Source organism: Mesorhizobium sp. LMG17149, from assembly GCF_024518695.1.
GTDB lineage: Bacteria > Pseudomonadota > Alphaproteobacteria > Rhizobiales > Rhizobiaceae > Mesorhizobium.
Map to the genome: position 1 here is coordinate 168,542 of NZ_JANIFL010000012.1, position 54,028 is coordinate 222,569.

Annotated in this window: 62 protein-coding genes and 1 tRNA gene; 29 read left to right on the top strand and 34 right to left on the bottom strand. The window is 63.3% G+C overall.

Translation table 11 applies throughout. From position 1 onward, the window contains the following. Positions 1–337 precede the first annotated feature (337 nt). The 6 genes from NP945_RS26045 to NP945_RS26070 form a co-directional block, all read right to left on the bottom strand. Positions 338–1,066, bottom strand: coding sequence for an ABC transporter ATP-binding protein (locus NP945_RS26045; protein ID WP_127266690.1), 729 nt, complete (start codon positions 1,064–1,066; stop codon positions 338–340). After that, a complete protein-coding gene (locus NP945_RS26050) occupies positions 1,066–1,830 on the bottom strand; it encodes an ABC transporter ATP-binding protein (protein ID WP_256747945.1) in 765 nt (254 codons plus the stop codon). The genes NP945_RS26045 and NP945_RS26050 overlap by 1 nt, the downstream gene beginning before the upstream one ends. A gap of 2 nt (positions 1,831–1,832) precedes the next feature. Then, positions 1,833–2,792 carry a branched-chain amino acid ABC transporter permease gene (locus NP945_RS26055; protein WP_256747946.1) on the bottom strand — a complete coding sequence of 320 codons (960 nt, stop codon included), beginning with the start codon at positions 2,790–2,792 and terminating at the stop codon, positions 1,833–1,835. Continuing rightward, on the bottom strand, positions 2,792–3,703 hold the full coding sequence (locus tag NP945_RS26060; protein ID WP_023809510.1) for a branched-chain amino acid ABC transporter permease: 912 nt from the start codon (positions 3,701–3,703) through the stop codon (positions 2,792–2,794). Before NP945_RS26060 ends, NP945_RS26055 begins: the two co-directional genes overlap by 1 nt. 117 nt (positions 3,704–3,820) lie before the next feature. Then, positions 3,821–4,930 carry a branched-chain amino acid ABC transporter substrate-binding protein gene (locus NP945_RS26065; RefSeq protein ID WP_256747947.1) on the bottom strand — a complete coding sequence of 370 codons (1,110 nt, stop codon included), beginning with the start codon at positions 4,928–4,930 and terminating at the stop codon, positions 3,821–3,823. 147 nt (positions 4,931–5,077) lie between these two features. Then, positions 5,078–5,713, bottom strand: a complete 636-nt coding sequence (locus NP945_RS26070; protein ID WP_127266694.1) for an RraA family protein — start codon at positions 5,711–5,713, stop codon at positions 5,078–5,080. Positions 5,714–5,950: 237 nt separating this feature from the next. Here NP945_RS26070 and NP945_RS26075 point away from each other — a divergent pair, with 237 nt between their 5' ends. The 6 genes from NP945_RS26075 to NP945_RS26100 are packed head-to-tail and all read left to right on the top strand — an operon-like array spanning position 5,951 to position 11,671. Next, entirely contained in the window at positions 5,951–6,727 is a 777-nt protein-coding gene (locus NP945_RS26075) for an SDR family NAD(P)-dependent oxidoreductase (RefSeq protein WP_164898436.1), read from the top strand. Positions 6,728–6,733: 6 nt separating this feature from the next. After that, positions 6,734–7,396, top strand: a complete 663-nt coding sequence (gene pxpB / locus NP945_RS26080; RefSeq protein ID WP_256747948.1) for a 5-oxoprolinase subunit PxpB — start codon at positions 6,734–6,736, stop codon at positions 7,394–7,396. Continuing rightward, positions 7,393–8,373, top strand: coding sequence for a biotin-dependent carboxyltransferase family protein (locus tag NP945_RS26085; RefSeq protein WP_256747949.1), 981 nt, complete (start codon positions 7,393–7,395; stop codon positions 8,371–8,373). The genes pxpB and NP945_RS26085 overlap by 4 nt, the downstream gene beginning before the upstream one ends. Then, positions 8,370–9,533, top strand: a complete 1,164-nt coding sequence (locus NP945_RS26090; protein WP_256747950.1) for an epoxide hydrolase family protein — start codon at positions 8,370–8,372, stop codon at positions 9,531–9,533. Before NP945_RS26085 ends, NP945_RS26090 begins: the two co-directional genes overlap by 4 nt. A 38-nt stretch (positions 9,534–9,571) precedes the next feature. Then, positions 9,572–10,603, top strand: coding sequence for an Ldh family oxidoreductase (locus NP945_RS26095; protein WP_256747951.1), 1,032 nt, complete (start codon positions 9,572–9,574; stop codon positions 10,601–10,603). A gap of 42 nt (positions 10,604–10,645) precedes the next feature. Next, positions 10,646–11,671 carry a proline racemase family protein gene (locus NP945_RS26100; protein ID WP_127266698.1) on the top strand — a complete coding sequence of 342 codons (1,026 nt, stop codon included), beginning with the start codon at positions 10,646–10,648 and terminating at the stop codon, positions 11,669–11,671. 17 nt (positions 11,672–11,688) lie between these two features. Here NP945_RS26100 and NP945_RS26105 read toward each other — a convergent pair whose 3' ends face one another. From NP945_RS26105 to NP945_RS26125, 5 genes are read right to left on the bottom strand one after another with little or no spacing between them, the layout of a single operon-like run. After that, the gene (locus NP945_RS26105; RefSeq protein WP_127809641.1) at positions 11,689–12,462 is read right to left on the bottom strand and encodes a LamB/YcsF family protein; all 774 of its coding nucleotides are present in this window, start codon (positions 12,460–12,462) and stop codon (positions 11,689–11,691) included. A gap of 36 nt (positions 12,463–12,498) precedes the next feature. Then, a complete protein-coding gene (locus tag NP945_RS26110) occupies positions 12,499–12,888 on the bottom strand; it encodes a biotin/lipoyl-containing protein (protein ID WP_256747952.1) in 390 nt (129 codons plus the stop codon). Next, positions 12,878–14,251 carry an acetyl-CoA carboxylase biotin carboxylase subunit gene (gene accC / locus NP945_RS26115; protein WP_256747953.1) on the bottom strand — a complete coding sequence of 458 codons (1,374 nt, stop codon included), beginning with the start codon at positions 14,249–14,251 and terminating at the stop codon, positions 12,878–12,880. Before accC ends, NP945_RS26110 begins: the two co-directional genes overlap by 11 nt. 4 nt (positions 14,252–14,255) lie before the next feature. After that, the gene (locus tag NP945_RS26120) at positions 14,256–14,711 is read right to left on the bottom strand and encodes an acetyl-CoA carboxylase biotin carboxyl carrier protein subunit (protein WP_127269419.1); all 456 of its coding nucleotides are present in this window, start codon (positions 14,709–14,711) and stop codon (positions 14,256–14,258) included. Positions 14,712–14,719: 8 nt separating this feature from the next. After that, on the bottom strand, positions 14,720–15,922 hold the full coding sequence (locus tag NP945_RS26125; protein ID WP_256747954.1) for a pyridoxal phosphate-dependent aminotransferase: 1,203 nt from the start codon (positions 15,920–15,922) through the stop codon (positions 14,720–14,722). Between the two features lie 204 nt (positions 15,923–16,126). Here NP945_RS26125 and NP945_RS26130 point away from each other — a divergent pair, with 204 nt between their 5' ends. Together NP945_RS26130 and NP945_RS26135 are read left to right on the top strand one after the other, a co-directional pair. Continuing rightward, entirely contained in the window at positions 16,127–17,305 is a 1,179-nt protein-coding gene (locus NP945_RS26130; protein WP_256747955.1) for an FAD-binding oxidoreductase, read from the top strand. Positions 17,306–17,411: 106 nt separating this feature from the next. Then, on the top strand, positions 17,412–18,065 hold the full coding sequence (locus tag NP945_RS26135) for a GntR family transcriptional regulator (protein ID WP_023809526.1): 654 nt from the start codon (positions 17,412–17,414) through the stop codon (positions 18,063–18,065). A 46-nt stretch (positions 18,066–18,111) separates the two neighbouring features. On the opposite strand, the gene NP945_RS26140 is transcribed toward NP945_RS26135, so the two are convergent. The 5 genes from NP945_RS26140 to NP945_RS26160 form a co-directional block, all read right to left on the bottom strand. After that, a complete protein-coding gene (locus tag NP945_RS26140) occupies positions 18,112–18,561 on the bottom strand; it encodes a VOC family protein (protein WP_127318271.1) in 450 nt (149 codons plus the stop codon). 4 nt (positions 18,562–18,565) lie between these two features. Next, positions 18,566–19,345, bottom strand: coding sequence for an SDR family NAD(P)-dependent oxidoreductase (locus tag NP945_RS26145; protein WP_256747956.1), 780 nt, complete (start codon positions 19,343–19,345; stop codon positions 18,566–18,568). A 94-nt stretch (positions 19,346–19,439) separates the two neighbouring features. After that, positions 19,440–20,918 (bottom strand): aldehyde dehydrogenase, encoded by a 1,479-nt coding sequence (locus tag NP945_RS26150; protein ID WP_256747957.1) that lies wholly within the window; start codon positions 20,916–20,918, stop codon positions 19,440–19,442. Between the two features lie 8 nt (positions 20,919–20,926). Further along, positions 20,927–21,514, bottom strand: coding sequence for a thiamine pyrophosphate-dependent enzyme (locus tag NP945_RS26155; protein ID WP_127269711.1), 588 nt, complete (start codon positions 21,512–21,514; stop codon positions 20,927–20,929). Positions 21,515–21,519: 5 nt separating this feature from the next. Beyond that, the gene (locus tag NP945_RS26160) at positions 21,520–22,032 is read right to left on the bottom strand and encodes a thiamine pyrophosphate-binding protein (protein WP_164748823.1); all 513 of its coding nucleotides are present in this window, start codon (positions 22,030–22,032) and stop codon (positions 21,520–21,522) included. 161 nt (positions 22,033–22,193) lie between these two features. On the opposite strand from NP945_RS26160, the gene NP945_RS26165 reads away from it, so the two are divergent. From NP945_RS26165 to NP945_RS26200, 8 genes are all read left to right on the top strand, one after another. Beyond that, complete coding sequence (locus NP945_RS26165) at positions 22,194–23,129, top strand: LysR substrate-binding domain-containing protein (RefSeq protein WP_127267891.1); 936 nt, start codon at positions 22,194–22,196, stop codon at positions 23,127–23,129. A gap of 105 nt (positions 23,130–23,234) precedes the next feature. Then, complete coding sequence (locus tag NP945_RS26170; RefSeq protein ID WP_256747958.1) at positions 23,235–24,383, top strand: acyl-CoA dehydrogenase family protein; 1,149 nt, start codon at positions 23,235–23,237, stop codon at positions 24,381–24,383. Positions 24,384–24,392: 9 nt separating this feature from the next. Next, on the top strand, positions 24,393–25,133 hold the full coding sequence (locus NP945_RS26175) for an NAD(P)H-dependent oxidoreductase (protein ID WP_256747959.1): 741 nt from the start codon (positions 24,393–24,395) through the stop codon (positions 25,131–25,133). Beyond that, positions 25,126–26,271 (top strand): CaiB/BaiF CoA-transferase family protein, encoded by a 1,146-nt coding sequence (locus tag NP945_RS26180; RefSeq protein ID WP_256747960.1) that lies wholly within the window; start codon positions 25,126–25,128, stop codon positions 26,269–26,271. Before NP945_RS26175 ends, NP945_RS26180 begins: the two co-directional genes overlap by 8 nt. Then, the gene (locus NP945_RS26185; RefSeq protein WP_256747961.1) at positions 26,268–27,110 is read left to right on the top strand and encodes a MaoC family dehydratase N-terminal domain-containing protein; all 843 of its coding nucleotides are present in this window, start codon (positions 26,268–26,270) and stop codon (positions 27,108–27,110) included. The genes NP945_RS26180 and NP945_RS26185 overlap by 4 nt, the downstream gene beginning before the upstream one ends. Beyond that, positions 27,104–27,916, top strand: a complete 813-nt coding sequence (locus tag NP945_RS26190) for a CoA ester lyase (RefSeq protein ID WP_256747962.1) — start codon at positions 27,104–27,106, stop codon at positions 27,914–27,916. Before NP945_RS26185 ends, NP945_RS26190 begins: the two co-directional genes overlap by 7 nt. A gap of 25 nt (positions 27,917–27,941) precedes the next feature. Next, on the top strand, positions 27,942–28,739 hold the full coding sequence (locus NP945_RS26195) for an MmgE/PrpD family protein (protein ID WP_256747963.1): 798 nt from the start codon (positions 27,942–27,944) through the stop codon (positions 28,737–28,739). Positions 28,740–28,809: 70 nt separating this feature from the next. After that, complete coding sequence (locus NP945_RS26200; protein ID WP_256747964.1) at positions 28,810–29,319, top strand: MmgE/PrpD family protein; 510 nt, start codon at positions 28,810–28,812, stop codon at positions 29,317–29,319. A gap of 225 nt (positions 29,320–29,544) precedes the next feature. Here NP945_RS26200 and NP945_RS26205 read toward each other — a convergent pair. After that, a tRNA-Ile gene (locus NP945_RS26205) sits at positions 29,545–29,620 on the bottom strand. 135 nt (positions 29,621–29,755) lie between these two features. On the opposite strand from NP945_RS26205, the gene NP945_RS26210 reads away from it, so the two are divergent. Then, positions 29,756–30,466 (top strand): SIMPL domain-containing protein, encoded by a 711-nt coding sequence (locus NP945_RS26210; protein ID WP_256747965.1) that lies wholly within the window; start codon positions 29,756–29,758, stop codon positions 30,464–30,466. 213 nt (positions 30,467–30,679) lie between these two features. Here the strand turns inward: NP945_RS26210 and NP945_RS26215 are convergent, their stop codons facing one another. Then, positions 30,680–31,036, bottom strand: coding sequence for a hypothetical protein (locus NP945_RS26215; protein WP_127269289.1), 357 nt, complete (start codon positions 31,034–31,036; stop codon positions 30,680–30,682). A gap of 251 nt (positions 31,037–31,287) precedes the next feature. Next, positions 31,288–31,734, bottom strand: a complete 447-nt coding sequence (locus tag NP945_RS26220; protein WP_127269028.1) for a YcgN family cysteine cluster protein — start codon at positions 31,732–31,734, stop codon at positions 31,288–31,290. A 197-nt stretch (positions 31,735–31,931) separates the two neighbouring features. On the opposite strand from NP945_RS26220, the gene NP945_RS26225 reads away from it, so the two are divergent. Beyond that, the gene (locus tag NP945_RS26225) at positions 31,932–33,989 is read left to right on the top strand and encodes an OmpA family protein (protein WP_256747966.1); all 2,058 of its coding nucleotides are present in this window, start codon (positions 31,932–31,934) and stop codon (positions 33,987–33,989) included. 305 nt (positions 33,990–34,294) lie between these two features. Next, positions 34,295–34,810 carry a TIGR00645 family protein gene (locus NP945_RS26230; protein WP_127269030.1) on the top strand — a complete coding sequence of 172 codons (516 nt, stop codon included), beginning with the start codon at positions 34,295–34,297 and terminating at the stop codon, positions 34,808–34,810. A 125-nt stretch (positions 34,811–34,935) separates the two neighbouring features. Here the strand turns inward: NP945_RS26230 and NP945_RS26235 are convergent, their stop codons facing one another. The 3 genes from NP945_RS26235 to NP945_RS26245 all read right to left on the bottom strand — a co-directional run bounded on the left by NP945_RS26235 (position 34,936) and on the right by NP945_RS26245 (position 37,429). Beyond that, positions 34,936–35,802 (bottom strand): NAD(P)-dependent oxidoreductase, encoded by an 867-nt coding sequence (locus tag NP945_RS26235; RefSeq protein ID WP_127326308.1) that lies wholly within the window; start codon positions 35,800–35,802, stop codon positions 34,936–34,938. 110 nt (positions 35,803–35,912) lie between these two features. Next, positions 35,913–36,548: a helix-turn-helix transcriptional regulator gene (locus NP945_RS26240; protein WP_256747967.1), complete on the bottom strand. Its 636-nt coding sequence runs from the start codon at positions 36,546–36,548 to the stop codon at positions 35,913–35,915. 8 nt (positions 36,549–36,556) lie between these two features. Next, positions 36,557–37,429 (bottom strand): S1C family serine protease, encoded by an 873-nt coding sequence (locus NP945_RS26245; protein ID WP_256747968.1) that lies wholly within the window; start codon positions 37,427–37,429, stop codon positions 36,557–36,559. Positions 37,430–37,597: 168 nt separating this feature from the next. Here NP945_RS26245 and NP945_RS26250 point away from each other — a divergent pair, with 168 nt between their 5' ends. After that, positions 37,598–38,545, top strand: coding sequence for a S1C family serine protease (locus NP945_RS26250; RefSeq protein WP_127318378.1), 948 nt, complete (start codon positions 37,598–37,600; stop codon positions 38,543–38,545). Positions 38,546–38,607: 62 nt separating this feature from the next. On the opposite strand, the gene NP945_RS26255 is transcribed toward NP945_RS26250, so the two are convergent. Continuing rightward, positions 38,608–39,711 (bottom strand): helix-turn-helix transcriptional regulator, encoded by a 1,104-nt coding sequence (locus NP945_RS26255; protein WP_128307549.1) that lies wholly within the window; start codon positions 39,709–39,711, stop codon positions 38,608–38,610. Between the two features lie 130 nt (positions 39,712–39,841). Next, positions 39,842–40,267, bottom strand: a complete 426-nt coding sequence (locus tag NP945_RS26260) for a VOC family protein (protein ID WP_127270139.1) — start codon at positions 40,265–40,267, stop codon at positions 39,842–39,844. Positions 40,268–40,333: 66 nt separating this feature from the next. Between NP945_RS26260 and NP945_RS26265 the strand changes: the two genes are divergently transcribed. Continuing rightward, positions 40,334–40,954, top strand: coding sequence for a TetR/AcrR family transcriptional regulator (locus NP945_RS26265; RefSeq protein WP_127270137.1), 621 nt, complete (start codon positions 40,334–40,336; stop codon positions 40,952–40,954). Here the strand turns inward: NP945_RS26265 and NP945_RS26270 are convergent. Next, entirely contained in the window at positions 40,893–41,843 is a 951-nt protein-coding gene (locus NP945_RS26270; RefSeq protein WP_127326301.1) for a LysR family transcriptional regulator, read from the bottom strand. The genes NP945_RS26265 and NP945_RS26270 overlap by 62 nt on opposite strands. 111 nt (positions 41,844–41,954) lie before the next feature. Between NP945_RS26270 and NP945_RS26275 the strand changes: the two genes are divergently transcribed. From NP945_RS26275 to NP945_RS26285, 3 genes are all read left to right on the top strand, one after another. Beyond that, positions 41,955–42,590, top strand: coding sequence for an FMN-dependent NADH-azoreductase (locus NP945_RS26275; RefSeq protein ID WP_127268106.1), 636 nt, complete (start codon positions 41,955–41,957; stop codon positions 42,588–42,590). Between the two features lie 169 nt (positions 42,591–42,759). Then, positions 42,760–42,999 (top strand): CopG family ribbon-helix-helix protein, encoded by a 240-nt coding sequence (locus NP945_RS26280; protein WP_127256140.1) that lies wholly within the window; start codon positions 42,760–42,762, stop codon positions 42,997–42,999. 3 nt (positions 43,000–43,002) lie between these two features. Then, positions 43,003–43,296 (top strand): type II toxin-antitoxin system RelE/ParE family toxin, encoded by a 294-nt coding sequence (locus NP945_RS26285; protein WP_256747969.1) that lies wholly within the window; start codon positions 43,003–43,005, stop codon positions 43,294–43,296. 20 nt (positions 43,297–43,316) lie between these two features. Here the strand turns inward: NP945_RS26285 and NP945_RS26290 are convergent, their stop codons facing one another. Beyond that, positions 43,317–43,616 carry an AzlD family protein gene (locus tag NP945_RS26290; RefSeq protein ID WP_127326299.1) on the bottom strand — a complete coding sequence of 100 codons (300 nt, stop codon included), beginning with the start codon at positions 43,614–43,616 and terminating at the stop codon, positions 43,317–43,319. After that, positions 43,613–44,347 carry an AzlC family ABC transporter permease gene (locus NP945_RS26295; protein ID WP_256747970.1) on the bottom strand — a complete coding sequence of 245 codons (735 nt, stop codon included), beginning with the start codon at positions 44,345–44,347 and terminating at the stop codon, positions 43,613–43,615. Before NP945_RS26295 ends, NP945_RS26290 begins: the two co-directional genes overlap by 4 nt. Before the next feature lie 170 nt (positions 44,348–44,517). Here NP945_RS26295 and NP945_RS26300 point away from each other — a divergent pair, with 170 nt between their 5' ends. From NP945_RS26300 to NP945_RS26315, 4 genes are all read left to right on the top strand, one after another. Continuing rightward, positions 44,518–44,976 carry an Lrp/AsnC family transcriptional regulator gene (locus tag NP945_RS26300; RefSeq protein WP_127268102.1) on the top strand — a complete coding sequence of 153 codons (459 nt, stop codon included), beginning with the start codon at positions 44,518–44,520 and terminating at the stop codon, positions 44,974–44,976. A gap of 126 nt (positions 44,977–45,102) precedes the next feature. After that, positions 45,103–46,305 carry an MFS transporter gene (locus NP945_RS26305; RefSeq protein WP_256747971.1) on the top strand — a complete coding sequence of 401 codons (1,203 nt, stop codon included), beginning with the start codon at positions 45,103–45,105 and terminating at the stop codon, positions 46,303–46,305. Between the two features lie 297 nt (positions 46,306–46,602). Then, positions 46,603–46,866, top strand: a complete 264-nt coding sequence (locus NP945_RS26310) for a YMGG-like glycine zipper-containing protein (RefSeq protein WP_127268100.1) — start codon at positions 46,603–46,605, stop codon at positions 46,864–46,866. Positions 46,867–46,916: 50 nt separating this feature from the next. After that, a complete protein-coding gene (locus NP945_RS26315) occupies positions 46,917–47,552 on the top strand; it encodes an outer-membrane lipoprotein carrier protein LolA (RefSeq protein WP_256747972.1) in 636 nt (211 codons plus the stop codon). Between the two features lie 388 nt (positions 47,553–47,940). On the opposite strand, the gene NP945_RS26320 is transcribed toward NP945_RS26315, so the two are convergent. Both NP945_RS26320 and NP945_RS26325 read right to left on the bottom strand, forming a co-directional pair. Further along, a complete protein-coding gene (locus NP945_RS26320) occupies positions 47,941–48,240 on the bottom strand; it encodes an HlyU family transcriptional regulator (RefSeq protein WP_127326294.1) in 300 nt (99 codons plus the stop codon). Positions 48,241–48,352: 112 nt separating this feature from the next. Continuing rightward, the gene (locus NP945_RS26325) at positions 48,353–49,042 is read right to left on the bottom strand and encodes a PadR family transcriptional regulator (RefSeq protein ID WP_256747973.1); all 690 of its coding nucleotides are present in this window, start codon (positions 49,040–49,042) and stop codon (positions 48,353–48,355) included. A gap of 268 nt (positions 49,043–49,310) precedes the next feature. Between NP945_RS26325 and NP945_RS26330 the strand changes: the two genes are divergently transcribed. Beyond that, on the top strand, positions 49,311–49,568 hold the full coding sequence (locus NP945_RS26330) for a DUF2798 domain-containing protein (protein ID WP_256747974.1): 258 nt from the start codon (positions 49,311–49,313) through the stop codon (positions 49,566–49,568). 66 nt (positions 49,569–49,634) lie between these two features. On the opposite strand, the gene NP945_RS26335 is transcribed toward NP945_RS26330, so the two are convergent. From NP945_RS26335 to rpoD, 5 genes are all read right to left on the bottom strand, one after another. Continuing rightward, positions 49,635–50,003, bottom strand: a complete 369-nt coding sequence (locus tag NP945_RS26335; protein WP_256747975.1) for a thiol-disulfide oxidoreductase DCC family protein — start codon at positions 50,001–50,003, stop codon at positions 49,635–49,637. Further along, the gene (locus tag NP945_RS26340; RefSeq protein WP_256747976.1) at positions 50,004–51,068 is read right to left on the bottom strand and encodes a DMT family transporter; all 1,065 of its coding nucleotides are present in this window, start codon (positions 51,066–51,068) and stop codon (positions 50,004–50,006) included. Positions 51,069–51,094: 26 nt separating this feature from the next. Continuing rightward, positions 51,095–51,364, bottom strand: coding sequence for a DUF333 domain-containing protein (locus tag NP945_RS26345; protein ID WP_127326289.1), 270 nt, complete (start codon positions 51,362–51,364; stop codon positions 51,095–51,097). 106 nt (positions 51,365–51,470) lie between these two features. Next, a complete protein-coding gene (locus NP945_RS26350) occupies positions 51,471–51,764 on the bottom strand; it encodes a GYD domain-containing protein (RefSeq protein WP_127396265.1) in 294 nt (97 codons plus the stop codon). A gap of 181 nt (positions 51,765–51,945) precedes the next feature. Next, positions 51,946–53,967 (bottom strand): RNA polymerase sigma factor RpoD, encoded by a 2,022-nt coding sequence (gene rpoD / locus NP945_RS26355; protein WP_013530149.1) that lies wholly within the window; start codon positions 53,965–53,967, stop codon positions 51,946–51,948. Between the last annotated feature and the right edge of the window lie 61 nt (positions 53,968–54,028).

The following is a 54,028-nucleotide window of genomic DNA, read 5'->3' on the forward strand; positions in this document are numbered from 1 at the left end:
GGCGCAAGCGCTTTTCATCCTGTCGCCGCCATCCGTCTAGAGGCAAAGTCATCTTAAGCCAGCGTAGTCCGATGATGTCGGCTTTCGGGAAACGGCGAAGCTGGTCTTAACGACCGACTTGAGGCGCAAAGCCGCCATTCGGCTTGAGATAAATTCGGCCAGCGAAATGGCTGGACCAGCTTCCTGAATCGATTTGAGCGAACGGCTTCGTAACCTGTTGACAAATAATGATTATGTCTCTGAGGGTCAGTGCTTCCTGCACAAATCAATACGTTAGGGGCTGGACTGGAGTGGCGGCCTCATTTTGTAAAAATCCGGGAGTTGGCAGCTTTGCCAGCTAAGCAGCGACGCCACCTAAATAGGCGCTGATGACCGCTTCGTTGCTCGCAAGATCACTGCCTGGTCCCTCAAGCACAACGCGCCCAGCCTTGAGGACATAGCCATAGTCGGCGAATTTCAAGGCGACTTTGCTATTCTGCTCCACAAGCAGGATGGTCACGCCTTCACGATTGAGGCGCTGCACGATGTTCATGACTTCCTTGATCAGTTGCGGCGCCAGACCCATGGAAGGCTCGTCGAGCAACAGCACCTTGGGCGCGGCCATGAGGGCCCTGCCGATCGCCAGCATCTGTTGCTCGCCTCCCGAGAGGTTCCTTGCATCGCCATTCTGTCTGCGCGCCAGGATGGGGAAGAGCTCGAAAACATGATCCAGCCGCCGGCGGCGCTCGGCGTCGTCGGCAAGCGTGAAAGAGCCCAGGTCAAGGTTCTCCTTGATCGTCATGTCGCCGAAAATACGCCTTCCCTCCGGAACGTGGACGAGCCCGCGATGCGGCAGGCGATGGGCAGGGACTTTGGTTATATCCTCGCCCAGGAAGCGGACACATCCGGAGGATGCGGCAACGAGGCCGGACAGCGTGCGCAGCGTGGTGCTCTTGCCCGCACCATTCGCGCCAAGCAGGGCGACGATCTGGCCGCGTTTGACCGAAAGGCTGACACCATGAAGGGCTTCGATGCCGTCATAGCGCGCGACGATGCGGTCCGCGGAAAGAACGATTTCGGCGTCCATCATTCCTCCGTACCGAGATAGGCTTCGATGACCCTGGGGTCTGTTCGCACGGCCTCCGGCGGTCCGTCGGCGATCTTCTGCCCATAGTCGAACACCACGATCTTCTCCGACACCTGCATGACCAGGCCCATATCATGCTCGATCAGCAGGACCGTGACGCCGGTTTCGTCGCGGATGCGGCGGATCAGGTGCACAAGGTCCAGCTTCTCGCGCTCGTTCAGGCCGGCGGCAGGCTCGTCCAGCAGGATGAGTTCGGGTGCCGACGCCAGGGCTCTTGCGAGTTCGAGCCGCCGTTGATCGCCATAAGAGAGACCGCCGGCGCGGCGATGCGCATGCTGCTCGATACCGACAAAATCGAGCCAGCGCATGCCAGCCGCGCGGATCGTCTCCTCCTCGCGCCGCTGTGCCGGCAAGTGCAGGATCGCCGACATGATGCCGTGGCGGCTGCGGCAATGCTGGCCGGACATGGCGTTTTCCAGAACGGTCATTTCCTTGAACAGCCGGATGTTCTGGAATGTGCGGGCGAGGCCGAGCGCGGTGATGCGATGCGGCGGCAAGCCGGTGATTGGCCGGCCGCCCAGACTGATCGAGCCGCCCTTCGGCTTGTAGAAGCCGGTCAGGCAATTGAAGAGTGATGTCTTGCCGGCCCCGTTCGGCCCGATAAGACTGTTGATGGCGCCTTTCTCAACTGAGAACGAAATGTCGTGAAGGACTTTCAGTCCTCCGAAACTGAGGCGCAGATCGCGGACTTCCAGCAGCGCCATGGTCAAACTCGCTTGTCCGGCCACAGCCCGTTCGGCCTGAAGAGCATGATTGCCAGCAGCGCAACCGCAGTCACCAGGGGACGATAGGTCCCCGCGCCGCGCAGCACCTCCGGAAGCAGGGCCACGAGAACAGCACCAAGGACGACGCCGGGAATGCGGCCCATGCCGCCCAGGACGACGCCGAGAAGGATGAGCAGCGATTGGTTGAAGGTGAAACTCTCCGGCGAGATGGCCGTCATCTTGGCTGCGTAGAGGCATCCGGCCACGGAAGCGATCACGGCGCCCATCATATAGGCTTGCAGCTTGGCCGTGACACGGTTGATGCCGATGCCAGCGGCGGCGTCCTCATCGTAGCGAACGTAGAACCAGGCTCGTCCCATTCGCGATCGCTCGACGCTCAGACAGACGAAGGCGGTGAGCAGCGCAAGCACCAGGAACGCATAGTAGAAGTGCTGCACCTGCATCAACCTGAAGCCGAATATCTCCGGGCGCTCGATGCCGATGAGTCCGCTCGCGCCACCGGTGATGTCGAGGTTGCGGGCGATGATGCGCACGATTTCGCCGAAGCCCAGCGTCACGATCGCCAGATAGTCGCTGCGCAATCTCAATGTCGGAGCCCCGATGATGATGCCAGCCACGCAGGCTGCCGCCATGGCGACCGGGATGGTGAGCCAGAAATTGAACCCGAATTCGGCGGTCAGGATGCCTGACGTGTACGCGCCGACTGCGAAGAAGGCGGCGTAGCCGAGGTCGAGCAGGCCTGCATAGCCGACGACAATGTTGAGGCCGAGGCACAGAACGACATAGAGCAGCGCCGTGGTTGCCACCTCCGTCACATAGCCGTTGGCGAATTGCGGCAACACCAGCGCGACGGCGAGTGCCGCCAGGCCGGGCAGCACGACGGACCAGCGCATCAATTGCGGTTGCACGGCTGCCGGCATGGTTCTCACTTCGTCGATCATCACACCCGCTCCACGACAGAGCGTCCAAGAAGGCCGGTCGGCTTGAACACAAGGAACAGGATCAGGGTCCCGAAAACGAAGACGTCACGCCACTCCGATCCGACGAAGGGCAAGGACGAACCGAAAGCCTCGAGCAGGCCGAGCAGCAAGCCGCCGAGCATGGCGCCCGGCACGCTGCCGATCCCGCCGATGACAGCGGCGGTGAAGGCCTTGAGCCCCATGATGAAGCCCATGAAGAAATGGACACTGCCATAATAGGCGCCGGCCATGACCCCACCGCCGGCAGCGAGCGCCGAGCCCATGAAAAAGGTCAAGGCGATCACCCGGTCGACATCGATGCCCATCAGGCGGCTCGCCCCCATGTCGATGGACACGGCGCGCATCGCCTTGCCGTACATGGTGCGTGAGACAAAGGCCTGCATGCCTGCCATAAGAGCAATGGAGGCGGCCACCAGAACCATCTGCGTGTAGGTGATATGAACGGTGGAAATGTCGACACCGGCAAAACCGAGGTCGGTGTTGAAGGCGTAATGCCGCCCGCCGGTCAGGGCGAGTGCCGTGCCGTTCAACACCATCGAGGCACCGAGCGCCGTGATGAGGATGGAGAGGCGCGGCGCGTTGCGCATCGGCCGATAGGCGAAGCGTTCGATGATGACGCCGAGCAAGCCGACAGCCAGCATCGACACAAGCAGGGCGCAGACCACGCCCAGCCAGCCATTGCCGACCCATATGCCGACAAAGGAGAAGACGATGAGGCCGACGAAGGCGCCGTTCATGTAGATGTCGCCATGGGCGAAATTCAGGAGCTTGATGACGCCGAAGACCATGCTGTAGCCAAGCGCGATCAGGGCATAGAACGAGCCGACGATAAGACCGTTCACCAGTTGCTGAATAAGCAGGTCGAGCGTCATTGATGCTCCAGGGCAGAATTGAAAAGTCTTGTCTGGGCGCAGCGTCGGCGCACCAGACAATCGGCGGTGACGCCGAGGCCGCCACAAGGCCTGCCTCGGCATCAATCCGGTTGGCCTTTATTCGACAGCCACCCACTTGCCGCCCTTTGCAATCACCGGGCGGAAGTTCGAGGTCTGGAGCGTGTTCTTGTCGGTGAACTTGATTTCACCGGCGAGGCCCTTGAAATCGCTCGCCTTGAGCGCCTCGATGATCGCTTTCTGATCCGCCGACTTGGCCCGCGTGATCGCATCGACGATCAGGTCGCCCACATCGTGGGAGAGCGCCGCATAGGCGCCGGCGTCGCGGCCATAGGTTTCCTTGTACTTGGCCTTGAAGTCGGCGGCGCCGGACAAGAGGTCGACAGTCGGCGGAGACAACAGGTACACGCCCTCACCGGCCGACCCGGCGATCTCCAGATATTCCGGTGAATTGTTGCCGTCGCCCAGCACGATGCCGCCCTGGAACCCGGCCTGCCGGAGTTGCTTGGTGAGCAGAGCGCCACCGGCATGGTAGGCGGTCCAGAAGACAGCATCGGCGCCGCTCGACTTGATCTTGGTGACGACCGCCGAATAGTCCTGCTCGCCGGCCGTGGTGGTCTCCTTGGCGGCAATTTCGCCGCCAGCGCTCTTGAAAGCTTCGGCGGTCAACTTGGCCAGGTCGGACGAATAGGCATCGCCTTCGTCCACGAACGCGAACTTCTTGTAGCCGTTCTTCTTGAAGAGTTCGACGGCTGTCGTCGCCTGCATGTCGCCGGTCGAATTGGCGAGGAAGGCATTGCCCTGATTGGCGGCGACCAGCTTGGTCGAGTTCGCTCCGATGATGACGAACGGAATGCCGGCGTCACCATAGATCTTCAATGTCGGCAAGACGGCGCCCGAGCAGTAGCCGCCGACGATGGCGGTCACGCCTTCCGAGACAAGCTTGCTGCCTGCGGTCACCGCCTGTTGCGGATCGCAGGCGTCGTCGGCGGTGGTGGTAGTGATCTTGTCGCCGTTTACGCCGCCCTTCGCGTTGACGGCATCGATCGCCATCTTCACGGCGTTCTCCATATCCTGCCCTTCACTGGCCAGTTGGCCGGTCATGGGGGCCACGATGCCGATCTTGACGTCGGCAGCCGCGGCCATCGTGGTCAGAGCCAGCCCGGCAAGGGCGGTGGCGCAAGCTAGCCTCTTGAAGGAAACAACCATCAATTCTCTCCATTTTCCCCTGTTGGTGCATCCAGGCGGCGTGCCCGAAATGCATTGTTTCGCCCCCGGTTAGCTGCGGAGCGGTTATGTTGAGCAGGATCGCCGGCCGGCCACACGATTGTCACCGGCAAGGACTGACCCGGCAGATCAGTGACTGCCGCTTGAAGCCCGGGCATAGGCTCCCTGATAACGGTTCTCCTGGATGCTCTGCATGATCTCGGCCTCGCGGGCTTCCTGCGACCGGACGGCCGCCAGCAAGGCCGCGGCACCGTCGATTGGAAATGCCACGACGCCATCCTCGTCGCCGACGACGATGTCGCCAGGACCGACGACCATGCCGCCTATGCAGACGGGAACATTTATGGCTCCCGGACCATCCTTGTAAGGTCCGAGATGGATGGCCGACCGCGCGAAACATGGGAACGGATTGCGGCCGATGGCACCGGCATCGCGAATGGCGCCGTCGATGACAATGCCTGCGGCGCCACGCGAAGCCGCGACACTTGTCATGATTTCGCCGACCAGCGCGCGCCCCTCATAGCCACCGCCGTCCACGACAATGACGTCGCCGGGCTGCAGCAGATCGAGCGCACGATGGATGAACTGGTTGTCGCCGGGGCGGGTCCTGACCGTCAGCGCCCTCCCCGCCATGACGCCGCTGACCCGATGAAACGGCCGCAACCCGACAGCCCCGGGGACACGAGCGAGATTGTCGCTGATCAACGGCGTCGCAAGGGCGCGGAACGCGTCGATCAGTTCGCTTTCCTGAGATCCATCCGCCATCGCCTACACTCCTCGCCGTCGTCACTTTATGAATATAGTATCCAATCACAATTAATTCAGTGGAGTCAACCGGCTTAAGATGGTTGGCAGAAAAAAGCCAAAAGTGGCTTAGGAACGGCAAACGGCTGCAGAACCGACCCAACAGATCCACTTATCCGGGGCTTGCAATGGCGTCGAAGTTCAAGATAGATTGGATAACATATCCATAGATGCGTAATTGTGAGAAGGGATTGGTTTGTGAAGCACGCAGGAAAAGTCGTGATCGTCACCGGGGCGGCACGAGGCCTGGGCCTTGCCTGCGCCGAGCGCTTTCATGCCGATGGCGCCAAGGTGGTGCTTGTCGACATACAGGCCGATCGCGGGCGCGAGCATGCCGAACGTCTTGGCGAGCGTGCCGCCTGGCTATCGGCGGATCTCTCCGAATGCACGCAGGAAATGGCAGCCGATATTGTTGCCAAGGCCACGGAGCGATTCGGCGGCGTCGACGTCCTCATCAACAATGCCGGCATCATCCATCTGGACGATTTCGTCGACTTCCCCGAGGAAGCCTTCGACCTGGTTCAGCGGGTCAATCTGAAGGCGCCCTTCCTGCTCGGACAGGCCGCGGCACGAGCCATGATCGCGCAGGGACGCGGCGGCTCGATTATCAACATGTCATCGATCAATGCCATTCTGGCCATTCCCAATTCCGTCGCCTATGCCGTGTCGAAGGGCGGCATCAAGCAATTGACGGCGGTGATGGCTGTCGGACTGATCCCGCACAATATCCGCGTCAATGCCATCGGCCCCGGCACCATCCTGACCGACATGGTCAAGAGCTCGGTCATGGCCAGCGAAGCGCAGCGCAAGACTATCCTGTCGCGCACGCCGAGCGGCCGCTGTGGCGAGCCATCGGAGATTGCCAGCGTCGCTTCCTTCCTGGCCAGCGACGACGCTTCCTACATTGTCGGCCAGACCATCTATCCGGACGGCGGCCGTCTGATCCTGAATTATACGGTGCCGGTGAAGGACTGACCGCTCATGGTTGTCGGTTCGCCCCACATCAGTCTTGCGGGATCGGGCGCGCTGCTGCTCGATGGAATGCAGGGGGCTTTCAACGATGCCACCCAGGAACTGGTCTGGGCGGTAGCGAATGCCGCGCTGAGCCTCGAAGGGGTGCGCGAGGCCGTTCCCGGCATGAACAACCTGCTGGTGGTGTTTGACCCGCTCGCCACAGACGCCCACAGCGTCGGAGATCAACTGATGTCGCTCTGGTCCGCCACCGATGCCCACCCGGTGACCGGCACGCATCATACGATACCCGTTCACTACGGCGGCGCGCGCGGCGAGGATCTCACCGGCTGGGCCGCGCATTGCGGCCTGTCTGTCGACGAGACCGTCAGGCGCCACGCAGCGGCCCGCTACACCGTCGCCGCCATCGGCGCCATGCCGGGTTTTCCCTATCTGTCCGGTCTCGACCCGCTGCTTGCCTGGGCAAGGCGCAGCACGCCTCGCCTCAAAGTCGCTGAGGGCGCCGTCATCATTGGTGGCGCGCAGGCGGGTATCATGCCGATGACCGCGCCGTCCGGCTGGCACATCATCGGCCATACCGACGTGAAGCTCTTCAAGGCCGAAGCGGAATTGCCCGTGCTGCTCAGGCCCGGAGACAAGATTCGCTTCGCAATTGCAGGGATCGAGGCATGATCGAGATCCTCACCACCGGCCTGCCGAACACGGTCCAGGATCTCGGCCGGCCCGGTCATCTGGCGCTGGGGGTCAGCCACGGCGGCGCCATGGACAAGCAGGCACTGGCGATCGCCAATCTCATGCTGGGCAATAATCCTTCGGCTGCCGGGATCGAGGTCGCGCTTCATCCGTTCCGGCTGCGCGCGCATATCGACACCGCCGTCGCCATCACCGGCGCTGATTGCGCCGTCAGCATCGGCGACCGGCCCTGCCCGCCCTGGTGGGCCATGACGATCCGCGCAGGCGAGACCCTTGTCCTCGAGGCGCCGCGCGCCGGTGCTCGTTCCTACATCGCCTTTGCCGGCGGGATCGATCTGCCGCCCGTCATGGGGTCGCGCGCGACGGATGTGAAAGGCGGTTTCGGCGGGTTCGCTGGACGCGGCCTGTCGCGCGGTGACCGGCTTGCGCTCAAACCTGCGCAATGCCGCCTTCCCGCGGGCGGCGTCGGCGCAGCGCTGGAGGAGCGACGAGGCGCGGCGGACGCCTTGGCCTCGGCAATCGAATTGCGGGTTCTGCCGGCCGCCGAGTTCGACGCCTTCACGCCGGAGGCCCAGGCGGCCTTCGCCGGCAGCGAATGGCGCATCACCAACGACGCCAACCGCATGGGATATCGCATTGCTGGAGAGACGCTTTCGCTCCTCTCACCGCTCGAATTGCTCTCGCACGGCATCGTACCAGGCACAGTCCAGGTGCCGCCGTCCGGCCAACCGATCATCCAACTTGCCGATGCCAACACTTGCGGCGGCTATCCGAAGATCGCTACGGTGATCGAAGCCGACCTCTGGCGGCTGGCGCAAGCGCCGGTCGGCGCGCGCCTGCGTTTCTCAGCGGTCTCGATAGAAGCGTCGACGGAAGCGCTTCGCGCGAACCGGCAGCAAAGTCACGACTTTATCGCCGCCCGAAACCTTATGGCCGGCGAGCAGAGGACTCTATGAAAATTCGCCCCTTCACCATCGAGATTGCCCAGTCTGAAATCGACGATTTGAAGAAGCGCATCTCGACCTGGCGCGAGCCGGACCAGTTGGAGTCAATAGGCTGGGCGCAGGGAACGGAGCACGAGCAACTGCGCCGACTAATGCAGCACTGGCGCACCGGCTTCGACTGGCGCAAGCAGGAAGCCGCCTGGAACATCCATCCGCACTACCAGACGGATATCGGCGGCGAAACCATCCATTTCATCCATGCGCGCGCCGCTGTGGCGACCAACAGAACGGTCATACTCACCCATGGCTGGCCAGGCAGCGTCTTCGAATTTCACAGGCTGATCCCGCTTCTGACAGACCCGCTTTCGCATGGCGGAAAGCAGGAAGATGCCTTCAACGTCGTGGCCCCGTCGATTCCCGGCTATGGCTTTTCAAGCCGGCCGACCAGGCCTGGCCTCAACCTGTTCACCGTCGCCGACCTTTGGGCCGAGTTGATGAGCCGTCTCGGCTACAAACGATATCTCGCGCAAGGTGGCGATCTGGGCGCCGGCGTGTCGACCTGTCTGGCGCACGCGCATCCAGGCAGTCTCGCTGGTGTGCATCTGAATTTCATCCCCGGCTCATTCTCACCGCCTCACGATGCAAGCCCGGACGGTGACTTGACGTCGGAAGAGCGCGCCTTCCTGGAACGGAAAGCCGGATGGGCGGATCTTCATGGCGCCTATGCTCATATTCAAGCGACGCGCCCGCAAACGCTTGCCTACGGGCTGACGGATTCGCCTGTCGGACTGGCGGCCTGGATGATCGAGAAGTTCCGCGACTGGAGCGATTGCGATGGCGATCTGGCCAACGCCGCTTTTTCGCGCGACGACATGCTCGCCAACATCTCGCTCTACTGGTTCACCCGGACCGTCGCTTCGTCGATGCGGCTCTATTGGGAAACGCGCGCCCGTCCGCTTGCATTCGCGCCCGGCACGGCGATCAACGTCCCGCTTGCAGTGGCTTTGTTCCCCAAAGAGCTGCCGATGCCGCCAAGGAGTTGGGTCGAGCGCGTGTTCAAGGACATCCGCCAGTGGACAGCGATGCCGCGCGGTGGTCATTTCGCAGCCCTCGAGCAGCCCGCTTTGCTTGCACAGGATCTAAGAGCCTTTGCCGGTGGTCTGGATTTTTAAAGGCAGCGTTAGCGCGCAGCCAAACCCGAAGGCCAGAAATGACCAACACCACGATCACCACCGATGCCCTGCATGAGCGCGTCGATGCAATTTTCCGCAAGGCCGGACTGAACCCCATTCAGGCCAGCGCCATTACAAGGGTCATCGTCGCCGCGGAACGCGATGCCTGCAAGTCGCATGGCATCTACCGGATCGAGGGCGCCCTACGGACAATCAAGGCCGGGAAGGTAAAACCGCACGCGCTGCCCGAGTTGTTGCCGCAAGACGCTCCCGCCCTCGTCAAAGTGGATGCGAAGCATGGTTTCGCCAACCCAGCCTTCGAATTGGGTCTGCCGGTGCTGATCGAGCGGGCACGGTCGTGCGGCATTGCCGCACTCGCGATCAACGATGCGGTGCATTTTTCCGCCCTTTGGGTGGAGGTCGAAGCTTTGACACAGGCAGGCCTGACCGGCCTGGCCATGTGCCCGAGCTATGCCACCGTCGCTCCGACCGGTGGCAACGGACCATTGCTGGGCACCAATCCTATTGCCTTTGGCTGGCCGCGAGAAGAGCAGCCTCCCTACGTTTTCGACTTCGCGACCTCGGTTGCCGCGCGCGGCGAGATCGAGCTCCACCGCCGGGCAGGCAAGAAGCTGCCGGAAGGCTGGGCCATGGATTCTGACGGCAGGCCAACGACGGACCCCGAAGCTGCCCTGGCGGGCGCCATGCTTCCCTTCGGCGGGCACAAGGGCTCGGCCATCGCGACGATGATCGAACTGCTCGCCGGGATCATGATCGGCGACCTGACCAGCCCCGAGGCGCTCGAGCTGCTTGGCACCACGACGCTTTATCCGTCGCACGGAGAGTTGGTCATCGCTTTCTCGCCGAAAGCCTTCGCCGCCGGCCGGCCCGGCAATCCGCTGGGCCGTGCTGAAGCGCTGTTCGAGGCGATCTTGGGCCAGGGTGCGCGCCTGCCCTCGCAAAGGCGGTTCCTAGCCCGCGAGACGTCGGAGCGCGACGGTATCGTCCTCTCGCACCAGGAAATGGAACAACTCGATCGTTTTCTCGAACGGGGGCTCGACGCGGTCTGAATCGGTATCGCCAGGGCCAAGACCAATCACAGGAGGAGAAAAATGCGCTGGACGAAAACATTCACGGTCGTCGGCTGCCATGCCGAGGGCGAAGTCGGCAACGTGATCACCGGAGGCGTCAAGGACGTTCCGGGCAAGACCATGTTCGAAAAGAAGGAGTATCTCGAAGCGCATATGGACGACATTCGTGGGCTGCTCTTGTTCGAGCCGCGCGGTGCGCCCTACGTCAACGGCAACATCATCCTGCCGCCTTGCGATCCCTCGGCGGATCTCGGCTACGTCATAATTGAAAGCACGGAATACCCGCCCATGTCCGGCTCAAACACCATCTGCGTCGCCACAGTGGCGCTGGAGACGGGGATGGTGCCGATGAAGGAGCCTGAGACATTGCTGCGCATGGAAGCGCCGGCCGGCATGATCGAGGTGCGCTGTCTCTGCGAGAACGGCAAGGTGAAGCAGGTGGAGTTCACCAATGTACCGGCTTTTGCACTCCACCTCGACACGCATGTCGAGGTGGAAGGGCTCGGCACGATCACCGTCGACACCTCCTATGGCGGCATGACTTTCGCCCATGTCAATGCGCGCGCACTCGGCTTTTCCATAACACCCGACGAGGCCCACCAGATGTCGCTGATGGGCCAACGCATCAAGAAGGCGGTCAACGAACAGCTCAAGGTCGTGCATCCGGAGAACCCGAAGATCCGCGACGTGTCCAACGTGATTTTCGAAGGTCCGATCGAGCGCGTCGACGGGCGCGTGGAAAGCGTCAACGGCACGGTATGCCTGCATGGCAGGCTCGACCGCTCACCGACAGGCACCGGCACCACCGGGCGGCTGGCGGTGATGTCGGCAAAGGGGCAGATCGTCAAGGGCGAGCTGTTCCGTAACAGATCGATCATCGGGACCCATTTCGATTCCCGCGTGATCGCCAATACGCGCCTCGGCGATCGCGACGCTGTCGTGGTCACCATCGCCGGACAAGCCTGGATCACCAGCATCGGCCAATATGGCCTCGACCCGACGGACCCTTATCCACGCGGGCATCGCCTCAGCGACGTCTGGTTCTGAAACGGACGCGGCCGTGCTCAGGCCGCGAACGCTCTGACCCTGACGCCGCTCGCCTCCAGCCGTCGCCGAACGCGCGCGGCGATGGCGACGGCTGCCGGCGTGTCGCTGTGGACGCAGATCGAATCGATCGGCGTCTGCAGCATCTGCCCGGAAAGCGTCTCGATGGCGCCTTGCTTGACCATCCGCACGACCCGTTCTGCCGCCTTCTCGGCGTCGTGGATGACAGCGCCTTCCAGCTTGCGCGAGACAAGAAAGCCTTCCTCCGTATAGGCGCGGTCGGCAAAGATTTCGGACCTGACCGTCAGGCCCGCGTCGCGCGCGATCCTGTCCTGGAAGCCGAGCGCAATGGACAGGCAGATCAGGCCGGGATCGACGGCCTTGACCGCGCGCGTCACCGCTTCGGCAACGCCACGGTCGGTCTGGGTAAGGTTGCCCAGCGCGCCATGCGCCTTCACATAGCGGATCGGGTGGCCGGCATAGGCGGAAAGCGCCTGCGCCGCGCCGATCTGGTAGGCGACCAGCCTTTCGATCTCATCCATGGAATGCGGGATGATGCGGCGTCCAAATCCCCACAGATCGGCAAAGCTCGGATGCGCGCCAACGGCGACGCCCTTGTCGCGCGCCATCGAGAACGTGGCCGCCATGATCTCGGGGTCGCCGGCATGAAAGCCGCAGGCCACATTGGCTGAACTGACGATGTCGAGGATCGCCGCATCGTCGCCGAGCCTGTAGGCTCCAAAACCCTCGCCCATGTCGGAATTGATATCGACCTGCAATCCTTGGGCCGCCATGGCGCTTTCCTCAGTGGTTCGAACCATCGCCTTGCTTCACACCAGCTCGTAGAGCGGCGTGCCGTAGCCGACGACCGCTCCGTCCTCGATCAGCGCTGCACCCAGCACACCGTCTGCCGGCGCAACGATTGCCTTCAGGCATTGGCCGACCTGCAGGACGCCGACCGTCTCGCCCTTGCGAACCGTCTGGCCAGGTTCGGCGATCGGGCGACCGGTCGTCGGGTGATCGAGACGGAACACGCCGACGCCGGGCGCGCGCACGCCCTTGAAGGCCGTTTCGGCCTTCGGGGCTTCGGCCAGGGGTGTCGAGGCAACAACGGATTGCATGTGCAGGCGCAGCGAAAACCCGGCCTCCGACACTTCGATCTCGCCGATGCCGGCGCTAGCGCACCAGGCGGCCAGCCTTTCGATCTCCTCAACCGTCATCGCCGCCACGTCCTTCGAGCAGACCGCCTTCAATGAGACGTTCGAGATGATGGATATCGAAGCCTCCGGCGGCGAAACCGGGCTCGTCCATCAGGATGCCGTGCAGCGGTGCGTTGGTGGCGATGCCGACAGCCTCCATCTCGCCCAGCGCGCCGCTCATGCGCCGGATCGCCTCGGCTCGCGTCACGCCATGCGCCAGCAGCTTGGCCACCAATGAATCGTAGTGCGGCGGGACGGTGTAGCCGGAGTAGAGATGCGATTCGACGCGGATTCCGGGACCTCCGGGCGGCGTCCAGCGCTCGACCCGGCCCGGATGCGGGCGAAAGCTGTATGGATCTTCAGCGTTGATGCGGCACTCGACGGCGTGGCCCTGGATGCGGATGTCTTCCTGGCTGAACGACAGGGGTTCGCCCCGGGCGATGCGGATCTGCTCGCGCACGATATCGATGCCGGTGACGAGTTCCGTGACGGGATGCTCCACCTGCACGCGGGTGTTCATCTCGATGAAAGAGAAGCGCCCGTCCTCGTAGAGGAATTCGAAGGTGCCCGCGCCTGTATAGCCGATGGTCAGGCATGCGTGGGCACACAGCTCGCCGATCTCGGCAATCGCCTCGCGGGCGATGCCGGGCGCCGGCGCCTCCTCGATGATCTTCTGGTGGCGGCGCTGCATGGAGCAATCCCGCTCGCCGAGCCAGACCGCCCTACCATGCTTGTCCGCAAGAATCTGGATCTCGATATGGCGCGGATGCTCGAGGAATTTTTCCAGATAGACTTGCGGGTTGCCGAAGGCCCGGTCCGCCTCTTTCACCGCCATTGAAACGGCTTCCATCAGGGCGTGCTGCTCGCGCACGATGCGCATGCCGCGCCCGCCGCCGCCGCCCGCTGCCTTGACGATGACCGGATAGCCGATGGCCTCGGCAATGGCGCGCACTGCCTGCTCGTCCTGCGGCAGCGCACCCTCCGACCCTGCAACGCAGGGAACGCCGGCGGCGATCATCGTGCGCTTGGCGGAGACCTTGTCGCCCATGGTGCGGATCGCCGCCGCGGACGGCCCGATGAAGATGAGACCGGCATTCTCAACAGCCTCGGCGAAGGCGGCGTTTTCCGAGAGGAAACCATAGCCCGGATGGATCGCGCCGGCGCCGGTAAGTTGCGCGGCCGCGATGATCTCGGCGATGTTGAGATAGCTCTCCGTCGCGGCCGCCGGTCCGATGCAGATCGCCCTGTCCGCCAGCGCGACATGTCGAAGGCTCGCATCCGCTTCCGAGTGCGCCGCCACCGTCTTCAATCCGAGGTCGCGGCAGGCGCGCAGGATGCGCAGCGCGATTTCACCACGATTGGCGATAAGGACGGTGTCGAACATCGCCTCAGCCCAAATCTTCGAGAACGAACAGCACATCGCCGGACTGCACCGCGGCATGGTCGTCGAACGCGATCTGGACGATCCGCCCAGCGCGATCGGATTCCACGACATTGAACGTCTTCATGGCTTCGAGGACACCAACCTTCTGCCCTTCCACGACCATATCGCCAACCGAAGCGAGCGGCGGTTCACCTTCGGTGCCGGAGCGGTAGAACACGCCCGTCAGCGGCGCGCGGATCGAATAGCGTGCGATGGGCGGAGATGTCGAAGCCGGATTTGTGAAGACGGCAGGGACGGCGGCTGGCCCCGACTGCGACGCAGATTGCGCTTGCGACGCGGATTGCGCCGGCGCCATCTGCCTGGACATGCGGATGCGAACGCCATTGCGCTCGATCTCCAGTTCGGCAATGGGCGAACGCGAGACAAATTCGATCAGCTTCTGGACGAAGTCGAGATCCATCGCCGACCCTATCGCAGCGCTTCGACAGCCTTGGCGATTCGCCCGATCGCTTTTTCGATCAGATCCATCGACGTGGCTATGGAAATGCGGAAATGCGGCGACAGCCCGTAGGCAGAGCCCTGCACCACCGCGACCCGCGCCTGATCGAGCAGGTAAAGCGAGAAATCATCGTCGCTGCCGATGGGAGTGCCGTCGGGGCGACGACGGCCGATCAGGGCCGAGCAATTGGGATAGAGATAGAAGGCGCCCTCGGGCGTCTGGCAGGTAAGGCCGGGAATCTTGCGCAGCAGCTCCAGAGCGCGGTCGCGCCGAGCCTGGAATTCGAGCGCCCGAGGGCGAAGAAAGTCCTGGGGACCTTCCAGTGCGGCAATGGTCGCGGCCTGCGAGATGGATGACGGGTTCGACGTGCTTTGGCTCTGCACGGTGGCCATGGCGCGGATCAGCGGTTCCGGCCCGCCGGCATAGCCGATCCGCCAGCCGGTCATGGCATAGGCCTTCGACACGCCATTCACTGTCAGCGTACGGTCCTTCAGCCTCGGCTCGACGCCGGCGATGGTATGGAAGGTACGTCCATCGAACAGGATATGCTCGTAGATGTCGTCGGTCAGAACGTGCACATGCGGGTGATCGAGCAACACCCCGGCCAGGCCGGCAAGTTCGTCGGGGCTGTAGACGGCGCCAGTCGGATTGGAAGGCGTGTTGAGCAGCAGCCATTTGGTGCGCCCGGTGATCGCGGCTCGCAGGGCTTGCGGTGTCAGTTTGAAGCCCTGCGCCTCCGTGCAAGGAACGACCACGGGCTTGCCTTCGCCGAGCAGGACGATGTCGGTGTAGGAAACCCAATAGGGCGCGGGGACGACCACCTCGTCACCGGGGGCCAGCGTTGCCAGCAGGGCGTTGTAGATGATCTGCTTTGCGCCACCCGCGACGCTGATTTGCGAAGGCTTGTAGTCGAGGCCGTTCTCGCGCCGGAATTTCTCAGCCACCGCCTTCTTCAGCGCGGCGGTGCCGTCGACCGCCGTATAGCGCGTTTCACCCCTGCGCATCGCCTCGTAGGCCGCCTCGACGATGTGCGGAGGCGTTGGAAAATCCGGCTCGCCGGCGCTCAGGCTGATGACGTCGATGCCGGCCGAGCGCATTTCGATTGCACGCGCGGTGACCGCCATGCTGGGGCTTGGCTTGATGACGTCGAGACGGGGAGCGATGAGGCCCACGGGAAATCCTCGTCATGGCTGCCGCGACGTTGCCGGGCAGGTGATATCTGGTGGAAATTGGATAATGTATTCTGATTTTCGCGTCAAACCCCTTTTTCTGCATCGAAGACCGGGTTATGTCTTGTTTTAGTGGTGGGCCGATAGAGGAAAGTATCCAATCCTTCGTCGCCACGGATGATATTCGAGATAGGGAACACGATCGGAATGGGCACAAGCTATGATGTGGTGATCGTCGGCGGCGGCGTTGTCGGCAGCTCGGTCGCCTATTTCCTGTCAGCCAATCCGGATTTCGATGGCAGTATTGCGGTCATCGAGCGGGACCCCTACTACACGGCCTCCTCGTCTTCCTTGTCGACCAGCGCCATCCGCCAGCAGTTCGGCACGGCGCCGAACATCGCCATGTCGAAGTTCAGCATCGACTTCCTGCGCCAGGTAAAGACGCGGCTTGCCATCGGCGACGAGTTGGCCGACATCGGCCTGCATGAGCCCGGTTACCTCGTGCTGGCGACACCCGAGCGGGCAGACGCGCAGCGTGCCAAGAACCGCGTTCAGCGCGGCATGGGCGTCGACGCCGAACTGATCGAGCAGGTCGATCTGGCACGACGCTTCCCGTGGCTCAACACGGACGATCTCGCCCTTGGCTCGCTCGGCCTTGGCAGCGAAGGCTGGTTCGACGGCCCCGGCCTGATGCAGGCCTTTCGCCGCAAGGCGCGCACGCAGGGCGTGGACTATCTTGCCGCGACGGTGACCGGACTGACCATGGCGTCTCCCCAAAAGGTCGGCGAAGTGGTGCTCGACAATGGCGACCGGCTTGCCGCCGGCACGGTGATCAACGCGGCCGGACCGTGGAGCGCGGGCATCGCCAGGATGGCCGGCGCCGAACTGCCGGTTGTCCCGAGCAAGCGCTGCGTCTTCGTCTTCGAAACGCCGGCAACGATCGAAAACTGCCCCTTCGTCTTCGACACGAGCGGCTTCTGGCTGCGGCCGGAAGGCCAGCTCTTCCTGTGCGGTATTCCGCCGGTGCGCGAGAACGAGCCGGACGATTTTGGCCTGGATGTGGATTACGACCTGTTCGACGAGTTGATCTGGCCGGCGCTCGCCCATCGTGTGCCCGGGTTTGAGCAATTGCGCATGTTGCGCGCCTGGGCGGGGCTCTACGAATACAACACCTTCGACCACAGCGGTATCATCGGCCGGCATCCCGAGGTTTCGAACTTTGTCCTGGCCACCGGCTTCAGCGGCCACGGCATGATGCATGCAGCGGCGACCGGGTCGGGCGTCAGTGATCTCATTGCCTATGGCGAGTACCGCTCTGTCGACCTGTCGGCCTTCCGCTACGAACGGATCGCGGGCAATCAACCTATCGAGGAACATGTCTACTGAAGCGAAACGGGCGACATGGCATCGCAGTGACAACGGTGCTATGCGTCCACTTCTTCAATCAAAACGGCGCCAGTCAACAAACACGGCGGCCGCCTCAGGCTGATTCATGCTCGTACAGAAGAAAACCATCTCGACCCAGGTCGCCGATGCCATCAGGCAGAAGATCTTGATCGGCGAATACGAGGCCAACTTTCAGCTGCGGCAGGAGCATCTGGCCACCGAGTTCGGCGTCAGCCGAATTCCGGTGCGAGAGGCGCTGCATCAGCTTCATTCGGAAGGCTTCGTCACGCTGGTTTCCCACAAGGGCGCCGTCGTCACCTCCATTTCCCTGGACGAGATCCTCGAGCTCTACGAATTGCGGGCCCGGATCGAAACATGGCTACTGGCCCTCGCCATTCCAAGGATGACGGAGGCCGACCTCGCGCTGGCCCGGGAGCGTGCAAAGCAGCACCAGGAGCAGGGCAAGACCGGCGAGTATTCGAACCAGCTCAACTGGAACTTCCACGCCGCGCTCTACGCGCCGTCCGGCCGCAAGGCGACGATCGAACTGGTCGGGCGCATCTATCAGCAGCTGGAACGCTACACGCGCATGATGGTGACGCTCACCGAGATCCAGGCCCAGTCCGACCGCGACCACTGGCAGCTCATCGACCTATGCGAAGCCAAAGATACGCTGCGCGCCGTCGGCCTTTTGGAAATGCATATCATCACCAGCGGCAAATTCCTGGTCGACCGGCTTGAGGAATTGCGGGGCAGTTGATCAGTCGCCCCGTCTCCTTGTCCAGCCCCAATCCTTCGCGCGAAGATCATTTGCCGGGCAGATTGGTCGCCCTCGTCAGCAGGATCACGCCCGCCTTGTCGGCCGTATCGTAATAGGTGAAGCCGGTGCGGTTTTCCCGGCGCCCGCGCATCAGCACGGGAAGCCCGTCGTCCTGCGCCTTGGCCTCGGCTGCATCCGCATCGCGAACCTCAAAGCCGATATGGAAGACGCCTTCACCCTTGCTATCGAGATGAATCCGCTGCGGTGAAGGATCGCCGTTCGGCTCGCACAGTTGCAGCTGAACGTTCGGCAAGTTGCAAATCCGGTATTGCATCGCCTTGAAACCCTCGGGGCTTGGGACCTGGAGTTCTTCGTATTCGGCCAGCGGCGGATAGGACTCCCATGGCCCGATGCCTATGGAGTCATAGTAGGCCTGCGCCTTGTCGATATCGTGCACGACGATGCAGATGTGATGCAACTTGTCGAAGTTACCCATTTTCTCACTCCTTGATCGGGACCGTATAGTTCAGAACCCGACGCCCTCCGTCGGGGTAGATCGTCTCGCCGGTGATGTAGGAAGCGTCGTCGCTGGCCAGGAACGCCACGACCGAGGCGATCTCGGCTGCCGTGCCGAGGCGCCCGAGCGGTGTCCGCGAAAGAACCGCCCGTCGCATTTCTTCCGAGTCGATGAATGTCCCGTCCATGACCATGTCCGTGGCGATGGTGCCCGGCCCGACACCGACCACGCGGATGCCGTGGGGGGCGAAGGCGACGGCCGCGGTGCTGGTGACCTGGTTCATGCCGCCCTTGGAGATCGCGTAGGTGGCGACACGTGGGTTGGCGAGGCCCGAATTGATCGACGACATGTTGATGATGACGCCGCCTCCACCTTGCGCGATCATCTGGCGGGCTGCGGCCTGGGTGCCCATGAACGCACCCTTGAGATTGACGGCGAGAACCCTGTCGTAGTCCGCCTCTGTGATGTCGAGAAAGTCCTGGACCGGAGCGATGCCGGCATTGTTGACCATGATGTCGACACGGCCGAACTTCGCCACCGCCGCTGCAATCAGCCCATTGACCTGGTCCTTCTTGCTGACATCCGTGACGACCGCCAGGACGCTGTCGGTGGTACCGATTTCAGCGGCACATTTTTTTAACTCCACGGCATCGATGTCGCCGAGCACGAGCTTCGCGCCTTCGGCCAAAAAGCGTTCCGCGCAAGCGCGTCCGATGCCGCGCGCCGCGCCTGTGACAACCGCCACCTTGCCTGCCTGTCTCATGTCCAATCCTTCGATCATTTGTAAGTCGGCCACCGTCTCAGGGAGCATGGGCCGAGCTTGGCTAGGAATGGGGTTTCTCCCACCGAAGCCTAGCCTAGCGGATAACGAAGGGATTGGTGGTCTTGCCGGCGGTGTCTATCCACACCGTCTTGGTCTGTAGATAGGAATTGATGGCGTCCTGCCCGCTTTCGCGCCCGATACCGCTCCTCTTGTAGCCGCCGAAGGGCGCCATGTAGGAGACGGCACGGTATGAATTGATCCAGACCATCCCCGCTTCCATCGCGGCCGCGCCGCGCAGCGCCCTGCCCATGTCGCTGGTCCATATTCCCGCCGCCAGCCCGTAGGGGCTGTCATTGGCAATGGCGAAGGCCTCGTCCTCGTCGTCAAAGGGGATGACGGACAGGATCGGCCCGAACACCTCCTCACGCGCGATCCGCATGGTGTTGTTCACGCCGGTGAAGATGGTGGGCTCGACGAACCAGCCCTCGGCCAATTCACCCGAGGCCGGCTTGCCGCCGCCCAGCACGCAAAGCGCACCCTCGCGGCGCGCGATGCCGAGATAGGACAGCACCTTCTCGCGCTGGGCTTGCGTGGTGATCGGCCCGACCTGCGTCTCTTGCAGCGCCGGATTGCCCAATCGAGCGCTGGACGCCAGCGTTATGACGCCTTCCACGAACCGGTCGTGGATTTTGCGATGCACCAGCAGCCGCGAACCCGCGATGCAGGTCTGGCCGCTGGCCGCGAAGATGCCTGAGATCGCGCCGTTGACCGCGCTCTCGATATCGGCGTCGTCGAAGACGATGTTGGCCGATTTGCCGCCGAGCTCCAGCGTGACGGTCTTTAGCTGTTCGGCAGCCGCCCGATAGACCGCGATCCCGCCAGGCTCACCACCGGTGAAGGCGATCTTGGCGACGTCGGGATGAGAGACGAGTGGCGCGCCGACATCAAGCGGCATGCCGGTAACGGTGTTGACCACGCCGGGCGGGAAGCCTGCCCGCGCAAACAGTTTCACGAACTCCAACGTCGAGGCCGAGGCGTGTTCCGACGGTTTGATGACGACAGTGTTGCCTGCCGCCAGCAGCGGCGCGAGCTTCCATGTCAGAAGTAAAAGCGGCGAATTCCAGGGCACGATCGCTGCAATGACACCCAGCGGCTCGTGGCGGGTGAAAGCGAACATGCCAGCCTTGTCGATCGGCAGCACCGACCCTTCGATCTTGTCGGCAAGACCGCCGAAATAGCGGAACCATTCCGGGATATAGCGCAGCTGTGCCGTCATTTCGGTGAGCAGCTTACCATTGTCGCGCGTCTCGATGGCGGCAATACGATCTGCGTTCTCGTCGATCAGATCGGCCAGCCGCACGAGCAGCTTGCCCCGCGCGGTCGGCGTGATGCCGGCCCATTCCTTCGACCGGAATGCTGCCTTCGCGGACGCCACGGCGGCGTCCACCTGGCTCACTCCTCCACGCGGGATCAGCGCCCAGGGCCTGCCGGTGAACGGATCATGGCTCTCGAATGTATCGGCTGTCGATTGCAACCGACCGCCGACCGTGTTCTGGAAACTGACCAGCGCCATATCGGTCCTCAACAGGTGGCAAAGCCCAGATGGGCGCGAAATCGGTTCTTGACCTCGACCGCGTCGCGCGGCGGCAGCGAGCGCGGCAGGTTCTCGGCGGTGATTTTCAGCACGAAAAGGCGCGGACCGTCGGCCGGGCGCCGAAGTTCTCCACAGAGCATGTCGACCTCCTCCAGCGTACGCAGCTCGGCGGTCTTCGAAAAACCGCAAGCGGCCGCGACCTTGTCGAAACCAATGCCCTTGCCGGTATGGCTGGACTGCATGCCGGTCTCGCCGAAATGCTGATTGTCGAGCACGATCAGGTCGAGATTTTTCGGCCGCGCCACCGAGATCGTCGCCAGCGAACCGAACGCCATGAGCTGTTCGCCATCTCCGGTGATCACCATGACCCGCTTGTCGGGTTGGGCTTGGGCAAGCCCGAGGCCGATCAGCGCAGCACCCCCCATGGCGCCCCACAGATAATAGTTGTCGTTGCGGTCACCGGCAGCATGCACGTCGTAGCTCGGCGAGCCGAGACCGGTCACGACCAGGGCTCCGTCGCGGGCGTCAAGCAGCTTCTTCACCGCAACCCGGCGGTCCATCGTCGGTAAATTCATGTCGCTCACCACTTCTTCTTGCCGAGCAGCCGCTGCCCGATCAGCACGGCAATCTGCTGGTCGGCGTCGAAGGCCATCAAGGCTGCCTGCGCCACCGTCTCCACCAGGTCGGGACCGGTTTCGGCGCGCAGCACCCTGAGCCCTATCGCCTTCAGCGACGCCTCCGTCGCCTGCCCCATCGGCACCTGCCACGGGTTGAACTCGGCCCATTCGCCCCGCATCGTCACCAGGACGAGCAAGGGGAAGCGCGCCTGCACGGGAAGCGACAGCATGTTGATGCAATTGCCGACACCGGAGGATTGCATGAGCACGACGCTCCGCTTGCCACCGAGCCAGGAGCCTGCTGCGATGGCGATGCCCTCCTCCTCCGTCGTCAGCACATTGGTGACGACTTCGGGATCCTCACTGAAAAGGCGGATCAATGTGGTATGACCGGCATCCGGCACATAGGACATGTGGCTGATGCCGGCAGCCTTGAGCACCTCATAGACCTGATCCGGCCACTGCCTTTCAGACACGGTCGAAGCGGCGGCAAGCGCTGCTGCTTCCGGAGGTTTTGCTTGTATGCTCGCCGTCACCTTGCATCTCCGAGATATTGGACTGGCATTAGACTAGCGCGCTTGACCGATGCAATCTTCGTCTCTTTCTCGTGATCAGATATAATGGTATTCGATAGCTCATGGAGTTATCGCAGCTACGCACCCTCATCCATGTCGCCGAACTCGGCAGCCTCAGCAAGGCCGCCGACCGGCTGCACATTGCGCAGCCGGCGCTCAGCCGGCAGGTGCGCATGCTGGAGGAGGAATTGGGCTTTGCCCTTTTCCTGCGCCATGGACGCGGCATGGTGCTGTCTGAGCAGGGCAAGGAGGTGCTGGCGCACGCCATGCGCGTGATGGCCGAGATCGACGAGATCCGCGCCACGGCCACGCCCGCCGATGCGCCGCTGACCGGCGAAGTGGCCATCGGCCTGCCGCCCACCGTTGCCGACATTATTTCGCTGCCGCTGGCGGCCGCCTTCGGCAAGGCCCATCCCAAGGCGAAGCTCAGACTTGTCAGCGCCTACACCGGCTATCTGCTGGACTGGATGCACCGCGGCGAGGTGGACGTCGCGGTACTCTACGACCCGCGCATGGCGCGTTCGCTGCGCTCGCGCCCGCTGCTCCTGGAAAACCTGTTCCTGATCGGACCGCCGGATGCGGGATTTTCAACCGTGCGCGCCGTGTCGTTCGCCTCGCTCGCGGGCAAGCGCCTGCTGCTGCCCAGCATCAAGCACGGGTTACGCATCATCGTCGAACGCTGCGCCACGGATGCCGGCATCACGCTCGATGTCGGCATCGAAGCGGACTCCTATTCGGCGCTGAAGGACCTGGTGCGCAACGGCCATGGCTGGACGATCCTGCCGCTCGCCCCTATCCATGCCGACGTGACCGCCGGGCTGCTCACCGCCGCGCCATTGATCGATCCGGTGCCCGTGCGCCGCCTGATCCTTGCCTACCCGGCGGACCGGCCTGCCTCGCGGCTGGCGCGGTTTGCCGGACAAGCGATCGAGGACATCGCCAAGGATCTTGTCGGGCGGGCCGTCTGGGTCGGCCAGCTTCTCGGCCCTCCACCATAAGCATTAGAATTCCGTTATATCTGCTCACGTCCGCCCTGCATTGCTGACAGGGCATGGAAGCGCGATAGTGAGGCCCGCAGCAAGACGAAAACCCGGACAAACCTCATGGAAGCCTATCACGACATTCGCGATGCCGTCGCCAGGCTGTGCACGCGCTTTCCCGGAGAATACTGGCGCGCACTCGACAGGGACATGGCCTATCCCGGTGACTTCGTCGCAGCGCTGACGCAGGCCGGTTGGCTCTCGATCCTGATCCCGGAGGCATATGGTGGCTCGGGCCTGCCGCTTTCGGCCGCCGCTGCCGTGCTGGAGGAAATCCAGCGCGCCGGCTGCAATGGTGGCGCCTGCCATGCCCAGATGTACACGATGGGCACGCTTCTTCGCCACGGCTCGGAAGCCCAGAAGCAGCGATACCTGCCGAAGATCGCCGCGGGAGAATTGCGCCTGCAGGCATTCGGCGTCACCGAACCGAGCAGCGGCACGGATACGGGCGCGCTCAAGACAACCGCACGGCTGGATGGCGATCATTTCGTGGTCAAGGGCCAGAAGATCTGGACCAGCCGTGCCGAGCATTCCGATCTGATGCTGCTGCTGGCGCGGACCACGCCGCTCACGAATGGCATGAAAAAGACCGACGGCCTCTCCGTCCTCATCGTCGACATGCGCGAAGCCGTTGGCAACGGCCTCACCATCCGGCCGATCCGCACCATGATGAACCATGCCACCACCGAAGTCTTCTTCGACGATCTGCGCGTGCCGGCCGAAAACCTGATCGGCGAGGAGGGCAAGGGATTCCGCTACATCCTCTCGGGCATGAACGCCGAGCGCATCCTGATATCAGCCGAATGCGTCGGCGATGCGAAATGGTTCATCGAAAAGGCAAGCACCTACGCAAAGGAGAGGCATGTGTTTGGCCGGGCGATCGGCCAGAACCAGGGCATCCAGTTTCCGATCGCAAGGGCCTACGCCAACATGCGCGCGGCCGAATTGATGGTGCGCGAGGCGCTGAGCCTCTACGAGGCCGGCAAGAACCCCGGATCCGAAGCGAACATGGCCAAGATGCTGGCGGCCGACGCTTCGAACGAAGCCGCCAATGTCTGCATCCAGACTTATGGCGGGTTCGGTTTCGCGGAAGAGTACGATGTCGAGCGCAAGTTCCGCGAGACGCGTCTCTATCAGGTCGCGCCGATCTCGACCAACCTCATCCTGTCATACCTTTCCGAGCACGTGCTTGAACTGCCGCGTTCCTACTAGGAGTCGTCCGTGAACGTCTTCATCGTCTATGCACACCCGGAAGCAAAATCCTTCAACGGCGCCATGAAGGATCTGGCCGTGGAAACCTTGACCCGCGCAGGCCACGATGTAGTCGTCAGCGACCTCTATGCGATGGGCTTCAATCCTGTCGCAGGGCCGGGCGACGTATCGGGCGAGCGTAACGATCCGGACTTCTTCAGCCTGCCGCGCGAACAGACCGCCGCCTACGAGGCCGGCGCACTGTCGGCCGATATCAGTGCAGAGATCGAAAAGGTGAAGCGGGCGGACTTCGTGCTGTTCCAGTTCCCGGTCTGGTGGTTCGGAATGCCAGCAATGCTCAAGGGCTGGGCCGATCGCGTCTTCGCGCGCGGTTTCGCCTATCTGCCGGGCCGCAAATACGACACCGGCATGTTCAGGGGAAAGCTCGCCATGGTGGCCGCCACCACGGGCACGTCGGCCGACACCTACGCGCCCGACGGCATCGATGGCGACATCCTCACCGTGCTGTGGCCGATCCACAATGGTCTGCTGCGCTATTCCGGCTTCGACGTGCTGCCGCCCTTCGTCGCCTACATGCCGGGCCGCGTCGGCGACGATGGCCGCAAGGCCTATCTGGACGCCTACCGCAAGAGGCTCGAGGACATTGATGGCACGCCGCATCTGTTCTTCCACGCCGCCGAGGACTACGGCAAGAACGAGCGGCTGAAGCCTGGTGTGCTGGCGCGCTCGGGAGTGCAGCGCAATGTCTGACGGCGCCCGCCCACTGGAGGGCCTGTTTGTCGTTTCGATCGAGCAGGCCGTCGCCGCTCCGCTCTGCACAGTCCGCCTTGCCGATGCCGGCGCACGCGTCGTGAAGATCGAGCGTCCGGAAGGCGAAACCGCGCGTCATTACGATTCCGCAGTGGAAGGCATGTCGGCTTACTTCGTCTGGCTCAACCGCGGCAAGGAGAGCGCGGTGCTCGACCTGAAGAGTGAGCACGACCTGGCTCTCCTGCACCGGATGGTCGCGCGCGCCGACGTCCTCGTGCAGAATCTCGTGCCGGGCGCCATCGACAGGCTCGGCCTCTCGGCCGATACAATTGCGAAAGAGTTTCCTCGGCTGATCGCCATCAACATCGTCGGTTACGGACAGGACACGCCCTATGCGGCCATGCGCGCCTACGACATGCTGGTGCAGGCGGAAAGCGGCATCTGCGCCGTCACCGGCACAGCGGACACGCCGAGTAAGATCGGGGTTTCCGCCGCCGATATCGCCACCGGCATGAATGCCCATGCAGCGATCCTCGAAGCCTTGTTGGCGCGCCAGAAGACCGGGCGCGGCCGCATTGTCGAGGTTGCCATGTTCGACGCCATGGCCGACTGGATGACCGTGCCGCTGCTGCACTACGAATATGCGGGCCGCGAGACCCAGAGATATGGCCTGGCGCACGCTTCGATCTACCCCTATCGACCCTATGCCTGTCGGGATGGCAGCGTGGTCGTGTCCATCCAGCAGAACAATGAATGGAAGCGCTTCTGCACGCTCGTGCTGCAAAGGCAGGATCTGTTCGCCGACGAACGCTTCGCCACCAATACCTGGCGGGTTGCCAACCGCACGGCGCTCGACGCCGAGATCGAACCGATCTTCGCGGCAATCGACTGCGACGAGGCCATAAGCCGTCTCGACGAGGCGCAGATCGCCTGGGGCCGGGTGAGTGCAATGCGCGACCTGCCGCACCACAAGGCGCTCCGCCGGACGGAGGTGGCACTGCCGGACGGCAAGCGCATCGCAGTACCCAAGCCGGCAGGGCGGCCGGAGGGATTTGCAACGGTTCCAAGCGTCCCCGCGCTTGGCGCCGATACGGACCGGATCCGGTCCGAATTCCGCCGCCTGACGAGGACCTCATGAGCCTGGACACAAGCACACTGCAGGAATGGGTTGGACGCACGCACGAGGTCGAGGATGTTGTGACCCCGCGCCTGCTGGCCAGCTTTGGCGCCACGCTTGGGGACCACGCGGCGCAGACTGCCGAGGGCGCGGCCGCGCCCGGACTGCATTGGTGCCTGGCGCCCGACATTGCCGCCATGCGAGAACTCGGACCTGACGGGCACCCGGCCAAAGGCGGCTTCCTGCCGCCGGTGCCGCTTCCGCGTCGCATGTGGGCTGCCAGCGACGTGCGTTTCATGGCGCCGATCCGCTCTGGCGACCGCATCCGCCGCCGCTCGACATTGGCCGCCATCGAGGAGAAGCAGGGCCGCACCGGCCCGCTCACCTTCGTCACGGTCCGGCACGACATCGCCAACGATTCCGGTCCGGTCATCGAGGAGGACCAGATCATCGTCTATCGCGGCGCCGAAGCCGCTGCTGCGTCCCCTGCCCCGCCGGCCAATTCGCCCCTGGCCGCATCGCACGAGCGCACGATCGACATCGATCCCGTGCTGCTCTTTCGATATTCCGCGCTGACGTTCAACGGGCATCGCATCCACTACGACGCGCCCTATGCCACGACGGTCGAGCACTATCCTGGGCTCGTCATCCATGGCCCGCTGCAGGCGACGCTGCTGATGAACTTCGCCACCGCCATTGTCGGCACGTCACCGTGCCGCTTCTCGTTCCGGGGCGTGCATCCGGCGAGCGGCCCACAGCGTCTGCTTCTGAGCGCAACATCCCCAGGCCAAGACGGCATGGCTCTCGAGGCACGGTCGGCCGATGGCCATGTGACGGTGAAGGCCACGGCGCAATGGTGAGCTTCGTCACGCCTGTCGCACCGCTGTTCGTGCCGGGCTCGCGGCCGGAGCGGTTTGCCAAGGCCGACAGCGGCGGCGCGGACGCGGTCATTCTCGACCTCGAGGATGCTGTCGCCCCTGGCGACAAGGACCGCGCTCGGGAAGCGGTCGTTGCTCATGCAGCCGCGCTGAAATCCGCGGTCGTGGTCCGCATCAATGCCGCCGGCACATTTTGGCACCAGGCGGACATCGCTGCCGTGCGGCGCCTTGACGGCGTCTCCGTCATGCTGCCCAAGGCCGAACGTCCGGAAGACATTGCCGATATGGCCAGGCACATGGCACGCAGCGTTTCCGTCATCGCGCTGGTCGAGAGCGCCGTCGGTCTCGCCAACTTGCCGGACATATTGGCCATGCCCAACGTCGTTGCCGTCGCCTTCGGCTCGGTCGACTTCTCGCTCGATCTCGGTTGCGCGCATGATCGGCTGATCCTGCTTGCGGCTCGTAACGAAATCGTCTGGCGTTCGCGCGCCGCTGGCCGGGCCGCGCCGATTGACGGCGTAACGACCGACCTGAACAGTCCCGAAATCACCGAGGATGACGCCCGCCACGCCATGAAGATGGGTTTTGGCGGCAAGATGGCCATCCACCCGAGGCAGATCGAGCCGATTCGCAATGGCTTTCGCCCGAGCGATAATGACATCACATGGGCACGCGACATCATTGGCGCGGCCTCATCAGGCGAAGCCAGCCTGGTGAAAGGCGAGATGGTGGATCGACCGGTCGTCGAACGTGCAAGGCAGGTCCTGCGCCGGGCCGCTTTGGTCTGAAGGGCATGCAGGGGAGAAGCAACCGATGAGCACGGACACCGCCGATTGGCCGACCGCCAGGCTTTGCGCCTTCATCGCCGAACTCGACTTCGAACAGATCCCGCCGCGCGTCGTTCATTTCGCGCAAGGACTGATGATCGACTGGCTCGGCTCGGCGCTGGCCGGCAAGGGCGCGCACCAGGTCGAGATGATCGACGGCTTTGCGCGTGCCATGGGGCCGGCGGACGGCCCAAGCACCATCATCCCGACGCGGCGGCGCACAAGCCCCTACTTCGCAGCGATGGTCAATGCGGCGGCCTCCCATGTCGTGGAACAGGACGACGTTCACAACGGCTCGGTCTTTCACCCGGCGGCGGTGATCTTTCCGGCCGTTTTGGCGGTTGCGGAGGCTGAGGGGAAGACCGGCCGCGAAGTCCTGACTGCCTGCATCGCCGGCTATGAAGTGGGCATCCGCGTGGGAGAATTCCTCGGACGCTCGCACTACGAGATATTCCACACCACCGGCACGGCTGGCGCAGTGGCAGCAGCCGCGGCGGTCGGCAGATTGATCGGGTTGGACGCAGCCGGGCTCAACCATGCTGTCGGCTCGGCCGGTACGCAGGCGGCAGGTCTCTGGGAATTTCTGCGTGACGCTGCCGATTCCAAGCAACTCCATACCGCGCGAGCGGCCGCCAACGGTCTGTTCGCTGCCTATCTGGCGCGCGATGGCTTCAAGGGCGCCGCGCGGATCCTCGAAGGCCAGCAAGGAATGGCTGCCGGCATGTCCAGCGACGCCGATCCGGCCCGCCTGACGGACCCGGCTCGGCAGCCGTTGGGCAACTGAGGAGACGTCGTTCAAATGGCATGCCGCCTGCCGGCACACCCATCCGGCCGCCGACGCGCTGCAGTCTCTCATGCGCCGCGAAGGGCTCGGTCCGGACGACATCACCGGCGTGGTGACCCATGTCCATCAGGGAGCCATCGATGTCCTGGGCGCAGTGGTCACTCCGCAAACCGTCCACCAGGCGAAGTTCTCCATGGGCACGGTTTTGGGGCTGATCGCCGTTCACGGCGTCGCCGACCTCGATGCTTTCGAACACCATGCACTTGCCGACACCCGCGTCGCCCGTTTCCGCGCGAAGGTGCGGATGGAACTCGACGCCGAGGTCGACACCCTTTATCCCAAGCAGTGGGTCGGCAGGGTGAGCGTCACGACGGTTGACGGCCGCAAATTCAATGCCCGCGTCGACGAGCCCAAGGGAGATCCCGGCAACACCCTTTCGAAACAGGAACTGGAAGCCAAGGCCATACGTCTTGCCGAATTTCGAGGCGGGGCCACCGCTGACGAGATGCGTCGCTGCATAGCCCGCATCTGGAGGCTCGGTCAGCCCGGGAGCACGGCGCACATATTTGCTGAGAGTTAGCCCGCTATCGCGCCGAAGGACTGCACCCGCCCGAAACGGATGGAACGAGCGCATTGCGGGCAGTTCGATTCCTTTCGCGCCGCCCTATGTTGTAAAGCAGTTTGATCGGCAGTCCTCGGGAGCCCATTATAAATCAATTAATTCAATGAGATCGGCGGATTCGCCAACCTGATTTGGCTAGCCGAGGCAAATAAAACACGACAACTTATTGATAAATAGCGATAATGGTGGGCCCGGAGGGACTCGAACCCCCAACCAAGCGGTTATGAGCCGCCGGCTCTAACCATTGAGCTACAGGCCCCACGCGGGCTGGATTAATGTTTTTCGCATCGCGGCACAAGGCTTTCCCGACGGGCTTCCGCAGATCGCCCAAATCAACCCATAATCGCGCTCTACGCGACCCCTTGCGACTTGATCGCAGACCAAGGAGATTTTCATGACCAGACATCTTTTGCCTCTCGCGCTCGCCACTGCAATCGCTTTTCCGGCGATGGCTGGAGCCGCCGATCTGCCGACGCCGCCCCGCATCATCGTGTCGGGCGAAGGCGAAGCAATCGTAGCCCCCGATCTGGCGGTCCTGACGCTGAGCGTCATGCGCGAGGCCAAAACCGCGCGCGCCGCGCTCGATGCCAACAATGACGCCATGGCCGCCGTGATCGCGGCGATGAAGTCCGCCGGCATCAAGGACCGCGATCTGCAGACCGCTGGCATCCAGATCAACCCGCGCTACAACTACACCAACAAGCCGGACGGCAGTCAGGAAGCCGAACTCGTCGCCTACCAGGTGACCAACACGCTTTCGGTGCGGGTGCGCGACGTCGACAAGACAGGCGAGGTCCTCGACAAGGCGGTGTCGCTGGGCGTCAATCAGGGCGGCGGCATTGCCTTCACCAATGACAACCCGGCAGCCACGGTCACCGAGGCGCGCAAGAAGGCGGTCGCCGACGCCATGGCCAAGGCCAAGACGCTGGCCGAAGCCGCCGGCGTCAGCCTGGGCCGGGTGCTCGAGATCACAGACCAGAACATCAGGCCGGCGCCGATGCCGATCAATGCCAAAGCCTTCGATGCCGCGGCCGGCGCGGCTCCGGTACAGGCCGGTGAGAACGCCTACAATGTGCAGGTCACCGTCACCTTCGAACTGAAATAAGCGGCTCTGACGATCCGTGGCTGAGCCTGGCCACGGCAATCATCAACCAATGGCGTGCATGAAAAACCCGCGGGATTGCTCCCGCGGGTTTTTTCGAGCCACACCCTTCAAACGGAAAAGGGCTCGGCTAGTCCAGACCAATCTTCGCAGAAGATCGCGTCTCCCGGCTGATCTTCGCAGAAGATCAGCCTCTAGGGTCCGCCAAACCCAAGCTTAGCGATAGATGACCGGGCAGCCGCGCTCATTGGCGAACACGACGACGACGCGGTCGCCATCCTGGCGGCCCGCCACTTTCACCGTACGACGGCTGACGTCGACGATCCGGACGCGGTGGAGGCCCATGCGTTCGGCCTTGTCGAGGGCGCGGTCCGGCGAGCAGCCACGGCGCCAGTTGCCACGGCGCTCGTCACGGCGATGGCGATAACCGTCGTCACCGGTATAGACGCCAAAACGCGGGTCGTTGTTGTTGCCGAAGCCGAGATAGAGGCTGTCGGCGTGAGCGGGAACGGCCGCCAGCGTGCCGAGACCGACCAGGGCCGAAAGGGCTGCCGTCTTGATCGTGTTGAACATCGTCTTCTCTCCTTTTTGCGGGCCTTCGCCCCTTGTGAACCGATGAGGGGAGAATGCGCCTGCCTGTCTGAACTCTTTACGAACCTGCCGTTCATCTCCGGTTCATATGGCGGGAAAAGGAAAGTTCCCGCCATTCGCCATCGTCCCCAGCCCTCGGTGAAGGCCAGAACGCCTGACTCGGCGCCCGGTTCCGACCCCGCGGATTGGCCGAATGTCTTCAAACGCGAGGCTCTTGCTCACCGCCGCTGGTCCTACGGCTCCTCGTCCAGTACATAGTCAAAATAGTCTTCCGGCTCGGCAAGATCGGTTTCGCTCGCCTTGACCCGGCCGCGCATCGAGATGCCGGCTTCATGCACGGTCTCGGCGCTGCCCGACACCAGCCGGTGCCACCAGTAGAGGTCGCAGCCCTCGGCCACCAGCCGATAGGCGCAGGTGCTGGGCAGCCAGCTGATGGTTCGCACATTCTGTGGCGTCAGCCCGACGCAGTCGGGAACGCGCGCCAGCCGGTTGACGTAGTCCGAACAGCGGCAGGTCTCGGCATCGAACAGCCGACAGCCGACGCTGGTCCAGTATATCTCGCCGGTGTCCTCGTCCTCAAGCTTCGAAAGGCAGCATTTACCGCAGCCGTCGCACAGCGATTCCCACTCGGCCGGGCTCATCGCCTCCAGCGCCTTGGTTTTCCAGAATGGCGTTTCCATTTCCGGGATGTGGCCCCAGCCGCGGGCAAGGTCAAGCGCGGCAATGGTCGCAATTGCGGCTATCGCCAGGTGAATGACATGAAGTTGCCTTCAAAAGGTCGGTCAATCGCCCCGTACGGCCTCTATCCGTGCCAGACTGGAACCAATCGGCACAAGATCGGTTTCGGCAAGGATGGGACCCCACAAGGAGAATTTCGATGAAACGCCAACCACGGATTCTGGCAGGCACGGCACTCGGCCTGCTTATGGCATCCGCGCCGTTGGGCGCGTTCCCGCTTCAGGGAAGTGTCGCGTCCGGCCTTGCCCAGCGCACGGCAGCCCCATTCATCCTGGCGCAAGCAGCATGCGCCGAAGGCGAAGCCTGCGCACAACAGCAGCAGGCGGAACCCGAACAGAAGCGCGAGCGCAAGAAGGCCGAGCCTGAACAGCAGGCCGCGCCTGCCCAGAGCGAACAGCCCGCCGAGGAGCAGCAGCCACGCCGGAAGAAGCGCGACCAGCAGCAGCAGGCTGAGCAGGCGCCGGCCGAACAGGCCGCTCCGGCCGAGGAACAGCAGCCGCGCAGGAAGAAGCGCGACCAGCAGCAGCAAACCGAGCAGGCGCCGGCCGAACAGGCCGCGCCAGCCGAGGAACAGCAGCCGCGCAGGAAGAAGCGCGACCAGCAGCAGCAGACCGAGCAGGCGCCGGCCGAACAGGCAGCGCCAGCCGAGGAACAGCAGCCACGCAGGAAGAAGCGCGACCAGCAGCAGCAAACCGAGCAGGCGCCGGCCAACCAGGCGGAACCAGCCAACGACAACCAGCCCGGCGAGCAGACCAAGCCGCGCAAGAAGAACAGGCAGGACCAGCAGGCCCAACCTGAAGTCGCCCCGGCACCGAAAGAGGCTCCCGCTGGAGAGGCGACGGCCCCTGCCGGCGAACAGCCCGCGGCCCAGGGCGAGCAGCCCCAGGACACGACGAAGAAGCGTGTCAGGAAACCTGTTGGCGAGCAGCCGGCCACAGCCGAACAGCCAGCCACCGGCGAACAACCGGCCAATGGTCAGACGGCAGCACCGGCACAGGGCGAAAACCCGGTGCAAGGCGAAGCACCGGCCGATCCAAACGCCGCTCCCATCCTGGACAGCCAGAAGGACGCCGAGCGCAGGGGCGGCCGCAAGCAGGGCGACAAGATCGTCCCCCAAGATGGCGAGCAGCAGAATGGCGGGCAAAATGCCCAGCAAGGTGGCGATCAGGGCCGCAAGCCGGTGGCTGCTCCCATCGACCAAGGTCCGCCGCCCACCGACGACAGGGCCGCACAACAGGAGATCAAGCCCGAGAAGATCGCGCCGGTGACCGAGGAAAAGGGCACGCGCGTAGAGCGTGCGCCCGATGAGAACGTCCGTGACCGCCGGCGTCCGAAAGGCGTCGACGTCGTCAGGGAACTCGGCGACCGCGTCATCCTGCAGTTCAACAACCAGACATTCGTCGAGAGCAATGACGCCCCGCGCATGACCCGCGGCGCCAGGAACGTCTACTATGAGGATCTGTCGGGCGACCGCACCCGGGAAATCGTCGAGCGTGACAACGGTGTCCAGATCGTCACCATCCGCAACCGCTATGGCGACGTGATCCAGCGTTCGCGCATTGCGCCGGATGGACGCGAATATGTGCTGAGCTATGTCGATGAGCGGCACTATGAGGACGACAGCGACTGGCGCGATCCCGGCGATGATCTGCCGCCGATGCGGCTGACAATCCCGCGCGAGGAGTACATTCTGGACTCCGAGGATGTCGAAGATCCGGACGACTACTACACCTTCCTCGAACAGCCACCGGTGGAGAAGGTCCAGCGCCTCTACTCGATCGACGAGGTCAAACGTTCGGCCCGCGTGCGCGACATCGCACGGCGCGTCGATCTCGACACGCTCAACTTCGAATTCGGCTCGGCCTCGATCTCCGACACCGAGGTGCAGAAGCTCGAGGGCGTCGCGACGGCCATGGAGAAGCTGTTGAAGAAGAACCCTGCCGAGACCTTCCTGATCGAAGGTCACACCGACGCCGTCGGCACACCGGAGGCTAACCTGGCTCTTTCCGATCGCCGCGCAGAATCGGTGGCCGAGGCCTTGACCAACGCCTTCGGCATCCCGCCGGAGAACCTGACGACACAGGGCTATGGCGAGGAGTATCTGAAGGTCAATACGTCGGCGCCGAACCGCGAGAACCGGCGCGTCGGCATTCGCCGCATCACCTCGCTGGTGGCACCTGTGGCCAGCAACAATTAGGTCATGATTTCAAAACCATGACCCGGTTTGTGGAATCGGCACGAGAAACATCCATCCCCGGCACCGCCGGGGATGGATGGATGTGACGGGTTCAACAAGAATTGTACGGGCATTAGACACGGCTCATTGAATCGCGGGCCCAGCCACCCCAGATTCGGGGCTGGGCGTTCCCTGCCCCGTCCCGACTCCAGCGGGACGCATTGAACCCCGCCGGACCTTGTTCGGCGGGGTTTTTTGTCTTGCAAACGGTGGCGGCCTGGCCGAATACGGCCATTGTCTGAGAGATAACCAGCCGGAATCATCCCATGAAGCGTCTCGAACTCGCCATCGAATCGATCATTCTCGCTTCACGCTGGTTGCTCGTCGTTTTCTATATCGGCCTGGCCCTGGCATTGGCCGTCTATGCGCTGTCATTCGGCAAGAAGCTTTATGAGTTCATTACCCTGGCGTTCACGCTCGGTGACACCGACACCATCCTCAAGATGCTCGGCCTGATCGATGCCGCACTGGTTGCCTCGCTGGTGGTGATGGTCATCATCTCGGGCTACGAGAACTTCGTCAGCCGCTTCGACGACCAGGAGGGTGGCGTGCACTGGCTGGGCACCATCGATGTCGGCTCGCTGAAGGTCAAGGTTGCCTCGACCATCGTCGCCATCTCGTCCATCCACCTTTTGCAGGTGTTTTTGAACTCGTCGACCTACACGACCGACCAGCTGATGTGGCTGACCATCATCCATCTCGCCTTCGTCGTCTCGGCCCTCATGCTCGCCTATATCGACCGGCTGATGGGCCTCGGCAAAGGCAAGAAGGATGAGGCGTAAGCAAGCGCCTGCCGGACCTTGAATCACCCCGGCAGGGTTTGCGCACTATCGCTTTGTTTGAACTAGGCTTTGCCGTGGCTCAGCCACGGCGGACGGCTTAGCTCGACGCTCACAATGACGCGGATCTAGTAGATGCTCTTGATCTTGCTGTCCGTGCGGGCAAACACCTCGTCAGGGACAAAAAAGTCACCGGCCAGAGGCCCTGTCGCACCTGGCGCATAGGCTGAAAAGTCGCTGACGCCCTCGGCGCGCAGCACCTCCTCGTCGATGTAGAAATTACCTGTTGTCTCGCGCGCCGGGCGCATGAAGATGGCATGCGCGGCGTCGGCCATGATGTCGGGCAAACGGCTCATCGCCGCCACCGTCGCGCCGCCGAGCAGATTGCGCACCGCCGCCGTGTCGATGGTCGAGATCGGCCACAGTGAATTGACGGCGATGCCGTCCTTGGCGAACTCCGCACTCATGCCCAGCGTGCACATCGACATGCCGAACTTGGCCATCGTGTAGGCGACGTGATTCCTGAACCACTTGGCCTTCATGTCGAGCGGCGGCGCCAGATTCAGGATGTGAGGATTTTGCGCCAACTTCAGGTGAGGAATGCACATTTTCGAGACCAGGAAGGTACCGCGCGTGTTGATCTGATGCATCAGATCGTAGCGTTTCATGTCGGTCTCGAGCGTGCCGGTGAGTTGGATGGCGCTGGCATTGTTGACGCAGATGTCGATGCCGCCGAATTTTTCCACGGTCCTGGCGACCGCCTCGGCCACCTGCGCCTCCTCGCGGATGTCGCACAAAACAGGCAGCGCCTTGCCGCCAGCCTGCTCGATCTCTTCGGCAGCGCTATAAATCGTGCCCGGCAGCTTCGGATGCGGCTCGGCGGTCTTGGCCGCGATCGTCACATTGGCGCCGTCGCGCGCCGCGCGCAACGCGATCGCCAGCCCGATGCCGCGCGACCCGCCGGAGATGAACAGCGTCTTTCCCTTGAGCGACATTTCCTTGCGCCTCCCTTGCAACACAACAGGCGCAAACCTTTGCGCGGCGGGCGACCCCAGCGCAAGACCCGACACGCTGGACACCGCGTTACGCAGCGTAGGGTTTACGACTAAACCAGCACCAGCCCCTGCCGCATCGCAATGGCGATCGCGTCGGTGCGGTTGGCGGCGCCGAGCTTGATCAGGATCGCGGCGACGTGGAACTTCGCCGTGTGCACGGAAATGTTGAGCCGCCGCGCGATCACCTTGTTGGGCGCACCCTCGGCCAGCAGCGCCAACACTTCCGCCTCGCGTGGCGACAGCGAAGGCCGGGTGGCATGCTCGTCGGAGGCCTCCTCCTCGAACGGCTCGCCATCGCCGGCACGGAAATCCTCATCGCGTCCGCTTCCACGCTCGCCCGAGACGCGATAGCCGGCCGCGGCCAGCCGCGCCGCCGCGGCGATCAACAAATCGTCCGCGCCAGCGGACATCACGGCCAGCACCTCACCGGCGGGCCGCTCGCCGCCAGCGCGTCCGGTCAGCAGCACCCGTGGAATGAGGGCCGGCACGCCATCAGCAATGCTGTCGTCAACGATGGCGACGTCGGCTCTTCCACCGCCGGCCACGACCGGCAGCAGGTCATCGCTCGCGGCCAGCGAGGCCGCCAGGCGCTCGGCGCGTGACACATCGCCAAGCGCAATCAGCACCACCAGCCGCCGCGAGACGGCACCGTCATGCATGATCCTGTCGCTGGTGAGCGTGTCCATGGATGCCCTCAGCTCAGCGGCTTTTCGCCGATTGTCAGCGCGACATCGCGCTGTTCGCCGCCGCGCACGACACCGAGCGTAACCGAAGCGCCGGCACTGTCGGGTCCGAGCCTGCGGATCAGGTCCCGCGGGCCGTGCACCGCCTCACCGTTCCACGCCACGATGATATCGCCAAGAGAGAGACCGGCGGCCTTCGCGGGACCGTCGTCATCGAGACTCATCACCATCGCGCCGTGCGCGTCGCGGTCGCGTACCGGATGCAGGCCGGCGCCGAGATAGCCGCGCGCGACATGGCCTTTCTCACGGAGGGTCGCGACCGCCCGCTCGATCGTCTCGTACGGCATCACCAGCGCCCTGTGGCGCGGTCCGAACAACAGCATGCCGATCAGCGCACCCTTGGCGTCGAGAACCGGGCCGCCCTCGAAACGGCCGCCGGCGCCGACGGCAAGATTGATGCGCCGGTCGATGGTGCCGCCGCGCATCGAGCGCCAGGCCGGGCCGACTTCGCCCACCGAGCCCGAAACAGCCAAAGCGGAACCGTCACTGCTGCCGATGGCAATGGCGATGTTGCCCGGCCGCACCGCGTCAGCCTTGGCCAACGGCACGGCGTTGACAGCCCCGGCGGGCTTCAGCAAGGCGACGCCGGTCGATGGATCGCGGCCAACCAGCTCGGCCTTCACCGTTTCCCCCGAGGCCAACACCAGTTCGATCTCCTCGCCGGCCTCGACAGCCTCTTCAGCGGTGACGAAATAGCCGTCACGCCAGTGGAAGGCGCTTGCCGTGCGGTGATGATGCGTGGCGAAGCCAGCCGTCGCCGGCGCGGCCTTGGCGGCGAGATCGGCGACGGCTTGCGAAAACGCGCTCAGATTGAAATCGCTCATAATGGTCTCCTGGGTTCATCCATGCCCCAGATATCGCTCGACAGCGCGTCCGCGGGTACTCGCCTGACGGCTAGTTGCCGGTTTGACTGGCCATCTGGTCAGGTCGCTGCGGTTCCAGCCGCTCCGCACATATAGTCACGATCAAGCCTGAACACACGGAGCCCTCCCATGGCCCTCGCCGCCGCCAAATTCCAAACCGATGATACGCTGCTCGACGCCTATTCGACGACGGTTGCCGACGCGGTCGACCGCATTGGTCCGGCCGTCTGCCGCATCGAGCGCGTTGGCGGTCAGGGCGGCCATGGCTCCGGCTTCGTCATTGCGCCGGACGGGCTGGTGGTCACCAACTTCCATGTCGTCGGCGATGCCAGGACAGTGCGCGTCTCGATGCCGGACGGCGCCTCGAGAGAGGGTCGTGTTCTTGGCCGCGATCCCGACACCGACATCGCGCTGGTGCGCGCCGACGGCAGCTTTGCCGACGTCGCACCGCTGGGCGATTCCAAGCGGCTGCGGCGCGGCCAGATCGCCATTGCAATCGGCAACCCGCTCGGTTTCGAATGGACCGTCACCTCCGGCGTCGTCTCCGCGCTCGGCCGCTCGATGCGCGCCTCCACCGGCCGGCTGATCGACGACGTTATCCAGACCGACGCAGCGCTCAATCCCGGCAATTCCGGCGGACCGCTGGTATCGTCGGCCGGCGAGGTCATCGGCGTCAACACCGCTATGATCCATGGCGCACAAGGCATCGCCTTCGCGGTTGCCTCCAACACCGCCAATTTCGTCATTTCCGAGATCATCCGCTTCGGCCGCGTGCGCCGGGCCTTCATCGGCGTCTCGGCCGACACCGTCAATCTGCCGCGACGCGCCGCGCTCCTGTCGCAAGTGTCGACGAATACAGCGGTGCGGCTGCGCAGCGTCGAGAAGGATGGCCCGGCGGCCAAGGCCGGCTTGAAGGAGGGCGACATCATCGCCGCAATAGACGGCCGCCCGGTCACCGGCGTCGACGACCTGGTGCGCGTGCTCGACGCCGAGCGCATCGGCCGCGAGACACAATGCACCGTGGTGCGCCGCACCGGCGTCAGCCAGGTGACGGTGACGCCGGTGGCGCGAAGCTAGTGCATGTCGCCCAGAAGTGTGCCGCGGTTCTGGGACAACGAAGACTTTAAGGCCGCCGTTGCTCACTCCCCCTTCGAGGGAGCAACGGGGACATAGGCTCCCTTCAGGAGAGCTACGAGTTGCGCCTGATGATGCGTGCCTGTCTTGTCGAAGATACGACCAAGATACGTGCTGGCCGTGCGATAGGTGATGTTGGCGCTTGTCGCCGCCACACCAAGGCTATCCCCCGATGCCAATGCCGCTGCCAATCGCGCCTCGGCCGGCGAGAGGTCGAAAAGGCCCGTCAGGATGGTCGGCGAAGGCACCAGATTCGTCGGGTTGAGAGCCGTGGCTGCGATCAGTATGTCGGCGCCTGAGAGAAGTTCGTGCGCCAGACGGCGAAGAGGGATGAGGTGAACGATCATGGCCTCGCTATTCTCGCTTGGCGCTATGGGCACGGAGCGACCCGACGCAGCGTCACCAGTCCCGCTTGCAATCGCCTGCTGAAACAACTTGTTTGCCTTGGCATCGGCAAGGGCGAGCCCATCACGGGCCGTCGGCACGAACACAAGGGGCAGAGCGTCAAGCAGTTGATTGGTCGCCAGAACGCGTCCCCTGCTCGTCATCACCGCGGCCGGCAGGCCGATCGCCGCAAGCGCCGTAGTCGTAGCGCGCGCTCGTTCCAGCCGCAGGCGCGCACCAATCAGGCCGGCGCGCGCCAAATGTGGCCTCATGCGGTTGAGCTGGTCCAATTCGTCTCGGGATGGCCGATCATTGGTCAGCCAACGCTCCATCGTAAACAACAGAACTTCGCCTGTAGGCAGGGATATGAACGTACCGACTTCGCCACCGATTCCCAATGGCAGCGTCCGGTCGAGCCGCGTCCGATTGTTCTCGAGCGCCTCCTTGGGGAAGTAATCCGCGTCGTAGACGAATTCCGAGGGTGGGGGCAGCGTCAGCAGGAGTTGGGAGACACTGCTGCTCTTGAACCCGCCTTCCGCAGAGATGCCCTCCAGTATCGGCCGGACCAGGTCCGACGCGATGAGCATCGGGTCCAGCCGATCATCGAATAAACCCATACCGCCTCCGGCCGAGTTCGACAGTTCGCTCAACCTGTCGAAGACGTCTGGCCATAAATCGGGGACGAACGCCGCTTCATAAATTCGATCGACAAGATCTTCGGTCATTCAATGGTCCGCTCGCCACCTGCACTCGCATGATTGCATCGCACATCTGCTCAGAAATCAAACCTTTCTCGGCTTGGCATTACCGGATGATCATAAATTGCGTAGGAAACAGCCAACACGAAAACATCGTTCAGGTGCCCACCGCCCCCTCCGCGTACTGCGCCAGAAACGCCTCGCTCGGCGGAATCGGCTTGATCACGTCGATCAGCACGCCATTGGGATCCCGCGTGATGAAATGGCGCTGGCCGAAGGGTTCGTCGCGTAGAGAGCGCAGGATCGGCAGCCCGGCCGCGACGATCCGTTCATAGACCGCATCCGGGTCCCTCACCTCGAAGTTGATCAGCAGGCCCGACGCGCGGCCGCGCCCCTCTTCCGGGATCGTCTCATGATCGCCCTGGACGATGCCGAGATTGACTCTTCTGTCCTCCACCGATTGCAGATGCACATACCAGTCGCTTTCGAATAGCGGCTGGAAGCGAAAATGCTCGATATAGAACGCCGTCGTGCCGGCGACGTCGCCGGTCATCAGCACCGGGTAATAGCTCGTCGTCTTCATCTTTCCTTCTCCCGTCTATTAACATACAGTCTGCATGTAACTTCATTTAACATACAGGCTGCATGTATGCAACGCGATTCCGCGCGTCGTTCCAACCGTGACCGCACCGAGGCGACGCGCGCCGACCTGATTGCCGCGGCACGAAAGCTGTTCACCGAAAAATCCTATGCCGAGACCGGCACGCCGGAGATCGTCGCTGCCGCCGGCGTCACGCGCGGCGCGCTTTACCATCACTTCGCCGACAAGCAGGCGCTGTTTGCCGCCGTGGTCGAGCAGGAGGCGATGGCGGTGGCTGAGGAGATCGAGCGCGCTTCGCCGCCATCGCTCAATGCCCGCGACGCGCTCATTGCCGGCTCCGACGCCTATCTCACTGCGATGCGCGCGCCCGGCCGCACGCGGCTGCTGCTGCTCGACGGCCCGGCCGTGCTTGGCCGCGCCGTCATGGACGCGATCGACAACCGCCACGGCAACCGTTCGCTGCGCGAAGGGCTGGTCGCGGCGATGCGGGCGCAGACGATGACGAGATTGCCGGCCGACGCGCTGACCGCGCTGCTCGGCTCCGCCTTCGATCGTGCCGCCCTGGCCATCGAGGCCGGTGCGTCAGCTCAGGACTACCGCGCCGTGCTCATGGCACTGATCGATGGCCTGTCTCTTCCTCAGGCACCTCGCCCGGTTCGAACTCGTTGAAGCAGCCGAGCTGGCGCTTGAACTGGTCGATCAGCCAGGCCGCCGCGGGCTTCGGGCTGCGATCGTTGCGGTGCATGGCAAACAGCGGCGAACTCACCTCCCTGAAGGATTCGAGGTCGATTTCGACCAGCCGGCCACTCGCCAGGTCGTCTGCTATCAGCCAGCGCGGCAGCCCGCCCCAACCCAGCCCCTCGCGCATCAGCATATGCTTGGTGCGCACATCCGTCAGCCGCCAGGTGCGGTAGGCGAAGACGCCGAAGTCGCGCCCCTTGGTGCGCTCCGACTGGTCGGTGACGACAAGCTGCGTGTGTTCGCGCGCATCCTCGATCGCCACCGGCTTCGGCAGCAGGGCCAGCGGATGGCTGGGCGCGGCGGCCAGCACGATCGACATGAAGCCGATGCGCACGAGATGCACATCGACATCGCCCAGCAGGCCGCCAATGCCAAGGTCGGCCTGCCCGCTGACGACATGATCGGGGATCAGGCCGAGCGTACCGATATGCAGGCGCAGCATCACGGTCGGAAACTGCGCCTCGAACGCCTTCAGCACCCGCACCAGCACCGGCGACGGCAACGCTGCGTCGACCGACAGCGCGACTTCAGCCTCGAGCCCTTGATGATGGCCGTCGACGCGCGAGCGGATGCGCTGCAGCACACCGATCATGCGCCGCGCATCCTCCAGCATCGCCCGGCCGATCTCGGTCAGTTGCGGCTCGCGGGTACCCTCGCGCTCGAACAGTTTCAGCCCCAGCTGCGCCTCGAGATTGGCTATGCCGTAGCTGATGACGGACTGTGCCCGGTTGAGCCTGCGGCCGGCGGCCGAGAAGCTGCCGGCTTCGGCGACTGTCACAAAGATCTGAAGTTGATCGAGCGTCGGATTGGGCTGCATCGTGATATCTAACTTATAGATGGATCGTATAGAAAGTATACCAGTTTATTGAATGGATCGAAAGTCCCATATCTGGCGGGACAAATCATTCCAACCGCTGGAGAGCCCAAAATGTCCATTCTTCTCATCACTTCGAGCCCGCGCGGCGCCGCCTCCCATTCGACCCGCATCGCTACCGAATTCGCTGAAAAGCTCGTCGCCGCCGATCCGTCGAACACGCTCGTCGTGCGCGACCTCGTCGCCAATCCGCTCCCTCATATCGACGCCGACTACGCGAGCGGCATCTACGTGCCGGCGGAAGCGCGCACTGCGCGCCAGGCTGAGGTCGTCGGCGTCTCCGATGTCGTGCTCGACGAGCTGTTTGCCGCCGACACCGTGATCCTGGCCACAGGCTTCATCAACTTCAACATCTCCTCAACGCTGAAGTCCTGGGTCGATCATATCTCTCGTTCCGGCAAGAGCTTTTCCTATGGCGAGAACGGCCCCAAGGGTCTCGTCACCGGCAAGAAGGTCTATATCGTGCTGGCTTCGGGCGGCATCTATTCCGAAGGTGCGGCCGTGCAGTTCGATCACGCCATTCCCTACCTGCGCGGCGTGCTCGGCTTCCTCGGCATGACCGATGTCGATGTCATCCGTATCGAAGGCGTCGGCATGGGTCCTGACGCGGTGACCGCAGCGCTCGCCAAGGCGACCGCCAAGGTCGATGCCGTGGTGGCAGCCAGCCAGGGTGTCGCGGCTGCCGCATAGGGACAAGACTTAAATTGGAGGGCAGGCGCTTGGCGCCCGCCCTTTTTCAATGCGCTCCCCGCTTGTTTTCCTGACAGTAAACAGCGCGAAGCGACCAGAGTCCTTGGGTGTGACTTGACGATCCACCTTGGTTCACTCACAATCACAATGAACCAAGTGGATCGAAACCATGACGGCTTTCACCGTACGCCTCCCCGACGACACGACAAACAGGCTCGACCAACTTGCCGAAAAGCTCGATCGCTCGCGCTCTTATGTGGCCGCCAAGGCCATCGAAGACTTTGTAGCTCGTCAAGAGTGGCAACTCGCTGAGATAGAGGCCGGATTGGCCGAGGCCGAGCGCGGTGAGTTCGCCAGCGAACAAGAGTTGGCCGCCGTGATCGGGAAATACGTCAAGCCCGCCGGCTGATCCATGAGCCGCAAGACAATCCGTTGGACCAAGCGGGCTTTGCGTCGGCTTGGCGAAATCGGCGCGCATATCGAGAAAGACAGTCCCGAAGCTGCCGCCCGTGTCATTGGGCGCCTCTTGTCCGCAGCGGAGTTGCTTACCGAACAGCCGGCTATGGGTCGCGTTGGACGCATCAAGGCGACGCGAGAACTCGTTTTGGCCGATATCCCATATATCGTCCCCTATCGCGTAAGCGAAGATGCCGTCGAAATACTTACCGTCATACATGCCGCCCAACAGTGGCCAAAGAGCCTCTGAGCCAACTGGCCGCTGCCTTTCTAGCCGATGAAATGCCTGAGCAACCCCGCCGAAGCGACTCCGATCAGCACAGTCGGCAGCATGGAAAGCCGCGTGGCGGCCACCAGCGTAACAGCCAGCGCCAGAATATCCGCCGGGGACTTCGACACGAAGGCCGGTGCGATGACCGCAATCAGCACGCAACCGGGCGCCGCTTCCATCACCGCCGTGGCACGCCCGCTGAGCGTACGGTTGCGCAGCACGACATAGCCGCCGATGCGCGTGAGATAAGTGACGCCGGCCATCAGCACGATGGTGAAAAAGGTCGTTGCATCGATCATGCATCACTCGCCATCAGCCAGGCCGCGACCAGACCCGACATGGCGCCCGCGGCGACATACCAGGCGCCGGGAACGAAGAGATAGAACAGTGCCGCCACGACCAGGCTGACCAGCCAGGGTCGCGCCGCCGCCATCCCCGTCCACATGCCGCGCATCAGCACCAGGAAGACAGCCGGGAACGCCATGTCGAAACCATAGGCCCCGACGTCGCCGAGCATCGGACCGAGCAAGGCACCCAGCGTGGTGAAGACCACCCAGGTGAGATACATCGCCAGCGCCGCGCCCATATAGTAGCGCGGGCTGAAGGCCGGCGTGACGCCGGCAGCGGTGCGCTGTCTGGCATCGGCCAGGCCCAGTGCCCAGCTTTCATCGCACATAAAGAAAAGCGCCGGAAACACCTTGCGCCGTGGCAGGTGGCGCAGGAACGGCGCCAGTGCCGCACCCATCAGCAGGTGACGGCTGTTGACCAGGAAGGTGATGGCGACGATGAGCACGATGTGCGGCGGCGACGTCCACAATTGGATCGCCGCGAATTCCGAACCGCCGGCGAAATTCAGCCCTGTCATCGCGGACAGTTCGACAGCGCTCAAGCCTTTCTGCGTGGCCTGGGCGCCGAGCACCAGCGCATAGGGTATGGTGCCGAACAGCACCGGCGCGCAGGACGCCACGCCACGGCGGAATTCGGATCGCGAACCATTGCCCGCCGCCTCGATTGCCTGTGAAATGCTCATGTGTCTCCACTGGCGCGCCTCGCGGCCGCCGCTGCCCTGCGTTTGAACTCTCATGATACTGGCGGCAAACATACCCACAATTCTCCGCAATATGGTTGCGAATATTGTTGTACTTCAACTAGGTTCGGCATTGAGTGCCATTAATTTCAAAATAGATGGAATCTAGAGCCATGAAGCTGGATGAGATCGACAAGCGGATCCTGCGGGCGCTGCAGCGCGACGGCCGCATGGCCAACAACGATCTGGCCAAAGAGGTCGGCCTGTCGCCCTCTCCTTGCCTGCGGCGCGTGAAGCTGCTGGAGGAAGCCGGCATCATCGATCGCTACGTCGCAGTGCTGAACCCCGGCAGCATCGGCAAGGGCCTCACCTTCTTCACCCGCATCTGGCTGAAAACGCAGGACGAGGACACGATCGAGCATTTCGCCACCGAAGTCGCCAAGCTGCCGCAGGTGATGGAGTGCTATTTGATGCTCGGCGATTGCGACGCCATGGTGCGCGTGGTGGCGGCCGGCATCGACGATTACCGCCGCTTCCAGTCGGAGCATCTGAGCCGCATCAAGGGCGTGCAGAACGTCAAGACCGACGTCCCCAGCCAGACGATCAAATACACGTCGGAACTGCCGATCTGAGCTGCCGAAAACGGCGTCACGTCAAACTGGATAAAAAATGCAACCGGATTGTAGGATCGAACCCGGTGCCGGCGTCCTTCGGGTGCAAGCAGCGCGCAGCGCTGCCTTTAGGCATGGGAGATTTGAATGAGCCTTTCCTATCGTTGGGTCATCGTCGCCGCTGGCGCGCTGATGTCCTGTGTCGCCATCGGGACGATGTTTTCGCTGGCGATATTCCTGGAGCCGATGGCGATCGACACCAACTGGTCGCGCGCCGGCATTTCCAGCGCCATGACGCTCAACTTCCTGGTGATGGGCCTTGGTGGCTTCGCCTGGGGCGCGATATCGGACCGTTTTGGCGCCCGCATCGTCGTGATGATCGGCGCGGTGCTGCTCGGGTTGGCGCTGGTGCTGGCCAGCCGCGCCGGTTCGCTGCTGAGCTTCCAGATCACCTATGGCGTCCTGGTCGGTCTCGCGGCAAGCGCCTTTTTTGCGCCGATGATCGCGCTGACCACAGGCTGGTTCGACACCAACCGCAGCCTTGCCGTCTCACTGGTCTCGGCCGGCATGGGCGTGGCGCCGATGACGATCTCGCCCTTCGCCCGCTGGTTGATCTCCGCCTATGACTGGCGCACCGCCATGTTCGACATCGGCATTACCGCCTGGGTGCTGCTGTTGCCGGCGGTGCTGCTGGTGCGCCAGCCGCCAAAGCCCGTCTTGGTCGACACCGGCTCCGCGCCGGTTGCCGAAGGTGCCGGCCTGACAGTCAGCCAGGCGCTGCGCTCGCCGCAATTCATCGTGCTCGGGCTGACCTTCTTTGCCTGCTGCGCGGCGCATTCCGGACCGATCTTCCATATGGTCAGCTATGCCATGCTGTGCGGCGTCGCCCCCATGGCAGCGGTCTCGATCTACAGTGTCGAAGGTCTGGCAGGCCTTGGCGGCCGGCTCTTCTACGGCGTGCTGGCCGACCGGCTGGGCGTCAAGCCGGTGCTGATCGCGGGCCTGGCGATCCAGGCGATCGTCATTGCCGCCTATCTGTCGATCAGCCAGCTTGAGCAGTTCTACATGCTGGCCGTTATCTTCGGTGCCACCTATGGCGGCGTCATGCCGCTCTATGCGGTGCTGGCGCGCGAATATTTCGGCCAGCGCATCCTCGGCACCGTGTTCGGCGCCGCCACCATGCTGTCCAGCCTCGGCATGGCATTGGGACCGCTTGCCGGCGGCATGGTGTTCGATGCCTACGCCAACTATTCCTGGCTGTTCATCGGCTCTGCTCTTATCGGGCTCGGCGCGGTCGGCATCGCCATCGCGTTCCCGCCACTGCCGCGCAGGGAACTGCAGCCGGCTTAGTTGGGGTCGACTTCCAAACCTTGCTGGCCAGGCGCGCAATCAGCCTGGCCCGTTCGGTTCGCCGCGGATCCTGTCCTCTGTTTCATCCGTTCCCCTTGTGCGAGTGCGGAAGTCCACGGCCAACGTTTGCACCAAGCGACGACTTCGCGCACCCATCCACACCAGTGAGGGTACCATTTGAGCCGAAGGCGCGCGGCTCCGCCACGGCCAGGCTTGAATGGCAGGCAACGGTCGATGGATCGAAAAGCTCTCTTAAGCATTTAAGCTTTAGCTAATAGTAGCCTCAGGAGAGAAACGATGAAAAAGACGCTGCTCATTTTGAGCCTGCTCATTCCGCTTTCGGCGTGCTCCCGTACCGAACAAGGCGCCGCCGTCGGCGGCTTGGGAGGCGCGGCCGTAGGCGCCGCGGTGGCCGGAGACCCTGTGGAAGGGGCGGTCGTTGGCGGTGCGGTGGGAGCGATAGCCGGGGCCGTCATCGGCCACGCCAGCGAAGCCGGCCAGTGCAGATATCGCGATCGGTACGGCCGGGTTTACGTCGCGCGGTGCCCGGACGGCTACTGATCTCAAGACGCGTGATCTCCTTCGATCACGCGACTGCCAGGAGTAGTCGAATGGCCTATCGGATCAAAAAGCTGCCGGGTTTCTTGTTTGCCGCTGTCGGCGCTGCCGCGGTGAATATCGCGTCCACGATTGCTATTTCGGCCGCGCCGGTCGATGCGAAGACGATTGCCGATCACTTCTCATCGGTGAAATCCATGTCAGGGGATTTCGTGCAGTCGGGCCCGAAGGCGGAAAGAAAACATGGCAGGTTTTTTCTCCAACGCCCGGGCAAGATCCGGTTCAATTATGCTGGCCAATCTGGGATCAGCGTGATTGCGGATGGTAAATCCCTGGTGGTTTACAACAGGAAACTGAAGACATCGCGGCTCTATGCTCTCTCGAAGACGCCGCTGAAGCTGCTGCTCGACAACAAGGTCGACTTCTCCGGCAGTCGCCTCAAGAGCATCAGAGACGACGGCGCCCAAGTTACCGTCAAGCTGGCCGACAGATCGGCTTTCGGCAATTCGAACATCTCCATGGTGTTCGACAGAAAATCGCTCGATCTGCGCAGATGGAGCCTCACCGACGAGAAGGGACTTACCACAACGGTGACTATATCAAATGTGAAGCAGGGCGTTCGCGTTCCCGAGGGCACCTTCGTTATCGATTATGCGGCGAACCGTGAATTCAACACCACAACGAAATAGCGGCGGCCGCAGAATGGTCACAGCACCGGAACCAATATGATCAGCGGCGGTTTAATCCGTGAAGGGACCGGAACCGCAAAGGACGCGGCACAATGATTGAAATTCACAGCATCGAAGCGGCCAACGCCAGACTGCGCATAAGGAGAGCTGAGCACTCTCTGAAGCGCGCGAATGACTTGCTCGACGAGGAAGGCGGCGTCGCTCTTAATCTGGCATTGTGCGGCCGGATAAGGGCCGCGAGAAGGCATCTGATCGAGGCCAGGACCCGCCTGATGACGATCGATCCCGCCAGGACGAGTTGATTCGCCGGCGGTCAGTCAACCCGGACCGAGAGGTCCATCGTGGTGCAAAGGCCCGCATGGTTAGGCAGTGCCCTGCTGGCGGTGATCTACCCAAAAATCCGGTCGCCCTGCTCGTCGACCAGTTGGATGCCCTTCTTGATCGAGATGTCGACGGCATCGTCGAGCCCGGCGAAACGGTCTGCGCGGATGAATTTGTGTTCCTTCACCACACCGTCGATCTCCTTGGAGACGACGCCGCACGTCTGGTACTGGCCATCCGCCTTGTAGGGCGTGGCGCTGATCAGGAAGCCCTTGTGCTCGACCTGCTTGGCTGGCGCTGCACTCGTCGGCTCAGCCGCCTGGGTCCCGCCGCCACCACCGCCGAAAAGACGCTTCAGAAAAGACATCGGGCTTCCTCCAACAGCATTCATCCCGCACCATGTAGAGTGACGCGGGATGAATTTCACTATCGGTCCTTGGCCCAGCGGGCAAGGGCTGCGTCCGGTCGGCTGGACGAGCTTACTTGCGCGACAGCGCTTCCAGCGCCTCGGCGGCGGCTTCGAGGATGGCGATCGCCTCGGCCTGCTTGTCGGCCGGGGCGTCGACGAAGTCACCCAGAGCCGCGCGCAGTCGGTGGCGGACTGCGCGGAATTCGTCGCGCGCTTCCGAACGATCCCCGCGGCTACCCCGGCCGCCACGACGCCCGCCCTCTTCACTCTCGTCGTTCCAGCCGAACCAGTCGCGCGCCTTGGCCATTTTGCGGCCGAAGCGCTCGAGATGGTCGAGCACGCCATCGATCATCTCCCGGTTGTCGGCGAGATGCGCCTGACCAGCTTCGGTGATCGAAAACACCTTCTTGTTGCCGTCGGCGGCGGAGGCGGCATAGCCGGCCTCTTCCAGGAAGGTCAGCGTCGGGTAGACCACGCCCGGGCTCGGGCTGTAGATGCCGCTGGTGCGCTCTTCCAGGGCCTTGATGATGTCGTAGCCGTGGCGCGGCGCCTCGGCCAGCAGCGACAGCGTGATCAGCTTGAGGTCGCCGTCGGCCAGCATGCGCCCGGCGCGGAACATGTCGCCCGGGCCGCCGCGCCCGCCACCGCGACCGCCCTGCCCGAACGGGCCAAAACCGCCGCCCCCTCTGCCACCAAATTTGCCGGCCATGTGCACGAACATGCGCTCGCCGAAATGACTGTTCCCAAAATGTTTGTGCATTGATTGCTCCTTGAGTTGTATCTTACGATATATCTTAATTAGGCAAACCAATCGATGGAGTCAAGATATATCTTACGATGTATCTGAATGAGGCGCCAGAGGCTTGCTTTCACCGGAACGTGCCGCTAGAAGGCCGGCGAGCGCCTCGGCTGCTCCGTAAGCGTCTGACGTCAAGCAACGCATCCAACCCGGTCTTCCGGGCAATTTTGCCGGCCACGGCGAATGGATGCCAATGCGACGGACCGGACACTTTCAGGGAACACCCGAAATGAATGCAAGATATCAGCGCAGGAAACTGCCTGCGCGCTATGCCGCTGTTCTCAGCCCGCTGGTGCTGTCGCTGTTGATGACCTTCATCGTCTCGTTGATCTCGACGTTGAAAAGCCTTGGCTTCCACCCCGAGCTGCCGTCCATCTGGCTGACCGCCTGGGGTCTGTCGTGGTTGGTGGCGTTTCCGACGCTGCTGCTGGTGCTGCCGATAGTGCGCCGCATCGTCGGCGCGCTGTGCAAGCCGGCCAGCCGATAGCGCGCACGAAAAAGGTCCGGAGATGTCCTCCGGACCTTTTGCCCTGCGGTCATCAATGACGAACCGCTACCAGCGACCCTTGCGGCGGTTCCAGGCATAGAGAAGATCGGCGAAGCGGTCGTAGGCAAAGCGTGTCACCGGCAAGGCAACCGGATTGCCGAACACCATCGCCAGCCAGCCTTCGCCCGGCGTGACCTTCCACACGGCGATGGCAACGTCGGCGCCGACCAGCAGCCTGCCCGCCGCATCGGTGGCGTGCAGCCGGCGGCGGATGTCCTCAAGCGACGCGCCATGTCCGGCAAGCGCTGCCGGTTCAAGATTGATGTCTCGGAACTCGATCCGCCCGGCCTTGACCTCCTCGATCAGCCGCCGCTTCTGCCTGCTGATACCGGCATCGCAGACCGGGCAGCGCGTGTTGTACCAGACGGTCAGCATCTATCCGTGGCCATGCCTGTGGTGCAGGTCGGGATAATGCGGATGCCGGTGGCGCATCGGGGCATGCCGGTGCCAGTGCGAATGCGGCTCGCTCACCGGCCCGTCATGATGGTGCTGGTGGTGCTCGTCATGCACATGGCTGTGCTCGTGTTCCAGTTCCTCATGGTCGTGCTCATGCTCATGGCGTTCCGACAGATGCAGCCATAGGCCAACGCCCATCAGAACTCCGGCGGCCGCAAGCTTGAGCGTGACGGCGTCACCCAGGATGGCGATTGCCAGCAACGCGCCGATGAAGGGAGCGAGCGAGTAATAGGCCCCTGTCCGGGCGGTGCCCAGATGACGCAGCGCCACGATGAACATCACCAGGCTGACCCCAATGCCGAAGAAACCGACTGCGGCGGTCGCTGCAATGACCGACGCCGGGGGAAACAAGGCCCCGCCGGCAAGCGCCAGCCCGACATTGACGACACCCGCCACCAGCCCTTTGAGCATGGCGATCACCACCGGGTCGGTGGCGGAGATCCTGCGCGTGAAATTGTTGTCGATCCCCCAGGCCAGACAGGCCCCCGCCACCATCAGGGCGCCACGGTTGAAGGCGACGCCCTCACCTTGCCACGACAGAAGAATGGCACCCGCCAGAATGGCGAAGGCGCCAAAAAGCAGGCGCCGGTCGACATTCTCGCGATAGACGAGCCAGGCGATCGCCATCGTCGCCAGCCCTTCCAGGTTGAGCAGCAGCGCCGAACTGGAAGCCGTGTTGAGGGTCAAGCCGAACATCAGCAGCACCGGCGCGATAACGCCGCCCATGCCGATCGCCAGCGCCAGCCAGGGAATATCCCCAGCGGTCAGTTGCGCCTCCCCGGCCGCGGCCTGCCTGCCCCGAAGCAGGCGGTACAGAGCGAGGCCAAGACCGGCACCGAGATAGAGCAGCCCGGCCAGCATGAAGGGATTGACGCCATTGAGCAGCAGCTTGCTGAGCGGTGGCGTCGCCCCGAACAGGACGGCCGAGCCAAGCGCGAGTGGCACGCCGGGCCACAGATGCGAATGGGAATGCGGTTCGGACATGATCTCACCCTATGATGGCAGGTGTGTCACTTGCGGCGCATGGCCACCTTCGGCCCGACGCACTTGTTGTCGCGAAACAGCGCCCACTCCTCGCAAAGGCGCCCATTGGGCAAGCCGCAGAATCCATATTCATTACCGGCCTTGTCCTTCCTGATCACCAGGCGCCCGCCGATATCGCCACAATGGACGGATGCCGGATTGGCCATGCCGACCGGTTTTTGCGCACTGGCGCCGGCGGAAAACGGCAGCGACGACAAAGCGGCAAAGCTGGCGACCAATATCGAAACCTTCTTCATCGCGATCTCCCCGGCCGCATTCTATCACGGCGAAGCGCCCCGTCTTGCGGCAAAGCGCCACCAGGCCGGCACTAACCAGCGACTTCGAGAAACCCTGCCGATTCCTTCACCCGAGCGAGGTGATGATCTCGCGGTAGGCCAATTCGGGGAAGGCCTTCAGCGTCCGCGTCCTGACATTGCCCGCTGCCGCCAGCATCAGCGAGAAGCGCGCCAGCACCGCGTCGTCGGGCGCTTCGACCACCGCCACCATATCGTATTCGCCCATGGTCAGGTAGAACGTCTTGAACGATCCGCCCATGTCTCCCAGTTGCCTCCTGGCGGCGTCGAGCCGCTTCGGTGACTCGCGTATGTTCCTGGCACCTTGCTCCGTCCAGTTCATCAGCACGATGTAGCTTGTCATGGCACACCTCCCTCCGGGGCCACGGAGCACGGCGGCTTCGCCGGGGCGGGCATCCGGGTTGTCGCCCAGAAAATGCATCCGACACGGAAATTATCCTCCCGAAGGGCCTCGCCCGCAAGAGTGCGTCCCACAACAAAAAAGGGCGCCATCGGCGCCCTTGAACTCTTTGCATCGGTAAGTCTCAGCTATCCAGGAAGCTGCGCAGCTTGCGCGACCTGCTCGGGTGCTTGAGCTTGCGCAGCGCCTTGGCTTCGATCTGGCGGATACGCTCGCGGGTGACCGAGAACTGCTGGCCGACTTCTTCCAGCGTGTGGTCGGTGTTCATGCCGATACCGAAGCGCATTCTGAGCACGCGCTCCTCGCGCGGCGTCAGCGAGGCCAGCACGCGCGTGGTGGTCTCGCGCAGATTGGCCTGGATCGCCGCGTCGATCGGCAGGATCGCCATCTTGTCCTCGATGAAATCGCCCAGATGCGAATCCTCCTCGTCGCCGACCGGCGTTTCGAGCGAGATCGGCTCTTTGGCGATCTTCAAGACCTTGCGCACCTTTTCGAGCGGCATGGCAAGCTTTTCGGCCAGTTCTTCCGGCGTCGGTTCGCGGCCGATCTCGTGCAGCATCTGGCGCGAGGTGCGCACGATCTTGTTGATCGTCTCGATCATATGCACCGGAATACGGATGGTGCGCGCCTGATCGGCGATCGAACGCGTGATCGCCTGCCGGATCCACCACGTCGCATAGGTCGAGAACTTGTAGCCGCGGCGGTATTCGAATTTGTCGACCGCCTTCATCAGGCCGATATTGCCTTCCTGGATCAGGTCGAGGAACTGCAGGCCGCGATTGGTGTACTTCTTGGCGATGGAGATGACGAGGCGCAGATTGGCCTCGACCATTTCCTTCTTGGCGATCGCCGCTTCGCGCTCGCCCTTCTGCACCTGATTGACGATCTTGCGGAATTCCAGGATCGAGATCGCCGTTTCGGTGGCGAGGTTCTGGATCTCGGCGCGCAGGTCCTTGATCGCATCCTTCTCGTTCTTGGTGAATTCCTTCCAGCCGCGCGAGGTCAGATTGCCGATCGAGCGCGTCCAGTTCGGGTCGAGCTCGGAACCCTGATATTCCTTCAGGAACTCTTCGCGGCGCACGCCGTAGCTTTCGGCCAGCCTGAGCAGCTTGCCTTCGTTCTGCACCAGGCGCTTGTTGATGTCGTAGAGCTGCTCGACCAGCGCCTCGATGCGCGCCGTGTTGAGCGACAGCGACTTCACCGCCTTGATCAGCTGGTCCTTGAGCTCCTTCAGCCGGCGGTCCTGGCTGGGCGACAGCGTGCCGGCGGCGGCCAGACGGTTCTCGACCTGCTGGTCCTGCAGCTTGCGCAGCTTTTTGTAGGTGTCGGCGATAACGTCGAGCGTCTCCATCACCTGCGGGCGGAGTTCCGCTTCCATCGCGGCCAGCGACAGGCTCGCTTCGTCCTCGTCTTCGTCGTCGTCATCCGTCAGCCCACGCGTATCGGCGCCGACATTGGTGATGTCGTCTTCGTCGTCGCGCGAACGGCGCGGCTTGTCCTCGACCTTGGCTTCCTCGACGCGCTCGACCACCGGCGCCTGCTTGGCCTCGGGGCCGGCATAGGTGGCTTCGAGATCGATGATCTCACGCAGCAGGATCTTGGATTCGTTGAGTTCGTCGCGCCAGATGATGATGGCCTGGAAGGTCAGCGGGCTTTCGCACAGACCCGCGATCATCGTCTCGCGGCCGGCCTCGATGCGCTTGGCGATGGCAATTTCGCCCTCGCGCGACAACAGCTCGACCGAGCCCATCTCGCGCAGATACATGCGCACCGGATCGTCGGTGCGATCGGTCGGTTCTTTCTTGGTGGTGGTGGCGGCGACCGCGGTGCCGGTCTGCTCAGCCAACTCGTTGGCGTCTTCCTCGGCATCGGCCGCGGTGTCGGCGGCCTCGGGCTCCTCGCCCTGCTCGTCGTCCTCGACCACGTTGATGCCCATGTCGGACAGCATCGCCATCGTGTCCTCGATCTGCTCGGAGGTCACTTCCTCTGAGGGCAGCACCGAATTCAGCTCGTCCATGGTGACATAGCCGCGCTTCTTGGCGGCCTTGATCATCTTCTTGACAGCATCATCGGAAAGGTCGAGCAGAGGGCCATCGGTGGCGCCTTCGCGTTCGGTTTCGACCTCTTCCTTTTCCTTTGTCGCCATAGTCTTTATCTTCTCCTAGCGGCCGAACTTCAAAGCCGCGTAAGCTGTCGGACCAGTCAAA

Excerpts from the sequence above, each read along its gene's own strand:
- NP945_RS26140 (WP_127318271.1), bottom strand. The coding sequence starts at position 18,561 with ATGGGTAACTTCGACAAGTTGCATCACATCTGCATCGTCGTGCACGAT.
- NP945_RS26100 (WP_127266698.1), top strand. The coding sequence starts at position 10,646 with ATGCGCTGGACGAAAACATTCACGGTCGTCGGCTGCCATGCCGAGGGC.
- NP945_RS26260 (WP_127270139.1), bottom strand. The coding sequence starts at position 40,267 with ATGAAGACGACGAGCTATTACCCGGTGCTGATGACCGGCGACGTCGCC.
- NP945_RS26270 (WP_127326301.1), bottom strand. The coding sequence starts at position 41,843 with ATGCAGCCCAATCCGACGCTCGATCAACTTCAGATCTTTGTGACAGTC.
- NP945_RS26235 (WP_127326308.1), bottom strand. The coding sequence starts at position 35,802 with ATGTCGCTCAAGGGAAAGACGCTGTTCATCTCCGGCGGGTCGCGCGGC.
- NP945_RS26085 (WP_256747949.1), top strand. The coding sequence starts at position 7,393 with ATGATCGAGATCCTCACCACCGGCCTGCCGAACACGGTCCAGGATCTC.
- rpoD (WP_013530149.1), bottom strand. The coding sequence starts at position 53,967 with ATGGCGACAAAGGAAAAGGAAGAGGTCGAAACCGAACGCGAAGGCGCC.
- NP945_RS26150 (WP_256747957.1), bottom strand. The coding sequence starts at position 20,918 with ATGGCGCTGGTCAGTTTCCAGAACACGGTCGGCGGTCGGTTGCAATCG.
- NP945_RS26265 (WP_127270137.1), top strand. The coding sequence starts at position 40,334 with ATGCAACGCGATTCCGCGCGTCGTTCCAACCGTGACCGCACCGAGGCG.
- NP945_RS26230 (WP_127269030.1), top strand. The coding sequence starts at position 34,295 with ATGAAGCGTCTCGAACTCGCCATCGAATCGATCATTCTCGCTTCACGC.
- NP945_RS26315 (WP_256747972.1), top strand. The coding sequence starts at position 46,917 with ATGGCCTATCGGATCAAAAAGCTGCCGGGTTTCTTGTTTGCCGCTGTC.
- NP945_RS26290 (WP_127326299.1), bottom strand. The coding sequence starts at position 43,616 with ATGATCGATGCAACGACCTTTTTCACCATCGTGCTGATGGCCGGCGTC.
- NP945_RS26055 (WP_256747946.1), bottom strand. The coding sequence starts at position 2,792 with ATGATCGACGAAGTGAGAACCATGCCGGCAGCCGTGCAACCGCAATTG.
- accC (WP_256747953.1), bottom strand. The coding sequence starts at position 14,251 with ATGTTCGACACCGTCCTTATCGCCAATCGTGGTGAAATCGCGCTGCGC.
- NP945_RS26065 (WP_256747947.1), bottom strand. The coding sequence starts at position 4,930 with ATGGTTGTTTCCTTCAAGAGGCTAGCTTGCGCCACCGCCCTTGCCGGG.
- NP945_RS26335 (WP_256747975.1), bottom strand. The coding sequence starts at position 50,003 with ATGCTGACCGTCTGGTACAACACGCGCTGCCCGGTCTGCGATGCCGGT.
- NP945_RS26050 (WP_256747945.1), bottom strand. The coding sequence starts at position 1,830 with ATGGCGCTGCTGGAAGTCCGCGATCTGCGCCTCAGTTTCGGAGGACTG.
- NP945_RS26345 (WP_127326289.1), bottom strand. The coding sequence starts at position 51,364 with ATGAAGAAGGTTTCGATATTGGTCGCCAGCTTTGCCGCTTTGTCGTCG.
- NP945_RS26300 (WP_127268102.1), top strand. The coding sequence starts at position 44,518 with ATGAAGCTGGATGAGATCGACAAGCGGATCCTGCGGGCGCTGCAGCGC.
- NP945_RS26240 (WP_256747967.1), bottom strand. The coding sequence starts at position 36,548 with ATGGACACGCTCACCAGCGACAGGATCATGCATGACGGTGCCGTCTCG.
- NP945_RS26250 (WP_127318378.1), top strand. The coding sequence starts at position 37,598 with ATGGCCCTCGCCGCCGCCAAATTCCAAACCGATGATACGCTGCTCGAC.
- pxpB (WP_256747948.1), top strand. The coding sequence starts at position 6,734 with ATGGTTGTCGGTTCGCCCCACATCAGTCTTGCGGGATCGGGCGCGCTG.
- NP945_RS26320 (WP_127326294.1), bottom strand. The coding sequence starts at position 48,240 with ATGTCTTTTCTGAAGCGTCTTTTCGGCGGTGGTGGCGGCGGGACCCAG.
- NP945_RS26330 (WP_256747974.1), top strand. The coding sequence starts at position 49,311 with ATGAATGCAAGATATCAGCGCAGGAAACTGCCTGCGCGCTATGCCGCT.
- NP945_RS26190 (WP_256747962.1), top strand. The coding sequence starts at position 27,104 with ATGGTGAGCTTCGTCACGCCTGTCGCACCGCTGTTCGTGCCGGGCTCG.
- NP945_RS26120 (WP_127269419.1), bottom strand. The coding sequence starts at position 14,711 with ATGGATCTCGACTTCGTCCAGAAGCTGATCGAATTTGTCTCGCGTTCG.
- NP945_RS26350 (WP_127396265.1), bottom strand. The coding sequence starts at position 51,764 with ATGACAAGCTACATCGTGCTGATGAACTGGACGGAGCAAGGTGCCAGG.
- NP945_RS26255 (WP_128307549.1), bottom strand. The coding sequence starts at position 39,711 with ATGACCGAAGATCTTGTCGATCGAATTTATGAAGCGGCGTTCGTCCCC.
- NP945_RS26155 (WP_127269711.1), bottom strand. The coding sequence starts at position 21,514 with ATGAATTTACCGACGATGGACCGCCGGGTTGCGGTGAAGAAGCTGCTT.
- NP945_RS26200 (WP_256747964.1), top strand. The coding sequence starts at position 28,810 with ATGCGCCGCGAAGGGCTCGGTCCGGACGACATCACCGGCGTGGTGACC.
- NP945_RS26110 (WP_256747952.1), bottom strand. The coding sequence starts at position 12,888 with ATGACGGTTGAGGAGATCGAAAGGCTGGCCGCCTGGTGCGCTAGCGCC.
- NP945_RS26295 (WP_256747970.1), bottom strand. The coding sequence starts at position 44,347 with ATGAGCATTTCACAGGCAATCGAGGCGGCGGGCAATGGTTCGCGATCC.
- NP945_RS26245 (WP_256747968.1), bottom strand. The coding sequence starts at position 37,429 with ATGAGCGATTTCAATCTGAGCGCGTTTTCGCAAGCCGTCGCCGATCTC.
- NP945_RS26105 (WP_127809641.1), bottom strand. The coding sequence starts at position 12,462 with ATGGCGGCCCAAGGATTGCAGGTCGATATCAATTCCGACATGGGCGAG.
- NP945_RS26305 (WP_256747971.1), top strand. The coding sequence starts at position 45,103 with ATGAGCCTTTCCTATCGTTGGGTCATCGTCGCCGCTGGCGCGCTGATG.
- NP945_RS26130 (WP_256747955.1), top strand. The coding sequence starts at position 16,127 with ATGGGCACAAGCTATGATGTGGTGATCGTCGGCGGCGGCGTTGTCGGC.
- NP945_RS26275 (WP_127268106.1), top strand. The coding sequence starts at position 41,955 with ATGTCCATTCTTCTCATCACTTCGAGCCCGCGCGGCGCCGCCTCCCAT.
- NP945_RS26135 (WP_023809526.1), top strand. The coding sequence starts at position 17,412 with ATGCTCGTACAGAAGAAAACCATCTCGACCCAGGTCGCCGATGCCATC.
- NP945_RS26165 (WP_127267891.1), top strand. The coding sequence starts at position 22,194 with ATGGAGTTATCGCAGCTACGCACCCTCATCCATGTCGCCGAACTCGGC.
- NP945_RS26340 (WP_256747976.1), bottom strand. The coding sequence starts at position 51,068 with ATGTCCGAACCGCATTCCCATTCGCATCTGTGGCCCGGCGTGCCACTC.
- NP945_RS26310 (WP_127268100.1), top strand. The coding sequence starts at position 46,603 with ATGAAAAAGACGCTGCTCATTTTGAGCCTGCTCATTCCGCTTTCGGCG.
- NP945_RS26060 (WP_023809510.1), bottom strand. The coding sequence starts at position 3,703 with ATGACGCTCGACCTGCTTATTCAGCAACTGGTGAACGGTCTTATCGTC.
- NP945_RS26280 (WP_127256140.1), top strand. The coding sequence starts at position 42,760 with ATGACGGCTTTCACCGTACGCCTCCCCGACGACACGACAAACAGGCTC.
- NP945_RS26215 (WP_127269289.1), bottom strand. The coding sequence starts at position 31,036 with ATGTTCAACACGATCAAGACGGCAGCCCTTTCGGCCCTGGTCGGTCTC.
- NP945_RS26195 (WP_256747963.1), top strand. The coding sequence starts at position 27,942 with ATGAGCACGGACACCGCCGATTGGCCGACCGCCAGGCTTTGCGCCTTC.
- NP945_RS26225 (WP_256747966.1), top strand. The coding sequence starts at position 31,932 with ATGAAACGCCAACCACGGATTCTGGCAGGCACGGCACTCGGCCTGCTT.
- NP945_RS26285 (WP_256747969.1), top strand. The coding sequence starts at position 43,003 with ATGAGCCGCAAGACAATCCGTTGGACCAAGCGGGCTTTGCGTCGGCTT.
- NP945_RS26095 (WP_256747951.1), top strand. The coding sequence starts at position 9,572 with ATGACCAACACCACGATCACCACCGATGCCCTGCATGAGCGCGTCGAT.
- NP945_RS26170 (WP_256747958.1), top strand. The coding sequence starts at position 23,235 with ATGGAAGCCTATCACGACATTCGCGATGCCGTCGCCAGGCTGTGCACG.
- NP945_RS26185 (WP_256747961.1), top strand. The coding sequence starts at position 26,268 with ATGAGCCTGGACACAAGCACACTGCAGGAATGGGTTGGACGCACGCAC.
- NP945_RS26070 (WP_127266694.1), bottom strand. The coding sequence starts at position 5,713 with ATGGCGGATGGATCTCAGGAAAGCGAACTGATCGACGCGTTCCGCGCC.
- NP945_RS26220 (WP_127269028.1), bottom strand. The coding sequence starts at position 31,734 with ATGGAAACGCCATTCTGGAAAACCAAGGCGCTGGAGGCGATGAGCCCG.
- NP945_RS26090 (WP_256747950.1), top strand. The coding sequence starts at position 8,370 with ATGAAAATTCGCCCCTTCACCATCGAGATTGCCCAGTCTGAAATCGAC.
- NP945_RS26180 (WP_256747960.1), top strand. The coding sequence starts at position 25,126 with ATGTCTGACGGCGCCCGCCCACTGGAGGGCCTGTTTGTCGTTTCGATC.
- NP945_RS26045 (WP_127266690.1), bottom strand. The coding sequence starts at position 1,066 with ATGGACGCCGAAATCGTTCTTTCCGCGGACCGCATCGTCGCGCGCTAT.
- NP945_RS26145 (WP_256747956.1), bottom strand. The coding sequence starts at position 19,345 with ATGAGACAGGCAGGCAAGGTGGCGGTTGTCACAGGCGCGGCGCGCGGC.
- NP945_RS26210 (WP_256747965.1), top strand. The coding sequence starts at position 29,756 with ATGACCAGACATCTTTTGCCTCTCGCGCTCGCCACTGCAATCGCTTTT.
- NP945_RS26325 (WP_256747973.1), bottom strand. The coding sequence starts at position 49,042 with ATGCACAAACATTTTGGGAACAGTCATTTCGGCGAGCGCATGTTCGTG.